Source organism: Mesorhizobium jarvisii (assembly GCF_003601985.1).
Lineage (GTDB): Bacteria > Pseudomonadota > Alphaproteobacteria > Rhizobiales > Rhizobiaceae > Mesorhizobium > Mesorhizobium jarvisii.
On sequence record NZ_QZXA01000007.1, the window covers coordinates 224,718 to 279,441 of the forward strand.

The window sequence follows — 54,724 nt, forward strand, 5'->3', positions numbered from 1 at the left end:
CCATCACGCGAAGTTCGCAACCAAACCGATGGCGCGTCGTTGAAAGGGTGGAGGCGACAGCGATGAAGAAGCTAGGATTAGCCCTCATTCTGGTGGTTTTGGCTGTCTCGGCCTGCGACAACAAATTGCCACCGACCAAGGCCCCTGGTGCCGAACAAAGCTCTCACGCCAGCGATCCTGTCATGGACACGGAGACTGTCAGCAACTGAGATAGTTCCGGTGCAATGAGGACCGCAAACCTCAATGCATTGCAGCGATGCATTCTTCAAGCAGCTCAAGGCGGAACTTGGCATTGCGCAGTTCGTGGCCGGCGTCCTGCTGCAACTGACGGCCTCGGGCCGGCGATGCCACTGTGAGGTTTCTTTCCAGTTCGGCGATGCGCGCACGCACCTGCCGCGCCTCGTCCTGACGCAACGCCTTTATCCAGCTCCGCCCGCGCATCCGTCTTCCCGCAACAGCCCAAATACCGGCGCCTTCCATGCCATAAAGACGCTAACGCCCTGCAAGTGCGAATATTCTAAATTTAATGGATGCTAATTTAGAAGGAGATCGGCGCGCGGGAAGAAGGCCGGCGCCGCTTGGGAGGAGAAGGCGCCGGCCAAGCGGATAAATCAGGTCCGCCGCACCATACAAGGTAGCTGAGTCTTGCCCCTGCGTCATGCGGGATCGCGGATTTCGGCCTTTTCCAGGCGTTTTCCACCGGCAAAGGCGTGCCGACGAGGGTCCGCAGCCGATCAAAATCCGAGCCGTTGCCTGGCGATGGCGGCATGGAAACTGGCTCCGAACACCAGCCCTTCATCATTGAAGTCATAGCTGGAATTGTGCAGCGGCGCCGAAGCCTCGCCATTGCCGAGGAAGACGAAGCAGCCCGGCACGTGATCGAGGAAACGGGCAAAATCCTCCGACGCCGTCACGGGCTCGCGGGCAATCGCGATATTGCCGGGCTCGAAGACATTTTTGGCGGCGGCGAAGGCCGCCTCGACCAGTTCGGTATCGTTGTGCAAGGGCACGAATTCCCTGGTGTAATTGACCTCGGCGGCAACGTTGTAGGCGGCCGCGGTGCCCTCGGCGATGATGCGCATCTGGCGTTCGATCTCCGCGCTGACTTCGGGGCGAAAACTGCGCGCATCGCCGAGGATGCGGGCAAGACTAGGCAGCGCATTGCGGGTGCCGTCGGTGATCAGTTCGGTCACAGAAACCACGGCTATGTCGGTCGGGCTCAGGCGGCGCGAAACGATGGTCTGTAGATTGGTGACCAGCGCGCAGGCGGCGACCAGCGTTTCGTTGCCCGAATGCGGCCGTGCCGCGTGGCCGCCGAGCCCCTTGAGCACGATCTCGAAATTATCCTCGGCCGACATGACCGGGCCGGCACGGGTCTCGAAGTGCCCAACGGGAAGGCCGGGCATGTTGTGCAGGCCAAAGATCTCGTCGAAGGGGAAGCGCTGCATCAGGCCGTCGTCGAGCATGGCCAGCGCGCCCCTGCCCCACTCCTCGGCCGGCTGGAAGATGAAGCGCACGGTGCCGTCGAAACCACCCTCGCCCGCCAGCAGCTTTGCCGCGCCAAGCAGCATGGCGGTGTGGCCATCATGGCCGCAGGCGTGCATGATACCGGGATTGCCGGAGCGGTAGGGCGCGCTTGATTGCTCCGCGATGCGCAGCGCATCCATGTCGGCCCGCAACGCAATGGCGCGGTTGCCGCTGCCGCGCTTCAGCGTGCCGACGACGCCGGTGCCGCCGACGCCCTCGGCGACATCGTACAGGCCGAATTCCCGCAGCTTGGCCGCGACGAAGGCCGCGGTGCGTTTCTCCTCGAAGCCGAATTCGGGGTGCGCGTGCAGGTCGCGCCGCCAAGCGGTCATCTCGCGCTTCAGCGTTTCTGGATCGAGTTTAGCCATGTCTTCAGCCCTCGAGTTCGGCAAGTTCAGCGACCACATCAAGCAGGATGTTGGCGCCGGCAAGAAGCTCGGCATCCTCGGTGTGTTCATGCGGGCTGTGGCTGATGCCTCCGGCGCTCGGCACGAAGATCATCGCCGCCGGCGCGATGCGCGCGATCATCTGCGCGTCATGGCCGGCGCCAGAGGTCATGCGCCGCGAGGCAAGCCCGCGCTTCCTGGCAGCAGCCTCGATCAACTCGACGACCTGCCCATCGAAAACAACCGGCTCGAAGCGGGCCAGCCGTTCGACCGACACGGTGATGCCCTCGGCGGCGAGCTGCTCGAGAAAGGCGGCCAGCGACGCCTCCTGTGCTTGCAGGCTCTGCTCGTCGGGATCGCGCAGGTCGACCGTCAAGACGGCGCGCGATGGGATGACATTGATGGCGTTCGGCTCGAAGCGCATCGTGCCGACGGTGGCAACGGTCGGCGCGTTGGAGGCCGCGGCAAGGTCATGCAGGAAGGTGACCACGCGTGCCGCGGCATATCCGGCGTCGCAGCGCATCGACATCGGCGTGGTGCCGGCATGGTTGGCGACGCCATCGAGGGTGATGCGCTGCCAGGAGATGCCCTGCAGGTTTCCACCGCGCCGATCGGAATGCCTTCGCGCTCCAGGACCGGCCCCTGTTCGATGTGCAGTTCGACATAGAGGTGCGGCTTGAGAAAGCCAGGTTCGCGCTCGCCGGCGTAGCCGATGCGGACGAGTTCCTGCCCGAGCGTGCTGCCGTCGGTGCCGACAGCGGCGAGTGCCGCCTCGACATCGACGCCGCCGGCATGGACCAGCGACCCCATCATGTCGGGGGAGAAGCGCACGCCCTCCTCATTGGTGAAGGCCGCGACGGCGAGAGGGCGCAACGGCGAGAGACCCGATGCCTTCAGCGTCTCGATCACCTCCAGCCCGGCAAGCACGCCGTAGCAGCCATCATAGATGCCGGCGTCGATGACGGTATCGATGTGGGAGCCGATGAGCAGCGGCGCCTCGCCTACATTGTCGGCACTTTGCCAGATGCCGAAAATGTTGCCGATGCGGTCGATGGCGACATCGAGCCCGGCCTGGCGCAGCCAGCCGACAAAGAGGTCACGGCCCTGCCTGTCGGTGTCGGAGGCGGCCAGCCGGGTCAGCCTGCCCTCGCCGTCGCGGCCAACAGCGCCAAGTTCGCGGATGCGGCCAAGCAGGCGCTGCGCGTCGACCGCGATCATGGCGTTGCCTCGGCAACGAGCTTGCCGGCCAACACATCAGCAGGGCTCATGCCAACCAGTTCGGCATAGCGATGCGGGTCGGTGGCGCCTTCGGTGTTGATCACCAGCACGCGGGATTTGCCGTCGAGGCCAAGATCGGCCCTGTTTTCGGCCATCGCCCGGATCAGTCCGGCAAGACCGACCCCGCCGCTCTCGCCGGCAACGATGACCGGATCGCTGCCGGCAGGCAGGGCCAGCCGCCGCATCGCGCCGACCGCGTCGTCCTCGTCCACGGCCATGAAGGCATCGGCGGCGCGCGCCAGCACGCGCCAGGCGACCTGAGAGGCCTCATAGCATTCAAGCATGGCCATGACCGTCGGCTGGTCGTGCGCCACCTTGACCACATGCCCTGCCCGGGCAGCCGCGACAACGCAGGCCGCGCGCGCTGGCTCGACAACGATGAAGGTCGGCCTGGCGTCGCCGAGCACGATGGCGAGATGGCCGGCCACCGCCGCGGCAATGCCGCCAACGCCGGCCTGGACGAAGACATGGGTTGGCGGTTCGCAGAGCTGGCGCAGCGCTTCGCGCACGATCGCCGTATAGCCTTGCATCACCAGGCCGGGAATCCGCTCATAACCCGGCCACGACGTATCCGACACCACGCTCCAGCCCTTCTCGGCAGCGACCTGTGCCGCTTGCCTGACAGAATCGTCATAATTGCCATCGACGCGAACCATCTCAGCGCCGTAGCGGGCTATGGCAGCAATGCGTCCGTCGCTGACGCCGGCATGGACAAAGATCACGGCCCTGGCGCCGGCAAGCTCGGCGCCTTGCGCGACCGAGCGGCCGTGATTGCCGTCGGTGGCGCAGGCAAATGTCATCTTCGCGGCGACCGAGCGAACATCGGCACGATCGAGATCCTCGATATCGACGGGGCGGCCAAGGCGCTTGCCTGCCTCTTCCAACACCAGGCGGAAGACAGCATAGGCGCCGCCCAGCGCCTTGAAGCTGCCCAGGCCGAGACGAAAGCCCTCATCCTTGACATGCAGCGCAGCGAGGCCAAGTTCGCCCGCCAGCGCCGGCAGCGCGTGCAGCGGCGTCATCGCGTGATTGTCGCGATGGGCAAGAAAGCGCTCGACCGTGTCCGCGCCCGCGATCCCGAGGGTTTCGGCATCGGTCGCATCAAGCGGCTCACCGTGCAAGGCATTGCGATTGGGCAGGAACACTGGCGCCTCCTTGGCAGTCAGCGACAACATATTGCAGGACAGGCGCAAAGAGCGCTGTAATTGAGCCTGCGAAATGCAAGTTTGTTTCACCGGGGTACCGCATTGCCTCCATCATCGCCTCCGCTCGACAGTTTCGATCTCGCCATCCTTGCCATCCTGCAGCGCGACAACACGACGCCGCAGCGGCTGATCGGCGAAGCGGTGAACCTGTCGGCACCGGCGGTGCAGCGCCGCATCAAGCGCATGGAGCAGGCCGGCGTCATTGCAAGCAATGTCGCAATCATCGAACCCGCGGCGGTCGGCCAGCCCATCACCATCTTCGTCGAGGTGGAGCTGGAGAGCGAGCGAACCGAGCTGATCGACGCGGCCAAGCGGCAATTCTCGCAAACGCCCGAAGTGCAGCAGTGCTATTACGTCACCGGCGAGGCCGACTTCATCCTCGTCATCACGGTGGCCGACATGGGCGCCTATGAGGCGCTGACTCGAAAGCTGTTCTTCGGCAACAACAATGTCCGGAAATTCCGCACCTTCGTGGCCATGGACCGCGTCAAGGTCGGGCTGACGGTGCCGTTGCCGGATTGAGCCTTGCCGGCAGGCAGGCTCCACCGCCATGCTTTTGACATTCTCAGGACGCGAATTGAGCTGGGAGGCGTGCTTGGACCACACCACGACAGTAGCGATCATCGGGGCCGGGCCGGCGGGCCTGGCGGTTGCCGCATGCCTGCGGCAGGCCGGCGTCGACTTCATCATCACCGAAAAAGAGCAGCAGGCCGCCCCTGCCTGGCGGCGCCATTACGAGCGCGTCCATCTGCATACGACCAAGCGCTATTCGTCGCTGCCCTTCGTGCCCTTTCCCAAACACTATCCGCGTTATGTGCCGCGCGCTCTCTTCGTCGACTATCTCGATGCCTACGCGCAACGCTTCGACCTCAGGCCCCAGTTCGGAGAAACGGTGAAAGCGGTCACCCGGGACGGTCGCGGCTGGCGTGTGGACGCGCCATCCGGACCGTTGCGCGCCAAACATGTGGTGATCGCGTCAGGCTACAATGCCGAGCCCTTGCGGCCCGGGTTTGCCGGTATCGACACTTTCACGGGCAAGACATTGCACAGCGCGGACTATCGCAATGCCAAACCGTTCGCCGGTCAGTCGGTGCTGGTCATCGGCATGGGCAACACCGGCGCGGAGATTGCGCTCGATCTGGCGGAAAACGGTGCACAGCCGACCATTTCCGTACGCGGCGGCGTTCATATCGTGCCGCGCGAACTGTTCGGCGTGCCCATCCAGATGGTCGGCATGGCTGCGCGCCTGGGGCCGCAACGCTTCAACGATGTTCTTTTCCCGGTCATTCTCGACGTGGTGCTGGGCAGGCTGGAAAAATACGGGCTCAAACGGCCGGGACAAGGACTGCTGGAACAGATTGCGATTGCATCGCGCATTCCGGTGATCGATGTAGGCACCATCGGCAAGATCCGCGAAGGCGCGATCAAGGTCGCGCCCGATATCGCCGAGATTTCGCAACGCGGCGCCCGTTTTGCCGACGGCAAACACTGCAAATTCGACGCGATCATCTTCGCCACCGGCTACCGGCCGGGCTATGCCAGATTTCTCGAGCCCGGCATCCAGCCGGACCGCAGTGGCGTTACCCCCAAAGCCTCGGATCTCGGTCTCTACCTCATTGGTTTCCACAATGCAGTCACCGGATTGCTGCGCGAGATCGGGATCGAGGCGCAGGCGATCGCCGACGATATAAGGCACCGGCTGAACAGGAAAAAGGCTTCCGAAATCCTGCCGGTGTGATCTGCGGCCTGCCCTATCCCAGTGCAGTCTTCAGCATCATGCCGGCGATCTCCTTCGTCAGCTTGGAGGCGACAAGCGCCGTCATGTTGGAGAGATCCTGGCTTGGATTGTATTCGACAATATCGGCGGCCACGATCGGCTGGTCGATGCCTTGAATGAGGTTGATGACCTGCCGGGTCGACAGCCCGCCGGGCTCGCGGTGCGAGACGCCGGGTGCAAAGGCGGGGTCGAGCCCGTCGAGATCCATCGAGACATAGACTGGTGTTGTGAGGTCGAGCCGCAGGCCCTCGCCGACATGGCGCGCCTCGACCACCTCGATGCCGAAGCGCCCGATCTGGCCGCGAAGGTCGTCGTTGAGCGTGCGCAGGCCGATCTGAATCAGCCGGTCGGCCAACCGCTCCTCCATGATGCGGGCGAAGGACGAGGTGTGGGAGCGCAAATTGCCCTGATAGGCAGGATAGATATCGGGGTGTGCATCGATTTGGACGATCGTCAGGCTAGGGTGGCGCCGCCGCACGGCACGCAGAACCGGCCAGGCAATGGCGTGATCGCCACCCAGGCTGATCAGCGGATGGCCGGCATTCAGCGCGCGTCCGACCTCGCTTTCGATGCGTTCCCAGGGGTCGCCGGCGCCGGCAAAGTCGATGTCGCCATGGTCGAGGAAGCGATCCGTCAGATCGAAGCCGGTTTCGCTCCACGAACTGTGGGCGTCGCTATGCAGCTCCCGTCTGATCAGCGCTGGGGCGTCGGCCGAGCCGCGCAGATGGGACGAGTTCTCGTCATGCGGTATTCCCAGAAGCAAAATCGCGCCTGTCATCGACGTCCTCCCCGATGCAGAGAGAGCCTCTATACCGGTACGAGTTGGCCGTTGCGACGAGAGCTGGTTGGGCCAGGTCCGTGCCAGGGATTGAGATCGGCTAGGCCTTGCGCAGCCAGACCTTGTTGTCGTGGAAGGCGGCGCCGCCATAGGGCGCCGGCGCATCGGCTCCGGTCAGCACGTTGATGCCCTCGCCGCGCTCATGCGCGCTGTTCGGCCAGATGCCTTCGGCGATCACCACTCCGCGCTTGATGCCGTCGAAGAATTTCGCGTGCAGCACCAACTCGCCGCGCGGGTTGCCGACCTCGACACGGTCGCCGTCGGCAAGCCCAAGATCCGCCGCGTCGTCGGGATGGAGGAGCAATGCCGGCCTGCCTTCCTTTTCCTTCGACACCGGCGTTTCGGCAAAGGTCGAGTTGAGGAAGTTGCGCGCCGGCGAGGTCGTCAGCCGGAACGGATGCGCCTCGTCGGCCACTTCGATCAGGTCGACATGGTCGGGAAACTCTGGCAGGCGCTCCACCGGTCCGAACAGGCCCATGCTCTTCGGCGGCCGGTTGGGAGCCGACTGGCCGGTCCAGTCGGCGCGGAAGCGAAATTTACCATCCGCATGGCCAAACCCGTTGATAAAATGTGCGGCCTCGAAATCCGGCTGCAGATCGACCCATTTCTGCTCTTTCAAGCTGTCGAAACTGCCCAGCCCACGCTTGCCGAGAATGATGTCGATGTGCTGCTGTTCTGTCAGGCCGAAGCCCGGGCGGTCGGCGACGCCGAGGCGCTCGGCCAGTTGCTCGATGACGAAATGGTTGGTGCGCGGCCCTTCCGGTGGCTCGATCAGCTTTGGCCCGAGCGTGATGTGCTGGTTGCCGCCGCCCTTGTAGACGTCGTCATGCTCCAGAAACATCGTCGCCGGCAGCACCACATCGGCCAGCCTGGCGGTGTCGGTCATGAACTGCTCGTGCACGCAAGTGAACAGGTCGTCGCGCAGAAAGCCCTGCTTCACCAGCCGCTGCTCAGGCGCGACATTCACCGGGTTGGTGTTCTGGATCAGCATCGCCGTCACTGGCGGTCCGCCGTAGAGCGCGTCGCCGGCGCCAGTCAGCACCGGACCGATGCGCGAATGGTCGAGATAGCGGATGGACGGATCGCGCATCCTGGTACCTTCCAGCACCTCCTGGTTGAGCTTGAAGATGCCGGAATTCGAATGGAAGGCGCCGCCGCCCTCATACTGCCAGCTTCCTGTGACCGCGGCGATGCAGGAGGCGGCATGCATGTTGACGGCGCCGTTACGCTGGCGGGCAAAGCCGTAGCCGAGACGGAAATAGGTTTTCCTGGTCGTGCCAACGAGGCGGGCAAAGGCTTCGATCTCGGCGACCGACAAGCCCGTGATCTGGGCCGCCCATTCAGGGGTTCGCGTCCTAAGATGCTCTTCCAAACCCTTCGGATCGTCGGTGTATTTTTCGAGATAGGCACGGTCGGCCAGGCCTTCCCTGAACAGCACATGCATGACCGCGCAGGCCAGCGCGCCGTCGGTGCCGGGTTTCAGCACCAGGCCCATGTCGGCCTGCTTCATCGTCGCGTTTTCATAGACGTCGATGACGACGATTTTAGCGCCGCGTTCCTTGCGCGCCTTGATGGCATGGGTAATCACATTGACCTGCGTGACCACGGCATTGGTGCCCCAGATCACCACGCAGTCGGATTTCGCCATTTCGCGCGGGTCGGGCCCACGCAAGGCGCCCGCCCCCATCATCCAGCCAGTCCAGGCGAGATTGGTGCAGATCGACCCGAAGAAGCCCGAATACTTCTTGGCATGACGCAGCCTGTCGATGCCGTCGCGCTGCACCAGCCCCATCGTGCCGGCATAGAAGTAAGGCCAGACCGTCTCCGAGCCGTATTTGTCTTCGGCCGCGATGAACCTTTCGGCGACGAGGTCGAGCGCGGCCTCCCAGCTCGCTTCCTGCCAGACGCCGTCGCCTTTTGCGCCGGCGCGGATCAGCGGCTTCAGCAAGCGGTCGGGGTGGTGGACGCGGTCGGCATAGCGCGCGACCTTGGCGCAGACGACGCCGGATGTGTAGGTGTTGGCCTTGGCGCCATGGACACGGCCGATGCGGTTGCCGTCGAGCAACTCGACCTCGAGCGCGCAGGTGGACGGGCAATCATGCGGACAGGCCGAATGGCCGATGCGAAGCTTGGCGTGCTGGTTCATGGGGGATGTTTAGCTGGTTCCGAACGTGGCGTGTAGGGCCAGATTTGCCCATAGACTGCCTTTCGGGGATGCCTTTCTACCCGATATGTGGCGACTTCCACCCGATGTGTGGCGACGCATTGCAAGCACCGCATCCCGCACAGCGTATGTGGCGCCGGACATGCGCTGCCTGCTTCGATCCATAGTTCCATCGACATCGATGGCCTCCGGTATCGATTACAACCCAACGGCAATCTCCTGGATAAAATCCAGGAATGCCCTGACCTTGGCCGGCGGCAGATGGCGTGATGGGTGGTAGGCGTAGAGTGGGTAAAGTTCTTCCGACCACTCCGGCAGGATCGGCACGAGGTCTCCCCGTGCCAGGAACGGCGCCAGGCCGATGGCGAGGCTTTGGAAAATGCCTTGGCCCGCGACGCAGGCCGTGACCGCGACGGAAGGATCATCCAGCACCAGACGGCTTGGGATCTTGACCTCGACGATCTCTCCGCCTCGGTGAAACTCCCATGGAAAAGGAAGGCCGGTCTGGGGATCGCGGAAGAGAAGCGCCTCGTGGTGGACGAGGTCGTGCGGCGATCGCGGCTCGCCGTGCCGTTCGAGATAGGCCGGCGCCGCAACCGTCAGAATCTGGGCTTCCAGGAGTTTGCGCACGATAAGGGACGATGCATCGGGCGGCCCGAAGCGTATCGCCACGTCTACGCCGCTCATCATCTCCTCGCGATAGTTGCTGGTCAATAAATCCAGCACGAGCAGTGGATAGCGAGCGAGGAACCGCTGCAGCCCGCCTGCGAGCACCGTGCGTGCGAACCACGGGTCCACCGATACGCGCAGCCGGCCGCGCACCACCGCCGCCGCGCCCGCGGCCTCGGCCGCAGCCTCATCCAAGCCTGCGAGCAGCGGCATCACCTGCGCATGGAAGCGCCGGCCTTCCTCGGTCAGGCTGACCTCGCGTGGATTGCGATCGAAGAGCCGCACGCCGACCCTGGCCTCCAGACGCGCGACGGCCCGACTTACCCCCGATGGCGTTAGGCCGAGCATCTCCGCGGCACGGGCGAAGTTCCCGGCCTCCGTGACCGCTGCCAGGACCCCAATGCCGGTGAGAAGCCGCGTGTCGAAAACCATTCGATCTCCCTTCGCCTACACCCCGATGACGAGGATCGGTGATTTCTAGTCATCATAACACTGATCTTAATGCGCGTGAATCACTGGATGGCGAGACGTACAAGCATGGCGTCACCGCAGTGCCGGCCGAGAGAGGCTGAGCAGGTCGGATTTCCTTCGATCCGGAAAGGAGTTAGCCATGAATCACCTCACACGCAGAACGATGCTTCAGCGCGGCGGAATGCTGGGGGCCATCCTGGCTCTCGATGCGGTCAGCCCCGCTCTGGCCAAGACAACGCCAGCCGGTTCGTCGATGCGGTTCAAGGCGATCGACGCCGCCCTGCGCGAAGGCGTTTCGAAGAACGACGTAGCCGGCGTCATCGCCGTCGCGGCGACGCCGAAAGGCATGGTCTATGAGGGTGCCTTCGGCAAGGCGAACACTGCAACGGGGGCGCCGATGACGCTCGACACGGTGTTCTGGCTGCTGTCGATGACCAAGGCTTTCACGGCTACGGCCTGCATGCAGCTGATCGAGCAGGGCCGCCTCAATCTGGACGACGACGCGGCGAAATACCTGCCTGAGCTGGCCTCGCCGCAGGTGCTTGACGGCTTTGCCGAGGATGGAACGCCGCGACTGCGGCCGGCCAAGCGCGCGATCAAGGTGCGCCATCTGCTGACGCATACTTCCGGCTACACCTACTCGATCTGGAGCGAGGCTCTGACCCGCTACGAGAAGGTGACGGGCATGCCCGACATCGCGACCTGCAAGAACGCAGCTTTCACCGCCCCGCTCGAATTCGAACCCGGCGAACGGTGGGAATACGGCATCAGCATGGACTGGATCGGCAAGCTCGTCGAAGCGGTGTCCGATCAGTCGCTCGAAATCTACTTCCGCGAGAACATCTTCGCGCCGCTCGGCATGAGGGATTCAGGCTTCCTGATCGGCACCAAGCAGAAGCGGCGCGTCGCCACCTTCCACAACCGCGGGGCCGATGGCGGGCTGGAGCCGGCGCCCTTCGAGATGCCGCAACGGCCGGAGTTCTTCATGGGCGGCGGCGGTGCCTTCTCGACACCGCGGGACTATATGGCCTTCCTGCAGGCACTGCTGAATGGCGGCGCGCTGCATGGCGCGCGAATCCTGCGTCCGGAGACGGTCGCCATGATGATGCAGAACCAGATCGGCGAGCTGAGCGTCCAGGAGATGCGCTCGGCGCAGCCGTCCTATTCCCGCAGCTTCGACCAGTTCCCGCAACAGCCGCATAAATGGGGCCTGTCCTTCGACATCAACACGCAGCCAGGACCGAATGGGCGCTCCGCCGGCAGCATCTCCTGGGCAGGTCTGCTCAACTGCTACTTCTGGCTCGACCCGGTGAAGCACGTCACCGGCGCGCTTTTCACCCAGGTCCTGCCCTTCTACGACGAGCGGGTCGTCGCGCTCTACGGCGCGTTCGAGCGCGGTCTCTATGCCGGGCTCGCCTGAACCCCTGGCGATCGACACCAACCTTTTGGAGAACCACCATGTATGCAATCACCGGAGTAACCGGCAAGGTCGGCGGCGCGCTTGCGCGCAGCCTTCTCGCCGAGGGATTGCCTGTCCGCGCCGTCCTGCGTGACGCGGCCAAGGCAGCGGAGTGGAGACGTCGCGGCTGTGATGTCGCCTTGGCCGAGATGGACGATGCGGCAAGCCTGGCCTCGGCCTTCAGGGAGGCTGCGGGCGTCTTCATCCTGCCGCCCTCCGAGTTCGATCCGGAACCCGGCTTTCCCGAGGCTATGCGCGTCATCTCGGCCGTGACCGCTGCCTTGGCCGAGGCGCGTCCCGGCAAGGTGGTCTGCCTGTCGACCATCGGCGCGGACGCGCCGCACGAGAACCTGCTGACCCAGCGCACGCTGATGGAACAGGCGCTGAACGGGATCGGGCTTCCGGTCACCTTCCTGAGGCCCGGCTGGTTCTTGGAGAATGCGCTCTGGGACATTCCCTCGGCGCGCGACGAAGGCGTGCTGCGCAGCTTCCTGCAGCCGGCCGACAGGCCGTTGCCGATGGTCGCGACGCAAGATGTCGGGCGCCTGGCCGCCGTGCTGCTTCAGGAGAATTGGATCGGGACGCGGGTTATCGAACTGGAGGGGCCTGTCCGCGTCTCGCCCAACGATCTCGCCCGCGCCTTCGCCACGGTGCTGGAGCGCCCGGTCAAGGTCGAGACGGTGCCGCGCGAGAGCTGGGAGCAGATCTTCCGTTCCCAGGGTACGCAAAATCCGGTGCCGCGGATCCGGATGCTTGACGGCTTCAACGAGGGCTGGATCGAGTTCAGAGACCAAGGCCGGTCGGCGATCAAAGGGACAACGACGCTCGATAGCGTTATCACCAACCTCGTCGCGGCGAGCCGGTCAGCCACCTGACACGGTCACGATTTGGCGCATGGACTTGCGAACCAGTCGCTGGCGCGAAGCGGTGGCGGTCGCCCGTGCCCTGCCATCGCCACAGTTTCGAAAGGAAATCATCATGGAATCGATCATCACGCAGGGCGTTGCGATCCCGCGCCTCGGTTTCGGTACGTTCCGCATGCCAGGGGACGACGCCCAGCCGGTCGTCGAGAGCGCCATTGCGCTCGGCTACCGACATATCGACACCGCGGCGATGTACGAGAACGAAGCCGCCGTCGGCGCCGCCATAGCAGCGTCCGGCGTGAACCGGAACGAGCTCTTCGTCACGACGAAGGTATGGCACGACCAACTTGCGCCGGATGCGTTGCGCCGGGCCTTTGACATCAGCCTGGGCAAGCTGAGGCTCGACCATGTCGATCTTTACATGATCCACTGGCCGTCCAAAGACTTCGACATCAAGGCGACGCTGGAAGCGTTGATGTCGCTGCGGGAGCAAGGCCTCACGCGTGCGATCGGCGTGTGCAACTTCAACCTGCCGATGATCCGCCGCGCCGTGGAGGAGATCGGTGCGCCGATCGCGAGCGTCCAGCTCGAATACCACCCATTCCTGTCGCAGGACCGGATGCTGTCCTACCTGCGGGGCAACGGCATCCCCTTGACGGCCTACGCGCCGCTCGCCCAGGGCCGGGCCGCCAGTGACGCAACGCTCGCCGGCCTCGGGCGCAAGCATGGCTGCAGCGCAGCGCAGATGGCCATCGCCTGGCTTCTGGACCAGGAGGGCGTCATCGTGATCCCGAAAGCCGCGCGCCCCGAAAGCCAGAAGTCCAATCTCGATGCGCTCGGCATTCGGCTCGACGATGAGGATCGCGCGACGATTGCTGCTCTGCCGAAGGACCAGCGCTTCGTCCGGCCACCCTTCGCACCCGATTGGAATGCCGCTGCATGAAATCGCGGCATGGGGCTGGCGCTGTGATCGGTCCCAATCGCGGTTTGCGACGAGGTCGGCCGCCCTACTCCGCCGTGCCTTCCTCATACTCGGCCGACATGGTCAGCCATTTTTCCTCGTGGCCGGCCAGCGTCTGGGCGAGCTGCGAGCGCTCCTTGGCCAGGCGCGTCGCCGTCGAGGGATCCTTTTCGTAGATCGCCGGATTGGCCAGTTCGTCCTCGATGCCGTCGATGCGTTTGCGGATGCGGTCCATCAGCGCTTCTGTGGCGCGGATTTCCTTGGCCAGCGGTTCGAAGGCGGCGCGGCGCGCCGCCGCATCGCGGCGGCGGTCGGCTTTTGACGCCTTGTCGGCCTCGCGCCTGCCGCGGCGGTCGCCGGACACGCCGGTGACCAGCGTCTTGTAGTCCTCCAGGTCGCCCTCATACGGATTGACCGCCCCGTCCTTGACCAGCCAGAGCCGGTCGGCGGTCGCCTCAAGCAAATGGCGGTCGTGCGAGATCAGGATGACAGCCCCGGGAAATTCGTTGAGCGCATGGATCAGCGATTCACGGCTGTCGATGTCGAGATGGTTGGTCGGCTCGTCGAGGATGAACAGGTTCGGCCCCTCGAAGGCCGACAAGCCCATCAAAAGCCGCGCCTTCTCGCCGCCGGACAAGTCCTTGGCTGGCGTATTCATCTTCTCGGTCGTCAGACCGAACTGGGCAACACGACCGCGCACCTTGGACTCCGGCGCCTCCGGCATCAGCCGGCGGACATGCTCATAGGCGTTTTCCTCCGGACGCAGATCGTCGAGCTGATGCTGGGCGAAGATCGCCACCTTCAGCCCGGGCGCCACCGTCATCGTGCCGCTCTCCTGCTTGAGCCGGCCCGACAGCAGCTTGGCGAAGGTCGACTTGCCGTTGCCGTTGGCGCCAAGCAGCGCGATGCGGTCGTCGGCGTCTATGCGCAACGTCATTTTCTTCAGGATCGGCTGGCCTTCGGTGTAGCCGACATTGACGTTGTTCAGCGCCACGATCGGCGAGGCCACGGTCTTCACCGGTTCGGGAAAAGAGAACGGCCGCACCGAATCGTTCACGATCGCCGCGATCGGCTTCATCTTTTCCAGGGCCTTGATGCGTGACTGCGCCTGTCTGGCCTTGGACGCCTTGGCGCGGAACCGCTCGACGAAGGATTCCATGTGCTTGCGGGCGGCCTCCTGTTTGACGCGACCCTTTTCCTGCAATTCCTTCTGCTCGGTGTATTGGCGCTCGAACTGATCGTAGCCGCCGCGCCAGAAGGTCAGCTTCTTCTGGTCGAGATGAACGATCGAGTTGACGGCACGGTTGAGCAGGTCGCGATCGTGCGAAATCAGAAGCACGGTGTGCGGGTATTTCGACACGTAGTTTTCCAGCCACAGCGTGCCTTCGAGATCGAGATAGTTGGTCGGCTCGTCGAGCAGGAGCAGATCAGGCTCTGAAAACAGCACGGCGGCCAATGCCACGCGCATGCGCCAGCCGCCGGAGAAGGACGAGGCCGGCCGGCGCTGCGCCGCGTCGTCGAAGCCGAGGCCGGCGAGGATGGTTGCCGCGCGGGACTCGGCCGAATGCGCGTCGATGTCGGCCAGCCGCATGTGGATGTCGGCGATGCGGTGCGGATCGGTGGCGGTCTTTTCCTCTTCGAGCAGCGCCGTGCGTTCGAGGTCGGCCTTGAGCACGATCTCGATCAGCGGCTCCTCGGTTCCCGGCGCTTCCTGCGCCACCTGGCCGATGCGCGTATTCTTCGGCAGGCTGATCGAGCCGGTCTCGGAGGGAAAATCGCCGGTGATGGCCTTGAACAGCGTCGTCTTGCCGGTACCGTTGCGGCCGACAAGGCCGGCCTTGGTGCCGGCCGGCAAGGTCAGCGAGGCATGGTCGAGAAGCAGGCGCCCGGCCATGCGGAGCGAAAGGTCGTTGATGATCAGCATGGCCGCGCTTTTGCACTGGACATCAACGCTTCGCAAGACCTTCCGGGCCAGTTGGCCGCACAAGGCCTGAAACACAGGCGGGAGCGCGAGGCGAATTGGTGGCCTTGTCCGTGAAATTCGTGCCTGTCCTCGACGACCGCCGAAGGCCTGATCGCGAAACGCGCCTGCGCTCATCACCGGAAAATCCTCGAAGGCTAAAGGCAAAGTCTATCGGCACACTGTCCGCGCCGTGGTGGTCAATATTGAACAGACGGGCGCCCGACGCGCGTCCTACGCTTCACGAGCTGACGAAACCGGACTGCCCCCCAACCACGTTTGGTTACGACAGCAGGAACCCCGGCCGGGGATTTTTCAGCATGGCAAAGGAAACGGCTCGGCATCAATCGGAAAACCGGGTCCGATGAAACTCCCATCAGGGCCCGAATGAACCAAGGCGGCATGGAGATTCGAGGATGGCCACGCTTCCGTTGGCGCTCAAGATCGCAGACGCCGTTTCCGATGCCCAGCGGCGTCGGCGCAGGCTGGACATAGCAGCCGTTGCCAGTCTGTTGCTCGACGCCCATCCCGAGGCTGGGCATAGTTTGATGGAAATTGCCGACACATTGCGGGATGAAGTTGCATCCCAAGGAACCTTGGCACAGGGAACTGCAGCGACGTCTTGTTAGCATCGACATCGCAGGCCGACTTCCCAACCATTCCGAACACTGCGGCGGGCGTGCCTTACGTGACGAAGCCCCGGCCAGGGACTCTTCAAGACGCCAGGAGATCGGGGGAGGAAGACCCGAATAACGCCGACCGCATTTGGATAGTCTTCGCAGCGGGCCGCGTCTGGTCAATATTGACCGGTTCCGCGAGATATCGGATTCTGTTTCATCGAGGCTGAAGCCTCGTCAGCATCGTGATAAAATCCAATCTGGTCAGTGGATGGGGTCATTGATGGAAGGAAGATCAGATCAGCCGTTCGACCCGAAGGTTTTTCTGGCGAAAGCAGATCTCGGGCGCACCATCACACGGTATGGACCCAACCAGAAGATATTCTCGCAAGGCGATGTCGCGGCTTCGGTCTTCTACATCAATGAGGGCCAGGTCAAAATCAGTGTCCTGTCCGAACAGGGAAAGGAAGCTGTCGTCGCCATAATGGGGACCGACGATTTCTTCGGCGAAGGTTGCTTGGCCGGCCAGACCCGGCGCATGGCAACGGCGGTTGCGATGACCGATTGCGAGATCATGCAGTTGGACAAGAATGCGATCATGCGCGTCATTCATGATGAGCCGGCCTTTTCGGAAATGTTCATCGCGCATCTTCTGACACGAACCATCCGTGTCGAAGAGGATCTGGTCGATCAGCTTTTCAATTCGAGCGAAAAGCGCCTGGCACGGGCACTTCTGCTGCTTGCAAATTTCGGCAAGGAAGGAAAGCCAGAACCCATTCTCGGCAAGGTCAACCAGGAGACGCTTGCCGAAATGATCGGCACAACGCGACCGAGAGTCAGCTACTTCATGAACAAGTTCCGCGACCTCGGATTCATCGAGTACAATGGGAAACTCGTGGTGCACAGTTCGCTGCTGAACGTGGTTCTGCACGATCAACCACAAATCAGACGGTGAACCCGGAAGGGCAAAGCCGCCTTCCGGGTTCTATTGGCTGTCGCGTCTAGGCCAACTGGCCGGGGCGCTTCCCGCTTAGCCAGCCGCCTTGCGCTTGGCTCCCTTTGCCACGGCGGCCGGTGCGGCTGCCGGTTTGCGGCCAAGTCCCGTCGACTTTGCTAGCGCCGACCGGGTCGCCGAGTAATTGGGAGCGACCATCGGATAGTCCGGCGGCAAGCTCCATTTGGCCCGATAGTCGTCCGGGCTCAGACCATAGTCTGTCCTGAGATGTCGCTTGAGCGACTTGAACTTCTTTCCGTCTTCCAGGCAGATGATGTAGTCGGGAAACACCGACTTTTTCGGGTTTACGGCCGGAACCAGGCTCGGGCTTTCTACGACGACCGCGCCAGCCAACTTTCGAACCGAGGCGCTGACGCTGGCAATCAGGTCAGGCAGGCCGGAAGCTGGTAGCGGATTGTTGCCTACATAGGCCGAGACAATATCGGCCGTTAGCTCTATAACGGTCTTATCCTCGATATTTGACAATTCTTTCATCCTATTTGCGAGAAAGTCATCCACCCCAGCGAAGACTTCGTCGACGTATCTCTTTAACCGCGTCCCCCCAACGGGCCGCCAAGTACCAAAACGAATCAAGACTTGGCGTCAACTATCTTTATGGGAAATGCACGCTGCGCAATTTAGAAAATCTAATACTTGGAAGCAGCAGACTTGGTCGTCCGGGTATCGGCCAATATCTCAAGAATACGCCGCCAACGGGCACAGCGCCCGAAATCCTTCTGCTCAATTGCCTTTTCGGCCTTCATCGCCGCGTAGAGCGGTGCTTCGGCACCAAATTCCTTGATCAGCCAATGCGCTTCCTGCCTGGCGAGACGTTCATTGTCGTCAAACATAGTCTTGCGCCTCCGAGCGCTCCAGTCCGACCGCGATACAACTGCCGATGACGAGGACGGCCCCGGCAATGGCGGTTGTCGTCAACCGTTCGCCGGACAGGGTCAGCAGCAACGTCGAGGCAATCGGCGTGAGATAGGCGACGACCGCGACCTTGCCGCTGCCTTCGAGCTTCAAGGCCCGCGACCAAAAGTAATAACCCAGCCCCATCGGACCGGCGCCGAGATAGAGTCCCAGGGCGAGATCGACGCCGGAGGGCCAGGCGACGCCTTCGCCAGCGGACCAAAAAAGCGTCAAGGCGACACCGACCAGCGACGAAGGCAGCAGCAGGCGATCGGGCGAAGTGGCGAGCCGTCCCACCATCACCGAATAGAAAGCCATGCACAGCGCAGATCCAAATGCGGCGAAATAGCCGACGATATCGCCCTGGAACCAGCTGCTCTCACGCCCTCCCGAAATCACTAACGCAACACCCACGAAGCCAAGGGCCGCGGCAAGACCCAGCAAGACCGGGCGCCGGGGATTGTCGAAGGCGATCACTGCCGCGGCGACCATCAAGGGCCAGGTGTAGGCCACGAGATTGGCTTCGATCACCGGCATCGAGGCGAAGGCGATGTATTGCAGCACCATGGTGCCGACCAGACCGATGAATCCGACCGCGAGAGGTGCGAGTGCCGCCCTTGGCGCCATTGGCGGCGCTTCCTCGCGGCTCATGAACCGGATCAAGGCGAAGACCAATGCAGCTCCCGCAAATTGCAGGAACTGCACTTGCGATACCGGATGGGTTGCCAGCAGGGATTTGCCGACCAAAGCATTGGTCGACCACAAAGCCACCGCGCCGGCAGCAAAGACCAGCGCCGATATCGAGCCTGATCCATGCCAAAACAATCGGCCTGGGGCTCTATCCCTGTGTTGGACCATGATCTCGTCCGAAGACCGGCTCCCACTTTTCGGGATTATGGTTGATTACCATGATTCCCTGGCTCCGCCCGAAACCTGTGCTTCGGCGGCCGGGGTGGGCGTCGGATGTTCCGCCTCGAACCGGCGATAGGCCGGCAACTGGTTGGTCCAGACGTCTTCAGCCAGTTCGTTGACCCATTCACGGTCGTGATCATTGTCGGCGGCGAGATAGAACATGCGGTTGTCGTCGACATAGGGCTTGGCCACAGAACGCTGGTTGAGCACAAGGGTGACGCGCTCGCCATACTGGATCGGGGCGGTGCGATGCAGGACGCCAAGGAACTGCCCGAGCGTCGCGTAGTTCATCTTGTGATCGATGCGCATGATGCGGTTGCGCGGGATCTCGCGGCCGGATTCGAGGATGGCGCGGCCGGTCTCGGAATCGTCGCAATAGATTTCGAGATGGCCGCCGACGAGCGGATCGCTGATCGACAGCGGAATGAGTTCGGTAACCGGAACGCCGTCGCAATGCCATTCGACGGCGCCATCCCTGGGATTCATGAAGGTGACGGTCGAACCGACGATCGACAGCGGATAGGGCTCAAGTTTCGTGCCCATCATGTCGGATAGCCGCTCGAGGCGCAGCTTGTCGTGCAGCAACTCCTTGATTTCGGGAATGAAACGGTCGGCGCCGGTGATGAAGGTCAGGTCGAGGTGCTTGTGCACGGCGTGGCTGTCCTTGAGCTTCAAGGCGGCCTCCTCGATTGCCGCGAGCAGCGCCGGGTCATAGCCATGCAGATACTGTGCAACGCCGAAACTCGACACTTTCCAGGCGGTTTCGTGGCCGATAATGGCCTCGCGGCTCATCGCATAGCGCAGATCGGGTATGGTATGTGCGTTCATTGTACTTCTCCAAGTGGGGGGCAAACACTTGGTTAACAGTCGATTAAATTAGCACCCCCTGTAAAATTAGGAATGCTGGTGCTAGTGTAAGCCCAGCTTAAGGTCGAAGCCGGTGCGTTTGCTCAGTCAGGTCAACCTCAATTCGCTGAAAATCGTGGAGAGTGCTGCGCGCCACGGGAATTTCACGCGAGCCGGAGAGGAGCAGTTCATCACTGCGTCAGCGGTCAGCCAGCGCGTCAAGAGCCTTGAGGATCAGCTGCGCTTCAAGATTTTCCAGCGCGGTGGCAATGCGGTGTCGCTGACGCCGGAAGGCGAGACCTATGTCTCGCGCGTTCGCGAGGCGCTGGAGCGGATCGTCGCCGCCAGCATGGAAGCGACCGGGCAATCGCAGGAACATGTGCTGAAGATATCCGTGCTGCCGACCTTCGCAGCACGCTGGCTGTTTCCGCGCCTGCCGGAGTTCCAGCGGCGACATCCCGATATCGTGATGCGGGTTTCGACCTCCTACGCGACGCATGAGTTCTCGACCTCGGATTTCGATCTCGAAATCCGCTATGGCGACGGCCATTTCAACGGGCTGCCATCCGATCTGCTGTTTCGGGAGGACCTGACACCGGTGTGCAGCCGCAAACTGTTCCATGAGGTTCTCGGCGACAAGCCGGTGTCCAAGGTGGAGCCGGACGATCTCAGGCACTTCACACTTCTGCATTCCGACACCTGCACCCAGAACTGGCAGTCCTGGCTTGGCTTTGCCGGTGCCAGCTTCGTGCTCAGCGAGACCAAAAGCATCTATTTCGACTCGTGCATGATGTCCTATGAGGCCGCCAATGCCGGAATGGGCTTTGCCGTGGCCAACCGTGCCTATATGGCCAGCGACATCCGCGCCGAAAGGCTGGTCGCTCCCTTTGCCGTCCACCATCCGAATACCGCCGGCTGGTATTTCGTCTCACCCCAGAAGTGCTTTGCCGCACGTAAGGTGCTGCTGTTCAAACAATGGGTCATGGCGGAAGCGGCTTCGACGCAACGCCAATTGGACAGTGAAATCCGCGACTTGGCTACCGAAGCTGTCTGAAATTCGTATCAGCGCCCAATTGTCCCCCGATGACCGCCGGTCAGAAAATTGAGGACCATCGGTTAATGGACGTCCAATCCATGCAACCTGTCCTGGCCGGCAAGATTGTGGAACTCAAGCCGCTTCAGCCGGGGCATTCGCAGGGCCTTCTGTGTGCGGCCGCGGACGGTGAGCTGTGGAACCTCGCGGCCACCGTGGTTCCCGGGCCAGCCACGATCGATGACTATGTAGCCTGCGCCCTGGCTGGACGACGGGCCGGGACCGTCATGCCTTATACAATCGTGCTGCGCGGCACGGGAGCGATCTGCGGGAGTACGCGGTTCTGGAAGATCGATCGCATGAACAGAAAATTGGAGATTGGGCACACGTGGCTCAGCGCTTCGGTTCAGCGATCAGGGGTCAATACCGAGGCAAAGTACCTTCTCCTGGCCCATGCCTTCGAGGTCATGGCGTGTGTGCGAGTGCAGTTCACCACCGATGAACTCAATGACGCATCGAGAGCGGCCATTCTGCGGATAGGGGCAAAGCAGGAAGGGATCGTTCGCAACGAGCGGATCATGCCAGACGGCAGGAAACGCAATTCCGTGCGGTTCAGCATCATCGATTCCGAATGGCCTGACGTGAAGGCCATGCTTCTGCAGAAGATGCGGCGGTAGTCGGCGCAGGCCGTTCGCCCGGATCAGGCGAAAGCCCTGCCCTCTTCGGTACGCTGGAAATGCGCCAGATCGAGCGGCACGGAAGGACGGCCGAGGACAGTCAGGATCATATGCGCCTGGCCGCGATGATGGGTCTGGTGGTTGAAGACATGCGCCAGCGCGGGCGCAAGACGCTGCGAGACGGTGCGCATGTCCGACAGGGTCATATAGGTGAAGCGGCCCGACAGCGCCTTGTCGCTCAAGCCGGAGAGCCAGTCGATGATCCGCCGGTCCTCGGCCTCGCGCGCCGTCCTCAGCTTGGGCAAGGCCCGATGCAGTATGGCATCCAGCGCCGTCGGCGCGTCGCCCTCGCCGGTGAAGCGCTTCATCCAGATGCGATCGGCGGCGAGCAGATGGTTGAGGGTGCCCATCAGCGAGCCGAAGAAGGCGCCGACGTCGCGATTGAATTCCTCTTCATCAAGGTCCGCGGCGGCATCATAGATGCGGCCATTGGCCCATTGATTATACGCCGCAAACATCATGAAGTGCTGTTTCATCTTTTCTCCCGCCGCCCCGTTTCGGGGTGTCGCGAGCGATACCTAGACCGCAAAGAGACCCGCGCCAATGACCATTCTGCTTTATGAGCTCGTCGGGCGTGACGAGAGCCGTCCGTTCAGTCCGCATTGCTGGAAGGCGACAATGGCGCTGGCCCACAAGGGGCTCGATATCTCGACCGCGCCGACGCGTTTTCTCGAGGTGCCCGCCATCGAGGGCGGCGCCTCGAAAACCGTTCCGGTGATCCGCGACGGCGACAAGGTCGTCATCGATTCCTTCGACATCGCGCTCTATCTCGAGGAAGCCTATCCGGACCGGCCGACGCTGTTTGGCGGCGACGGTGGCAAGGCGATGGCGCGCTTCATCGAGCGCTGGTCGCAATTGACCATCCATCCCTACGTCACCACTGCGGCGCTCGTCGACCTCCATGCCATGCAGGACGAAGAAAACGCCGTGTATTTCCGGCAGAGCCGGGAGCAGCGCTTCGGCAGGCAGCTGGAAGATGTCGTCGCGGCGCGCGATGCCGGCCTGGCGGCGTTTCGGACTTCGCTCGAACCGCTGCGCTCGATGCTGGGCTACCAGCCTTTCATCGGCGGCACCTCACCGCTGTTTGCGGATTACATCGTCTTCGGCGCGCTGCAATGGGCGCGCATCGCCACGCCCTACCAGCTGCTTGAAGACAGCGATGCCGTGGCGCAATGGTTCGCGCGTTGCCTCGACCTGCATGGCGGGCTGGGACGAAAGGTTGCGGCAGCGGCCTGACGGCCGCAAGCGCTTGCCCTGCCCGCAAGGCAGATTGGACGCGCCGTCTATCCGTGGCGAGAATCAGCGGCAGGACAGCGGGCCTACTTGGCCGCCTTCTTTGGCTTGCTGGTCTTCGGCTTGCTGGCTTTCGCGACAGCTTTCTCTTCCTTTGGAGCGGCTTTGGCCTTGCTGGCGCCAGATGCCTTCTTGGCCGGCGTCTTGGCTGCCGACGGCTTGCCCGCATCTTCCCGATCGATATCGGCTGCCGCCTGGTGCCAATGGCGTTCGTGGTGACCCGCCGGTTGCCCCTCTTCCTGCCAGATCTGATGTGCGCGGTTGCGAATGCGCTCCTGACGATCGTCTGCCATGGTCATGTTGTCTCCATTCGGGCCGACTTCAGCGCGGCGCCGACGCGTGACTATAGCAAGCAAAGCGTTGCTGTGCAGCCGTCTGATGTCGCCTGACGGCTTGCCGGCCTGACATAGATGTGCGTAGCGTTGCGGCCCTTCAATCCCCGCTTTGGGCACTCGTCATTCTGAAAGCCAGGCAATCGGCTTTCCGTCCGCTTCGCGGACCGCTCCTCACCCCTTGGCAATGGGCCGGGCGGCTTGTATAGAGCCCGCCACTCTCAATTCCATTTCTCAGACAAGGAAACCCCATGGCGCTCGAACGCACCTTTTCCATGATCAAGCCGGACGCGACCCGGCGCAACCTCACCGGCGCCATCACCCAGATGCTCGAAGACGCCGGCCTGCGCGTCATCGCATCGCGCCGCGTCTGGATGAGCCGCCGCGAGGCGGAAGGTTTCTACGCCGTCCACAAGGACCGTCCCTTCTTCGGCGAACTGGTCGAGTTCATGTCGTCGGCTCCGACGATCGTCCAGGTGCTGGAAGGCGAGAATGCCATTGCCAGGAACCGCGAAGTGATGGGCGCCACCAACCCGGCCAACGCCGCCGAAGGCACCATCCGCAAGGTCCACGCGCTGTCGATCGGCGAGAATTCGGTGCACGGCTCCGACGCGCCGGAAACCGCCGCGCAGGAGATCAAGTACTGGTTCTCGGACACCGAGATCGTCGGCTGAGCCGATACTGCAAAATCTCATGCAAAAGGCCGGCGCTTCGCCGGCCTTTTCATTTGGCGATCAGCTCGCGGCGCTGAAGCGCAGGATTTCGCGGCCGTCCTTGTCCGATATGGCGAGCTTGCCGGCATCGACCTTGTAGGATGCCGCCTTGGCCAAGGCATCGAACAACGCCTTTTCCTCGGCCATCACCTCCGGCGCGCAGGCCTTGTAGGTCGAGCCGATGCCGCTGATGGCGATCGCCTGGCCATCGACCTTGGCGGTGGCGAAGTAGGTGTTGCAGGGGCCGCTGCCGCCCGCCTTGCCAGCCTCGCTGACCCTGAGCGTCGCCTGCGGCGCGGTGATGGCGCCAATCCCATCGACGTAGTCGAGCACCCAGAGCTGGCCAAAGACGGAAGCCGCCGGCTCGGCGCCTGACGCCACCATTTTGAGCATGATGGTCTGCGGCGCGTCAGTCAGCGGGTCCAGCTGATGGCGCACATCGGAAATGAACATCAACTTGCCGTCAACGGTGATCCGCGCCTGCAGCGCATAGGTCATCTGCGACCGGATCACCGAAGGATCGAACTTGATCTCGAAGCTGATCGGCACCTGGCCGGCCGGCTTGACCGTCTGCTCGCCGATGATCTTGCCCGGTGCATCGGCCAGTGAAACATCGGCAAGCTGGACGGAAAGCACGGCGCTGGGCGGCAGGGCGATGCGTTCGCGATAGATCACCTCGCCCCTCACCGCCTTTTCGGCGGCCACGGACAGTTCCGGTACCGCCAGGATGCCGACGACCAGAGGCACGAAACCGAAGACGAAGAACTCCGCGAGCCTGTCCAGCATGACCACCTCCCTTGCCCGGACTGCCAATCCCCGGGGCTGATCAACCTCACGCAATTGGCCAAAGGATTGCGGTCAATACATGGCTGCGACTGGATTTATTCGGACGGTGACTTCCAGCGCTTTGCCGCCTGGGCGTCGGTTTCCTTGGCCTCGACCCAGCCACCTTCGGAACCATCGGCGCGATGCTCCTTCTTCCAGAAGGGCGCGCGCGATTTGAGGTAATCCATGAGAAAGTTCGCCGCTTCGAACGCGGCCTGGCGATGGCCGGAGGCGGCCACCACCAGCACGATATTCTCGCCCGGACGAACCTTGCCATGGCGGTGGATGACGGTGAGGCCCTGCAGCGGCCAGCGCTCAACCGCCTCGGTGGCGATGCGGCCGATCTCGGCCTCCGCCATGCCGGGATAATGTTCGAGCTCCAGTGCCGAGAGCGCGCCCTGCTCATCGCGGCAGAGGCCGGAGAAAGAAACCACCGCGCCAATGTCGCTGCGGCCTTGCGTCAGTCCGGCGATCTCGGCGGCGACGTCGAAATCCTCGCGCTGGATGCGCACGGTCGGCGCCAGGACGGCCGACATGGGTGTCAACCTCCGGTCATCGGCGGGAACAGCGCGATCTCGCGCGCGCCCGATATCTTTTCGCGGTGGTCGACATGTTCCTGGTTGATGGCAACGCGGATCACGTCGGGATATTGCAGCGCGTGTTCGTAGCCCTCGCCGCGCGATTGCAGCCAGCGCAAAAGGTCGGCGACGGTCTCGATGCCGGCGGGCAATTCGACATCCTCTTGAGGCATGCCGATCCGTTCGCGCACCCAGGCAAAATAGATAAGGCGGGTCGTCATCTCACTCGCCCATGATGTGCTTGAGGCCGGCGCGGAAATAGTCGTAGCCGGTGTAGAGCGTGACGAGTGCGGCGATCCACAGCAGCACAAGGCCGGTCTGCGTCGTCAGCGGGAAGATCTTGTCACCGGCCGGTCCTGCCAGCAGGAATGCGATGGCGACCATCTGGATGGTGGTCTTCCACTTGGCAAGCTGCGTCACCGGCACCGAGACCTTGAGTGCCGCCAGATATTCGCGCAGGCCGGAAACCAGGATTTCGCGGCACAGGATGATGATGGCCGCCCACAGCGACCAGCCGGCGATGCCGGCATGGCGATCGGTGTCGGCCGCCAGCAGCAAAAGGCAGGTCGCGACCAGCAGCTTGTCGGCGATCGGGTCGAGCATCTTGCCGATATTGGAGGTCTGCTGCCAGGCGCGCGCAAAATAGCCGTCGAAATAATCGGTGACGGATGCCAGCAGAAAAATGACCAGCGCCGACCAGCGGGCGAAGTCGCTCGATTTCAGATGGCCTTCGAGAAAAAAGCACAGCACCACCAGCGGCACCGCGATGATGCGGGCGTAGGTCAGCATGTTGGGCAGGTTGAACGCGCGCTGGGCCATATCTGGTGGACTCTTTCTGCCTGCGTACTCAAATCAGAAGCGAATGTAGGGGGTCAACAGGCCAGATTCGACTGGCCAGCTGAAAGTGCCGAATTTTTCAACTTTCGTGAAAATGATTGTAGACCAGTTTGGCGACCTGTTCGGAAATACCGTCGACTTTCCTCAGATCCTCGATCGCGGCACGGCTGACGGCCTTGGCGGTGCCGAATGCCAGCAGCAGCGCGCGCTTGCGGCCGGGGCCGATGCCGGCGATCTCGTCGAGCGGGCTTTTGACCATCTCCTTCTTGCGCCGCGCCCGGTGAGAGCCGATGGCGAAGCGATGGACCTCGTCGCGCAGCCGCTGGACGAAATAGAGCACGGGGTCGCGCACCGGCAGCGAAAAAGAATCCCTGCCCTTGACGAAAAAGCGCTCGCGGCCGGCATCGCGGTCCTGCCCCTTGGCAATGCCGATCGCCACGACGCGGTCCTCGATGCCGAGATCGGCGAGAATCTTGCGCACGGCCGTCATCTGGCCCTGGCCGCCATCGATCAGGATGACGTCGGGCCAGGCCGGGAAGCTGCCGGAGATGTCGTCTTCGACATCATCGCCCGCTTCCACCGAAGCCGCGTCGTCGGGCGCGACATCGCCATGCTCCTTGAGCAGTCGCGAAAAGCGCCGCTCCATCACCTCGCGCATCATACCGAAATCGTCGCCCGGAGTGATCTCGGTCGAGCGGATGTTGAATTTCCGGTACTGGTTTTTCACGAACCCTTCCGGTCCCGCGACAACCATGGCGCCGACGGCATTGGTGCCCATGATGTGCGAGTTGTCGTATACCTCGATGCGCGCCGGCGGCTTGGCCAGGCCGAAGGTCTCGGCGAAACCGGCAAGCAACCGTCCTTGCGTCGAGGTTTCGGCCAGCCTGCGGCCCAACGCCTCCCGCGCATTCTGCAGGGCGTTGTCGGTCAGGTCCTTCTTCTCTCCGCGCTGCGGCACAGAGATCGCAACCTTGCGGCCGGCGCGGGTCGAGAGCGCCTCGGCCAGCAATTCCTGGTCCTCGACGCCGTGCGACAGAAGGATTGCGCGCGGCGTCGGCTTGTCGTCGTAGAACTGCGCCAGGAACGAGCCCAACACCTCGGCCGCTTCCAGGGCAGGATCGGCCTTCGGGAAATAGGCGCGGTTGCCCCAGTTCTGGCCGGTGCGGAAGAAGAACACCTGGATGCAGACCTGCCCGCCTTCCTGATGGATGGCGAAGACATCGGCCTCGTCGACGGTCGCCGGGTTGATGCCCTGATGGCTCTGCACATGCGACAGGGCGGCCAGCCGGTCGCGATAGATGGCGGCCCGTTCGAAATCGAGGTCTTCAGATGCCTGCTGCATGGCGGCCGAAATCTCGGTCTTCACCTTCTGGCTGCGGCCGGACAGAAAATCCTTCGCCTCGGCGACCAGTTCGGCATAGCCGTCATGCGAGATTTCGCCGGTGCAGGGGCCGGCGCAGCGCTTGATCTGATACAGCAGGCACGGCCGCGTGCGGTTCTCGTAGAACGAGTTGGTGCAACTGCGCAGCAGGAAGGCGCGCTGCAGCGAATTGATGGTGCGGCCGACGGCGCCGGCCGAAGCAAAGGGGCCGAAATAGTCGCCTTTCCGCGACCGCGCGCCACGATGCTTGTAGATGCCGGGCGAGACATGGTCGCCGGTCAAAAGGATATAGGGAAACGACTTGTCGTCGCGCATCAGCACGTTGAATCGCGGCCGCAAGCGCTTGATAAGATTGGCTTCGAGCAGCAGCGCCTCGATCTCGGTGCGGGTGACGACGAATTCCATCGTCGACGTCTCGCGCACCATGCGGCCGATGCGGTTGGTGTGGAACCGGCCTTGCGCGTAGTTGGTGACGCGCTTCTTCAGGCTGCGCGCCTTGCCGACATAGAGCACGTCGCCTGCGGCGTTCATCATGCGGTAGACGCCGGGTGCGTTGGGCAGCCGTTTGACCATGGTCTGGATCACCTCGGCGCCGACCATGCCTTCGGCATCGCCGGCATGCGGCGTCCAGTCAATGGCGGTGAAGGCGACATCCGGGCCTGTCGGTTCGACGATCTCCTCGAGCGCCTCGTCCTCGAGGTCGATTTCGGGAGGCAGGTCATCGGCGCCGCCACGCGCCTTGTTTTTGTGATCCAAAGGACTCATTCCGTCATGCCTGTCACATCGGGCGTCTGCCATGCAAGATGCTGGCCGCCATCGAGCGCGATCATCTGACCGGTGACCGAGCGCGCATCCCAGAGATAGCGGATGGTGGCGCCGAATTCCGGCAATTCCGGGCCGCGCTTCAGGATCAGGCCAGCGAGCTGTGCGCCAAAATCGGTATCGTCCTGGCGCACATTCTTCAGTGTCGGGCCAGGCCCGATCGCGTTGACGCGAATGCGCGGGCCGAGCGCCTGCGCCAGCATCTGGGTCTGGGTCCACAAAGCCGACTTCGACAACGCGTAGGAGAAGTAGCGTGGCGTCGGCCTCCAGACGCGCTGATCGATGATATTGACGATCATCCCCTCGCGCCCTTCAGGCAAGGCGCGGGCGAAATTCTGCGCCAACAGCGCCGGCGTTTTTACGTGGATCGCAAAGTGGCGGTCCCAGGCCTGCCAATCGAAATCCTCAATGGAATCGTCGACGAAAAGCGAAGCATTGTTGACCAGCAGAGAGATTGGACCCAGCGCGGCCTCCGCCTTGCCGACGAGGCCGCTGACGGCGCTCATGTCGGTCAGATCCGCCCCAACCACGGTGGCGCGGCCGCCGGACTGATTGATCCCCGCGGCCAAGGCATCCGCCTCGTCGTGCGAGCGATTGGCGTGGATGGCGACGGCAAAGCCATGGCCGGCGAGGTCTTCGACAATTGCCTTGCCGATCCGTTTCGCCCCGCCCGTCACCAGGGCCGCGGGAGTGGCTTTGCTCATCTGCTGTCAATCCTCGATTTCGGGCCGAAAACACGACGCCGACGAAATATGGCCCCGCATGCGTTAAACGGCATTCGCACTTGGGGCAGCATTGTGGCGAAACGCCCGGTTCGGCATGCCGACTCGTCTTGGAGTCGGAACCGCCGGAACGCAATATAGGATGCTGGACTCCTTGCACCAAGCGGTGTGCAGCGCAGCATGAAATGGCTGCTGACATTTCGCTGTTGCGAAGATGCAACGTCAAGGTTCCGCCTCATTCGCGCCGGGTAATGACCCAAGTTCAGGTTCGCTTCAGCCGCATTTTGACACGACATTTGGAACCGACGAACGCCAGATCCGTTTCACCCCCCGGACGGGTTGATGGCGATCGTGAGAAACAAGCCTGTGTCCTGTGGCTTAAGGAGTAAAGAACAATGCAAGCCAATCTCAAATTCGCACGGCCGCTGGCCGTCGCGCTCGGGCTCTTCGCCCTCGGTGGTACTGCCTATGCCGCAGACGTCGTCCAGGAAGAGCCCCCGGCACCCGCTCCGGTTGCCGAACTGCCTGTCGCATCCTGGGCTGGCCCGTATGCTGGTCTTAACGTTGGCTACGGCTTCAGCGGCCGTACCAAGGAGAAGGATTTCGACGTTTCGACCGGCACAAAGGGTTTCGTCGGTAGCGTCTTCGGCGGCTATCAGTGGCAGCAGGAGAACTTCGTGTACGGCGGTGAAGCCGAACTCGGCTACAACGGCGTCAAGGGTGACGACAACGGCATCAACTCGAAGGGCGGTTTCGAAGGCTCGCTGCGTGCCCGTCTCGGCTACGCCGTGACCCCGGAAATCCTGCTCTATGGCACCGGCGGTCTCGCCGGCAGGAGCCTGAAGGTGGAAGACTCGGTCATTCCGGCCAGCGACACCGCCACGATGATCGGCTGGACCGCCGGCGTCGGCACCGACATCAAGCTGACCGACAACGTCTTCGGCCGTGTCGAGTACCGCTACACGGACTTCGGCTCGAAGAGCTTCGATGGTATCGGCAAGGTAAAGGCGACCGACAACCGCGTCACTTTCGGCCTCGGTATGAAGTTCTAAGTCGTTCAAGCCACGACACGAAAAAGCCGGGCCTCGCGCCCGGCTTTTTTATTGCCGGTGCTCAGGCCGGAACCGCCGACTTCAGCTCCGGAAATTTTTCGTCGAAACGCGCTGCCCAGCGGGTCAACCGGCCACGGCCTTTTTCCCATTTGCCGGCGAAACGCAGCGCGAGATAGCCGAGGCAGGCACGCAACGCCATCTGACCGGCAGTGATCTTCTTCGGCAGTTTCGGCGGATTGGCATTGAGCAGATCGAGCGCGGCGGTGATCTTCGTCCACTGCCGGTCGAGCCAGGGCTGATAGACCATCTCTTCGGGCCGGGTGCGGCGCTCATAGACCATCGACAGCGCGCAATCGCAGATGCCGTCGGCCAGCGCCTCCAGCACCTCCGCCTCCAGCCGCTTGTCGGGATTGCGCGGAAACAAAGCGTTCTTCGAAATCCGGTTGAGGTGCTGGATGATGGCGCGGCTGTCGTGAACAGAACGGCCATCGTCGAGCACCAGCGCCGGGATCTTGCCGAGCGGATTGGCGCCGATCAGTTCGGCTGGTTTGTCCTCGGTCTTGACCGGCACCAGATCGATCGCGACCCCGGCATAGGCCGCGGCCATCCTTACCTTGGAGCTGTAAGGAGAGGTGGACGCATAGAGCAGCTTCGGCATGATCGGTTTCCTGTTTGCAGGCGCCCAGTGTTGACTGGACAGGCACTTGCGATCAACCGCCAGAGCGCGAAAAAACAGCAGCCAGAAACCGATGGCGGTTTCCGCTCCAGACATCACGGACAAGCCCACGGACTGGTACGCCGAAACACGCGCAAACGATGACGGCAGGTTGACGGGATTCAAACCTGCATTCATCCCACGAACCCGAAGCATCGCACCCGGGCCTTCGCCGACCGCGGCAAGGAGACGATCCAAAGAGCGAGCGAGGCAGCCAACCGGCGCCTCGCTTTGCTTGCCCCTCGATCCCATCCCGATGTTCAGCCCTCAAGGCTGAACCCCGCTGCCGGACAGCTTCGATCCAGAGCGTCAGAGCGTCCTTGCGAACCCCGAAGGGATACGCGACGCCCCAACGACTGGTCTACTTCTTGGCCGGAGCCTTCGCCTTCGCAGGCGCTGCCTTGGCCTTCGGCGCGGCGGCTTTCTTCACCGCGGGCTTTGTCGCGGCCGCCGCTGCTTTCGCGGCCGGTTTTGCCGCCGCCTTCGCGGCGGGCTTTGCCGCTGCCTTGGCGGGCGCTGCTTTCTTGGCTACGGGCTTGGCCGCGGGCTTCGCCGCTGCCTTGGCCGCCGGCTTCTTCGCCGGTGCTGCCTTCGCTGCCGGCTTTGCCGCTGCCTTGGCGGGCGCTGCCTTCTTCACTGCTGGCTTTGCCACAGCCTTGGCCGCCGCCGGCTTCTTGGCCGGTGCTGCCTTCGCCGCAGGCTTTGCCGCCGCCTTCGCAGGCGCTGCTTTCTTCACTGCTGTTGCGGCCTTCGCCGCGACTGCTTTTGCGGGTGCTTTCTTTGCCGGTGCCTTGGATGCCGGCGCTTTAGATGACTGCTTAGCCATGTCATGCCCCTTCACGTTATGCCGTTGGCCGTGAATGACCCCGGCGCGCAATGCATATCTGACTCGCGGCTCGCTAGCCAGCGAAGCAATGGTATGATTTTCTCAGCTTAAATTTTGGTTGAGATCGACACACGATCGCACTCGTCATCGCAAAAATCCGCTGCTGATCTTCCGATACCGCCAGCAATTTCACTCCGGCATTCTCGATGCGAACCCACCATGAAGCCGCGAAGATTAGCGAGCAGCTTCACGCATGATCTTTGGCCGCGAATATCACGACCTGCCACCTCATCGAAGCAATCATCTTCTACGAGCGAGCGATCCATGCGGATCACGAGCGCGATGCGACGACCGATCTGAAGATCACCTTGTCAAGCGTAGTTCCATCGCCATCGGCTGATTGACAGATAACTCTGCAAGGCAGAGTATTCTGCGTAAAGTCAGGAGCTGGCGATTTGATTTCGATCACACAAAGGCAACAGACAGGACCGCAGCCCGTAATCGCCGAGCCACGTTGCGACGGTCCTGGGCTTTGCCGCAGTAGAGCCTATCGGTGAGCGCCGACGACATCATCCATCAAAGCATACGGCTCAGGATCATGGCCATCCTGAACACGTTGGAAAGGCGCGAGGCGCTGGAGTTCACCCAGTTGAAGGCCATGATCGAAACGACCGACGGAAATCTCGGAGCGCACATCGATACGCTGGCCAGAGCGGGCTATGTCGATGTCGAGAAGCTTTTCGTCGGGCGACGGCCGCAGACCCGGGTCAAGGCAACGACGATTGGGCGGCGAGCCTTTCGCGGCCACATTGCTTTTCTTCGCAAGATCATCGATCAGGCCGAAGCGACGCAACGCAGGAAATAAGCGCTGCGACCGAGCGATCTCCAACTCTATGCGTTGACGCAATTGCCAAGGGGAAAGCGCTATGCGCTTTTCCCGGGAAAACCGTTTCACACTTTTCCAGGAATTGCTTTAGCGCGTGGCGACCACGGCAACGCCGGCGCCGATCATGACGCCGCCTGCCGCGCGGTTGACCCGGCGCACGATCCTGGGCGTGCGCAACAGACTGCGGGCACGGCCGGCGAGGAGGACATGCCCGCCGATCACCACAATCTCGACAGCCAGGATCACCGCGATCAGGATGCCGAGATGCGCTGATGTGAGCGAGGCACCGACGACGTTGGGCAACAGCGCCACGTAGAACAGCGGCATTTTCGGATTGCCGAGATTGAGCGCGACACCCGTGGCGAAGATCGTCAGCAGCCCGCGCCGCCCTGAGACGGGCTGCAGCTCCGGCACGACGGGCACGGCCGTCCACAGCTTGATGCCCATCCAGATCAGATAGGCCGCTCCGCCGTAGCGAAGCACCGTCATGACGATTGCCATCTTGGCGGCAATGATCGACAGGCCGAAGGCTGCGAGCATCAGGAAGATAAGGATGCCGACCACCGTGCCGGCGCCATAGGCGATGCCCGACGCGGCGCCGCTGGAGATCGTGCGGGCGACGATGGTCATGTTGTCGGGGCCAGGGCTGGCGGCGAACACGAAGAAGGCTCCCGCAAAGGCAATGATGGTGGCAAGGTCCATGACGGTTCCCGAAAGTGACGTGTTGCTCTCGGGTGTTCAGGTTAGCCGATTTGCCTGCCGGCGACAGCCCGAAAGTTCAAGGCCTTCGTGACGCCAGCAGCGCGGCCGCGGCGGATGCCGCGCCGAACAGGCAGGTGCCGCTCCAGCCCCACACCGCATAGGCAAGTCCTGCGAGACCCGAGCCGCAGGCACCGCCGAGAATCATCGTCGCGCGTGCCGGCAGGCGATTTGATTGTCGTCACGATTGATAAGCGAGGCAGATGGCGCCGAGCGCGACTACGGCGCAGGCGCCGACACGGCGGGGCGTCAGCGTCTCGCCAAGAAACAGCCGGCCGATGAAGGCCGCGAAGACGACGCTGGTCTCGCGAATCGCGGTGATCGGGCCGGCCGGCCCGAGCGCCAAGGCCGCCACCACGACGCCATAGGCGAGAAGCGCGAACAGGCCGCCGCCCAGTGCCTTCCAGGTTTCCGGCGCCCGCGGGTCGACAGCAAGCCGGCCGCGGCAAGCAACGAAGGTCGCCGGCAGCAACGCACCATAGGCCAGCAGCACCCAGGCCGTGTAGGCGCCGACATTGCCCGCCGCACGGACGCCGATCGCATCGACCGTCGCATAGGCGGCGATGATTGCTCCCGTTGCCAGCGCGTAGAGGATCGATGTCGTGGCGGCCCTTCCGCGTCCAAGCGACAGACCCATGATGCCGCCACCGACCAGGGCAACGCCGACGGTCTCCAGAACGGTGAGTTGCTGGCCGGCGAGCAGGAAGCCGCCAAGGGTGACGAGCAGAGGCACGCTGCCGCGAACAATCGGATAGACCTGTCCCAATTCGCCGTATCTGTAGGCAGCCACCAGGAACACGCTGTAGCCGACCTGCAGGCAGGCCGAGAGGGCGACATAGAGCCAGGCCGATGTGGCTGGAAAACCGTTGATGATGGCAAGAGGAACGGCCAGCGCCGTGCTGGAGAAGCTCATGACGGTGACGGTCCACAACCTGTCGGCGCCGGTTCGCAGGAAGGCGTTCCAGCTTGCGTGCAGGATCGCCGCGAAGAGCGCGAGCCCGATGACCAGCGGGCTCATTGCGGCCTGCGCGAGGCGGCGACGACGTCCAGGGCCGTCTTGCGGGCTTCACGCAATGCGGTATCCGCCTGCCCCATCTGCGCCATCAGGGTGGCGCCTTCGATCAGCATCAACAGCGTCGCCGCCACGTTCTCGGCCCGGCCGCGCGGCATCACCTCCGACAGGATCGACCGCATGCGCTGCCTCAAGCCATTCTTCTGCCTGGCGACAGCCTCGAACACCGGGTGACCGGGATCGCCGAACTCGGCCAGCGCATGCGCGAACAGACAGCCGTGGAAATCCGGGCTGCGGAACCAGCGCCCATGCCAGTCGAATATCTCTGCGATCTTCTGCTCCGGCGTGATGCTCTTCTGGGCAAGCTGGTTGAGCTGATCGTCAAAACGCCTGGCGCGATAGTCGAGCACGGCGACGATCAGCTCGTCCTTGCTGGGGAAATGCCGGTACATCGTCATCTTGGCCACGTCGGCCTCGGCGATGATCCGGTCGATGCCGGTGGCATGGAAGCCGGCGCGCTTGAACAGCGCATAGGCGGTTTCGACAACATGCTGGCGTTTGTCGGAGACAGGCGACGGTGTCATGATGCGCACCATGTGATGAGACAGGTCTGTCTCATACTCATGTGACGAATCTCACTTTCTGTCAACACGGCACAAAAAACGCCTGCGGCTGATCGAGCCGCAGGCGCCAAAGCAGTCGGGAATGGAAGGCTGCGTCTAGCGCAGGACGCGGCAGCGGCCGTTATAGACCATCCAGCGGTCGAAGCCCGAGACGCAGAACTCGACATTGTCGCCGATCGAGGCGAAGCCCTGGCCTTCCTCGATCAGGTACCAGATGGTGCGGTCGCGTCCGTCGGAGAGACTGACGGTGGCGCCGCAATAGCGGCGGCCGATCGGCCAGGTGTCGTTGGCCGGCAGATAGCGATGCTGGTGGATGCGCCGGAAATCGGTGATCTGCACATCAGGCAGATGCGGCACGTGATGCACCTGATGGGAGAAGCGGCTGGTGATCTTGCTCAGCACCCAGGGCTGGCCGCAGACGCCGCCATCGTCATCGGAATAGACGGCAAGGTCGGCCGCCTGCGCCGCCTGGGTGATACCGAGAGGCGCGGCAAGCGGGGTGCAGAGCGAAATCAGGGCGGCAAGTGCGGATTTGGCGAAGCGAGTCATGGCAGCCTCTCAAGGTCGATTGCGCGCACTGTGCGGATTCGCTCGGCGGCGGTCAAGCGGTTGCCGAAACAATGGTTTCCAGAACAAGACTAGACGGTTGCCGCAAGCAGCAATCCGCCAATAACGGCGAAATTGACCAGAAAGGCGGATCGCGACGTTTGCCGTTCCAGGCCCTCACAGGCCCAGAACCGCAGCAGGAGCATGTTCGCCGCCAGCGTAAACACGACCAGTGCGCCGGCGGCGAAAGGCACCGCAATGCCCATGGCAAACAAGGAGCCGGCGACGATCTCCAACGCCGAACCCGCGGCGAGCAGGAAGGCCGGGGCCGGAAAGTGCCGGCCGGCCAGATACTCGGTCATTGCCTTGAACTTCACGAAATGTTCGACGCCGGCCCATACAAACACGCCGCCGATCAGAAGCGCGCCCAGCGCCTGAACCGTTTGAGCGAACATGCCAACCTCCTGCCAGATGCCTGCCAGGGTTCAGTCCTCGGGAAGAAAGGCAGGGTTGAAGACGACTTCCCAGAGATGGTCATCCGGATCCTGAAAATAGCCGGCATAGCCACCCCAGAACGTGTCCTGGGCGGGCTTGACGGCGCGCGCGCCGGCGCTGATGGCCTGCGCCATCACGGCATCGACCTCGGCCTTGCTCGTGACATTGTGACCGATGGTGAATTCGGTCGGGCTGCGGCCGGTTTGAGCGACGCCGGCGTCATGGGCGATGTTGGGGCGTTCGAAGATCGCGAACTTCAAGCCGTTCCGCAGATCGAAGAAGGCGACAGCGCCGTGCTCGAACTCCTTGCCGATGATGCCTTCGGTCGGAAACCCCAGTCCGTTTCGGTAGAATTCGAGCGACGCCTCCAGATTATCGACACCAAGCGTGATGACACTGATGCGAGCTTTCATTTTGGTTTCTCCTTTCTATATTCTGGGCTTGAATGGTATCGGTGACCTCGGCGCCGATGTGGCCGCGATGACACCGAAAAGCTTCGTGCAGGTTTGCCATGGCGAGAGCGGCCCGCATTGAAGATTTCGGCCAAAATGGCCCCGGACCCGAATGGCGAGCGAACGAGAAGACCAAGGGCCGAGCAGACTGACGAAAGCTTAAGGGATGGAAGCTGTACTGGCGCAGACCACCGGCTTTTTCCAGGAACGCCCCGCAGACAGGCGGCTGGCTGCCACTTTCGCGTCCGTCTGGGTTCACCGCATGCGGGACCGGGACGCTCCACCTGTCTTGATAACGCCGGACGCCACGATCGACCTGCAGTGGACCGACGGCCGGTTCCGGATCGCGGGACCGGACCGGGAGCCGCAGATCGAGACACTGCCGTCAGGAGCGACGATTGTCGGATTGAGATTCCGGCCAGGGGCGGCCGCCGGCTGGCTAGGCGTGCCGGCCAACCGGATTTTGGGAGAGCGCCTCGACCTCGGTGACCTCTGGGGTGTGCGGGCGCGCCATCTGGGAGGCAACGTCCGCGCCACGCCCGATCTCGCGAGCATGGTGGGACAATTGGAGAAGGCAATCGGCGCGTACACGCAAAACCAGCATGCGCCCGATACGGTCATGGGCTTTGCCTTTGACGTCATCGACCGGGGTCTGCCAGCCGACAAGCCGCTGGTGCCGTTCCTGCTGCGCACCTTGCATATGAGCGAGCGGACGCTGCGTCGCCGTTTCGAAGAGAGTTTCGGCTACGGCCCAAAGACGCTCGACCGCATCCTGCGCTTTCATCGCTACCGGCGCTTGAGGCAAACGTCAGGCGACGCTTCAACCGCGGTGCTGGCGGTCGAAGCCGGCTATTCGGATCAGGCTCATCTGATACGCGAGAGCAGGCGATTGTCCGGCGTCACGCCATCTGCGCTCGCAGACGCCTCTTCGAGACCATAGCAGCGCCGCCCGCCGAGGTCGAAAGCCGAGGCTGCCTACTCTCCCGCCAGCCATTCCAGCGACCAGTGCGCCGCCTTTTCCACGGCAAGCAGTTTGTGCAGGGCCGGCAGCACGGTTCGCAATTCGCCTTCCAGCGTGAAGGGCGGGTTGACCACCACCATGCCGCTGCCATCGAGGCTGGGTTCCAAAGAGGCCGGCCTGATCTCGAATTCTATGTCGAGGATTTTCGGGATGCCGGATTGCTTCAGTGCCTTCCTGAAGGCGATCACCGCCTTGCGGTCCTTGATCGGATACCACAGCGCATAGATGCCGCCGGGCCAGCGCTTATGTGCCCTTATGAGGCCGTCGACGAGGCGGCCGAACTCGCCCTCCTCCTCGAAGGGCGGATCGATGAGCACCAGGCCGCGCTTCTCCTTCGGCGGCAGATGCGCTCCGAGCGCCAGCCAGCCATCGAGTTCCATCACCCGCACCTGGAAGTCGCCGGCGAATTCCGCCTTCAGCTTGGCGGCGTCTTTCGGGTGCAGTTCGATCGCCGACAACCGGTCCTGCTTGCGCAGGAGATGGCGCGCGAGCAGCGGCGAGCCCGGATATTTCTTCACGCCGTCCCCGGGATTGAGCGACCGCACCGCGTCCAGATAGGGCGCCAGCAGCGCGCCCGCCCTGGTATCGAACGAGGCATCGATCAGCCTGCCGATGCCGCCCAGCCACTCGCCGGTCTTCTGTGCCTCGACCGAGGACAGATCGTAGCGGCCAATGCCGGCATGGGTGTCGACGACGCGAAATGCCTTGTCCTTCTGCTTGAGATATTCAAGCAGAAGCGTCAGCACGACGTGCTTGACGACATCGGCGAAATTTCCGGCGTGGTACGCGTGGCGGTAATTCATGATCTGCTGCCGTTACGCATGTCGTTGCCCCAAAACCGCTGCACATTTTTGGGCGACATGCGTCAACCCCTGCCCCAGCGCGGTGGCGGCGGCTGCGAGTTCGGATTGTCCGGCCGGCCGCCACCCGAACGCCGGGACAGCAGGAAACCGATCAAGCCGACCGCCATCAGGGCGAAGCCGATCGGCCGCGCACGCCCGTCGGTTTCGCCGACACCGGAGCGCAAGATGAGATCGACCGCTCGCATCGGGATGTCCTCGGCGTCGCCCGGACCGACAGTGAAGACATAGGGACCGGAATTGACGCTTGCGATGACGCCTGCGTCGTCGCGAAAGATCTTGTCGGGCAGCTGCGGGCTGGCCTGGCGCGGATTGTCGACATGGTTGAACTGCAACGTCGAGGCAAGCACCGTGCGGCCATTGGTGGCGGCGGTCAGCGTCAACACAGTGCGCTCCTGCGAGACGATGCGTTCGGCCCTCGCGGTGAGGTCGACCAGGACGCGGACCGGGGCGTCGCGGCTTGAGAGCGACACGGTCAACGGCTTGAAGCGGCCTTGCTCATAGACCCGCCAGGTGCCGATCTCGCGGCCGGAAAAATTGGTCATCGCCCAGGGATAGATGAAGCCGATGCCGGTGCCGGCAAGCAGGATCAGGACAAACAGAAAGCGCATTCAGACACTCACCTCGTATTCACACCTTGCCGGACAACTGGCCGGCGCCGACACCGTCGCGCAGGCGTTCCATCTCGTCCAGCAGCATGTCGAGGCCAAGCTCGAATGTCTTGTCGAATTCGGCGGTACCGAAAAAGCGCCCGGCGGCCATGACGTTGGGAAAATCCCGGGCCAGTTGCTCGTCGCTGACCGTGTTTACCGCTGACGGACCTTTGGCATAGCCCGCATTCTCATCCAGCACGGCACCCATCAGATAGTAGCCGACGGCGCGAAACAGCCGCGCGCTGAGTTCAGTGTCGAAACCGCCATCCCTGAACAGGCTCAGAATGCCGTTCAGCCAGGCAAGGCAGATCGGCGAGTTCATCCGGTAAGTGACAAAGAAGGTGGCATAAGCGGGATGGTCGCGGCCGATACGGCGAAAATCCTCGATGGCGATGCGCATTCTTTGCCGCCACGGAAGGCCGGCGTCGGGCATTTCAAGAGCACCGACCAGCCGGTCGACCAGCGCTTCGTGCAAATGCGCCACCGAAGGAAAATGGTGGTAGATGCTCATCGCCTCGCAGCCGAGCGCCGCCGCCAGCTTGCGCATCGAAAAGCCGGCGAGTCCCTCCTTCTCGATCACCTCGAAGGCCGCGTCCTCGATCATTTCGCGCGACAGGCGCCCGCGCATTCGCTTTTTTTTGATTGATGTGTCCATTGCGCCGCTTGACAACTTACACTGTAAGGTTCATTTTCCACATCACCTTACATCGTAAGGCTAACAAAGACCAGAGGAGAATGTCATGTCTAATTATCGCATTCTTTCATCCGTGCTTTCGTCGATACACCACGGTTGCCTGCTCGCCGCCACCGGCTGTGCGCTGGCCCTGGTCGCGGCACCTGCCTATGCCGACGACTATGATGCAACGCTAAAGGATATCCAGTCGACCATGGGCGGCGTACCGAGTTTTGTGAAGCAGTTTCCGAAGGCCGGTCTGCCCGGCGCCTGGGCCGAGGTCAAGGCCATCGAGCTCAGCGACAAGACGGCACTGCCGCCAAAGGTCAAGTCGCTGATCTCGCTTGCAGTGGCGGCGCAGATTCCGTGCAACTATTGCATCTGGTCGGATACGCAGGACGCCAAGCGCGCCGGCGCCACCGACGAGGAGATTCAGGAAGCCGTGGCGATGGCCGCGCTGACCCGCCATTGGAGCACCATCTTCAACGGCATGCAGGTCGATTTCGACACATTCAAGAAGGAGATGGGCGGGCAGTAGGCTATTCGGCCTGGAAGCGGTCGACCGCTTCCAGGTCGATCCATGCCCAACCGACAAAAGGACAATGCGACCGTTTTGTCGCGCCCCGCCAGGGGATGGCCCGCGGATGCGGACCATCCCCTGGCTCAGGCATTTTACGACCGGTTTTGCCGAGGTGCCGCTGCTTGCATACGCGATCGCGCAATGGACGGCGCTCTCTACCTATGCGCTCAATGCCATTGTGGAAATCATCGATGTTTCGGCATCGAATGGACGCTGGCGCCTTTCCCGACCAAAATGACCGTTGATCCCGGCCATGCGAATGAGAGGCCTTATGCACAAAGCCTTTGAGCAGTTCTATGGAACAAAATCGCGGTCCAAATCCGCCGTGATGCAGCGGTTTTCCATTCAGTTTTTGGCTCTCGGCTTTCTCTTGGCTATAAATGGCTGCGATGCCTCCGATTTTCGTAGAGAAATACTGGCAAAGTATTCACATCCCGACGTTTATGTTTGTAGCCCAAGCGGCTTTGGCCAGCAGTCTCATTGTGAACTGAAAATTTGACATCTGCGGGGATCGCCCAGGTCTGTTCTTCATGTAAGTATATTTCCTCGGACGCAGACCGATACGCGCGATGGAGTGGCGGCGTCGGCATTCTCAGCCCCGGCATTGTATCAGCCGCCAATCCAAACCATTGACTTGCAACGAGTATCTCCCCGAGCGCTTACGGTCCGACGTTGCGAAGCCGAGCCCAGCTGAGGGTTAACCATCCGCAAAACGTTATAGTTAAGAAAATACTAATTTAGTTGACTATGGTCTCCGCAGGTATATTTTTGATGCGTTGGGATGTGCAATTTGGGCGAGCAATCGACGATGATGGCACTGTACGTGTGATCGCGATTTTGGGGCGTGGAGACGGGTGAGCGGCAGCACTTAACGCGTGCGGCGCCGACTTGGCGAGCCCAGAGGACAATTAGCGCACATCAATGAACAGCGAATCCGCTGATGCGGAGGGTTTGTCACGTTCTGAAGGCGTCGCCGGGCTGTCGTCCCGGCGCGGCGATAGCGTGCGGGTTGCGTAGGGGAAAAGCATGAGCAAGGTCTTCAAGGTTCTGAAGCTGGGATCCGGGATCGGTCAAAGGGAGCCGCACCAAAAACGACGTCGCGCCCTGGTTGCCGGGGGCGCAGGCTTCCTGGGGTCGCATCTGTGTGAACGCCTGTTGCGGGACGGATATGACGTCGTCGCGCTGGATAATTTCCACACCGGCAAGAGATACAATCTCAACACCTTTCTGCGCGATCCCAGATTCACCTGCATCGAGCACGACATCGTCGATCCGCTGCCGGCCGGCCTTGAGGTCGACGAGATCTACAATCTCGCCTGCCCGGCCTCTCCGCCGCACTACCAGGCTGATCCGATCCATACGTTCAAGACAAGCGTGCTCGGTTCTCTGAACCTTCTGGAACTCGCGCGCCGGAGTAATGCCAAGATATTCCAGGCCTCGACTTCGGAGGTATATGGCGACCCGTTCGTGCACCCACAGCCCGAGAGCTATTTCGGCAACGTCAACACGCATGGACCACGGTCCTGCTATGATGAAGGCAAGCGTTCGGCCGAAACCCTGTTCTTCGACTATTCGAGGACATATGGGCTCGACATCCGCGTTGCCCGCATTTTCAACACTTACGGCCGCCGCATGCAGCCCGATGACGGGCGCGTGGTCTCGAACTTCATCGTCCAGGCGTTGCGCGGCGAAGACCTGACCGTCTATGGCAGCGGCCTGCAAACCCGCTCCTTCTGCTACGCCGACGATCTCATCGAGGGTTTCATCCGGCTGATGAATGCGCCGCATGCGCCCGCCCATCCGGTCAATCTCGGCAACCCCGGTGAATTCACCATCATGGAACTCGCGACGCTGGTCGTCGGCTACACCAACTCCAGATCGAAGATCGTGCACCGACCGCTGCCGATCGACGATCCAAGGCAGCGCAAACCGGATATTTCCTTCGCCAGGGACAATCTCGGTTGGGAGCCGAGGATCAACCTGGCCCAGGGGCTCGCCCATACCGTCGACTATTTCGACACCCTGCTCTACGGCAGCCGGATGATCACCGGGGCCGCGGCTTCATGAGCCGACCGGCGATCCTGGTGACAGGTGGGGCGGGCTTCATCGGCAGTCACACCTGCAAGCTGCTGGCCGCCGCCGGCTATCTGCCCGTGGCTTTCGACAATCTTTGCCGCGGCAACCGGAAATCCGTCGCCTGGGGTCCGCTTGTCGTCGGCGATATCCGGGATCGGGATGCGTTGCGGGCGGCGATCGGGACGTACAGGCCGACATCGGTCATCCACTTCGCGGCGCTGGCCTATGTCGGGGAATCCGTTCAAGAGCCGGCCGACTATTATTCGACCAACGTGACCGGAACCATCGCCGTGCTCGACGCGGCACGCGCGCACGCCATCGACAACATCATCTTCTCCAGCAGTTGCGCTACCTACGGTGTGCCGGAGGCGCTGCCCGTTCGCGAGACCTCCTTGCAAAATCCAATCAGCCCTTACGGGCGCACCAAGCTGATGGGAGAGCAGATCATCGGCGACTATGCGTCCACCTATGGGATGAAATTCGCGATCCTGCGCTATTTCAACGCCTGCGGCGCCGATCCCGACGGCGAGCTCGGCGAGTGGCATTCACCCGAAACGCATCTGGTTCCCAGGGTGCTGATGGCGGCGTCCGGCATCATCGACGAGATCGAGGTCTTCGGCACGGACTATGACACACCGGACGGAACCTGCGTGCGCGACTATATCCACGTCAGCGACCTGGCCAGTGCCCATCTGAAAGCGCTCCAGCACCTCGAGGGCGGCGGACAAAGCCTGGCGGTCAACCTTGGCACAGGGCGCGGCGTATCCATCAGGGAGATTATACAGGCGGTCGGCCGGATAACCTCAAGACCGGTTCCGGCCGTCTTCAAAAACCGGCGCCCGGGAGATCCGGCAGAGCTCTATGCCGATCCGGGCAAGGCGCGCGCGCATCTTGGCTTTATGCCGCAGCTTTCCGACATCGACACGATCGTCAGGACGGCGGCCCCGTTCTTCGGATTGCGGACAAAACCGGCGGACCTGCCGCCAAGCAAGGCGGCAGCATCCCTCGCTGCTGGCTAGATCAGAGATAGCGCGGGTGGCAACTGGCGCGCTGACCAAATCCGCTGGGGCTGCAGATATAGGGCGAATTGCCCGGAAACGACCCACCAATGACAGGGTTGTAAGCGATCTTCGCGGGTCCCGGCGTGCCGATTTTGATCGGCTGTGGTGATACGAAAGCGTAGTCAATTTCGGTCGACCCTGTCGTGCTCGTCATCAGAAGCTCAGGCTCGACTCTAAGCGAATGAACCGCGGTCATGGCGTAGAGCGGCAGGACCGCGGGTTTGCTGCGGACCGGATGAACCACAGGCTTGAAAGCGACCGCATCGGTTTTTGTCGCATCCAGGGCCTGGCAACCCGAGATCATCGCCACGGCCGCAACAATGCGTAGACTATATATGCCTGGACGAAATGCGCCCATTGTGGAATTGCTCATCACGTATCCCCTCTTATCAAGCCAAGGGCGAGGTGCGGCACTCTATGCTCTCGTTGCCTTCACGACGCTGAGTAGCCACCTGCCACTTAGGAATCACGCCGAATATTAGACAATGCTTATTAAACAAACCGTGCGATTGGGCGCAACCTCTCGCCGTTTTATAGGATTGAATGCAATTCATCGAAGAGTGCGCCAGCAACTCCGGTCGGACCCCACCCTCACCCTTCACGATAAGTGATTCGTAAGTTCCCGGACAGGCTCCCACCAGGCAGCCTGCCGTCGAACCAGAGACCGGTTTGACGGTCTGCCCAACCTGCCACAATGGGACGGAGCAGGATCGCGAAAATCGCCGTCCGCGACAAAACTTTCATTGCGGCCACGCCGCAAGGCATCACCGGCTCAGCATGGCTGAAACATGACCTAATTCTTGGAATCGATCAGCTTGCGGGTCTCTTCGAACTGCGCGCTCTTGGTGTCGCCCACTTCGAATTTCCGGTATTCATCGGAAAGGTCCTCGGGGGTTCGTTTGAAACTGTACCAGTCCCCGTCCGGATCCTTGCGCTGCTCAATGGCCCCGCCCCTGACGCGGTGGCTATAGCAGATCCGCTGCTGCTTGCCCTTGTAGCTCTTGGATCGCCAGGCGGCGTCCATGCACATCTTGCCGTCCTTCGTCACCAGCCACCTGCCCTCGGCGACAGAGGCTGAATCCTGCCCCGAAGTCCAGGCCCGGAAGGGGCGGCCGGTCTGTCCAAAATAGGCCGCTCCATCTTTCCACAGCCATGTGCGGTCGGTGTAGAGACGCTGCAGCTCGAAAGCCGTCGGCACGGTGGCGGCGGCTTCCGCGGGCTTGGCGTTCTTTTCGTTGGCCGCCTGAGCCGCTCCGGAAAGCGCCAACTGACCACAAACGACCAGCAGGGGCACAAGCCAGGCGTGTCTGGCAGACTGGCCGCCTTCCCGCTCACGACTTATGCAAGGCCAAGGCAATCCGGTCGAAACTGTCAGCGCAATCAGCAGTCGCATTTCGGTTTTTCGTACCCCGATCCAGCATAACGCCGACACGACCATGACCCAGAACGCCCCGCCCGGAGCGTTCCCTCCATCGACACAACGCTGGATTTCCCAGGTCGCGCGGTCAGCAGTTGGCTTGCGAGTATTAACAGTCGGGCAAAGACCGATGTCAATCTTTTGCGCCGTGGCGAGGTGGCCAAGGTCGAGGGATCGGCAAGCTCCGGTAAACCAGACCCGCCCGAGACTTCGACGTCAGGCCACGAGGGCCGATCGAAGACGCTTGTCGATTGGTATCGGCGCGAATGGAAATCCGGGCGCAGGAGGTGCTTGCGCGACCCGTGCCGCCTGACCTCTCACGCCCGGATTCCGGCCCCCCAACTCAACTCTTGTTAGCGCGCGCGGCAAGTCGCGCGCTGGCCAAATCCGCTTGGACCGCAGATCCAGGGCGAATGGCCCAGGAGCGGGCCGGCGCTGCCGAGCCTGTAGGAAACCTTCACCGGCGCCGGCGTGACGATCCTGGCCGGCTGCGGTCGGACGAAGGCGGCGTAGGCCGTTTCAGTCGTGCGCGTCACACTGGTCATCTGCATGAGGCGCTTGTGGTGGAACACGCGAACCTGCTTCTTGCCGACGGTGTGAATTTTCTTGGCGGATGCATGCACCATGGGCGTGCCGGCGAGTGAGCCGGTCGTGGTCGCGTCCATGCTCTGGCAACCGGAAACGATCGAGATCAGTGCAATGGCGGCTATAGACCAGGCATTTTTTCTGCCCTTGGCAGCCAAATCCCTCATCAACTTGTTCATCACCTATCCCCTGCCGAGAAATGCAAGTCGATTGGACGCGGAGATATTTTTCTTTGGTGTCTTCCACGCCGCGTGAACAGCCAACCACCATTCACATCATGTTCGAATATTAGAGGATACTTATTAAAATTCGCGCAAACAGCATGGTCAGTGCCGCCTTTCAGCGCTCGATCGGATATTATTAAAATTTGATCTTATTTGCTCGTGCCTGAAGCCGCATCATGTCACCGGCCGGCAATCGAAGCCATCCATCAAGGTGAATGTAGTGCAGGAGAACTCTTTGCGCGCGGATGAAGCTGGGCGTCAGCGCCGCGTTTCCCAACCCGGATCGAAGTAGAAATTGCGGGTGCCGATGTTGCCCTGGCCGGCGCCGGAAACCACATAGGCGATGCGGACGATGCGGAAGCCGCCCGCTCCCTGCTGCAGCCCGTAGACGCCTTCCATGCCCCGATCGTAAAAACCCGCGGTCGGCACGGCAAGCGCCAGCATCGCCAGCGATGCCTGAAAGGCGAGTTTCGCGGCATTCGCGCGCAGCGGGATCCTGTTCTCGATGACATGCCTCACGACGATGACCAACACCAGAAGCCCGTAGAGGAAGGCGTTGAGGGCAGCGAACCAGTAGAAGCCGGTGGCGTCGAAGGGGTGGTCGACGAGCAGGACAGGCAGCGCCGCACCGACCGCCAGCACCACATAGGGAACGAAGGCGCGCAACGGAATCAGGCTCTTTGGGCCACTGCCCTTTGGCGTGACGCGGAAATCCACGAACGACTTGGTCAGATAGTCGCGCAGCGACGACACCGTGCCGGCCAGCACCCACGGCCAGCGCGCGAAGAAAAGGAACAGCGTGCCTTCCCAACTGATCGTCTTGGCCGTCATCGGTCGCGAGAGGCCGAATGCCTTCAGCATCATGACCAGGCCAACCAGGGCGCCGGCGTTGGGCAGGTAGTAGAAGAGGAAGTCGGCATACATGACATTGGCAAAGTTGCGCCCGGTGACCAGCGCATACATTGGCATTGCATACATCAGCAGCGCAAAGACCGCGAACAGCGGATACCAGAGCTGGCAGAACAGAAACTGGAACCGCAGTCTCGGCGACAGCTTGGGAAAGTATGTGGGCGAATATTCGAGCAGGATCGTCATTAGGCTGCGCGACCACTGGAATTCCTGAGTGACAAGATCGGCAAAGGTTTGCGGGCCGTCGCCATGGGCAATAGCGTCCATCGCATGCACGCCGCGCCATCCGGCCGCGTTGATCAGCATCGAGGTCGAATGGTCCTCCGCCAGTTCCGGGCCGAGACCGCCCGCCTGCTTCAGTGCCTTGGTCCGCACCGCATAGTGTGAGCCGATGCAGAGCGGCGCCCCGCCGCCGGTATGGCCGGATTGCAAGGGGCCGTGGAACATCCCTTCCGGAAACAGCCGGCCGCGCGCCGACCAGCTTTCGGCGGCATTGTTGTCGCAGATGCTCGGCGCCGAGACATAGCCGACCGCGGGATCGGCGAAGGGATAAAGGATTTCCCTGAGATAGGTCGGCGTCGGCACATGGTCGGCGTCCATCTGCGCGACGAAATCGTAACGCTCATAACCATAGTGGTCATAGAAGAAGGCCAGGTTGCCTTCCTTGCAGCGGGTGCGGCGCGGCCATGTCTTGCGGTGGTAGTCTTCCCTGCCGCGCCGCGTCGATATCAGCACGCCGCGGGCATCGCACCAGCGGACCGTCTCCTCGGAAGGATCCTCGTCGGCCAGCCAGGTGTCATGCGGATAATCCTGCGCGAGCATTGCTTCCAGCGTGCGCGCGACCACGGCGAAGGGTTCGGATGGAGCCTTGGTCACCACCATGGCGACTCGCGAACTCTTTGGGACGCTGTAAAGCTTTGAAGGTTTCCGTGACGCGTGCACGTTGAGCAGGAAGTACATCGGCATCAAGGTCAGCCAGGCCAGCACGAGTGTGGCGAAGGTGAACGATCCGATGTGTTCGATATGTTCCGGCTTCAGCCACCAGGCCCAGAAAAAACCGAGGGTGGCGAACCAGAAAGCCAGGCCTGTCCGCAGGATCCATTGCTGGATTGGAGAGAGTACGGGCGCGAGAAAAGGAGCCTTCTCAGCCGAGACGGCCGGAATTGACCCGGGCCGCTTTGCCCGTCTGCCCGTACGGCTGACGATGCCTACGTCTAAACTCATGTCCCTACACGCCGCCACTTAGGGCTGCAGCCAACGACCGCTGCAAGGCCCTTAAATCCCCGCAGGCAGAATCGGCGGTCGCTCCGTTAGTGTCAACTAAATTAAATGCTGCTTAACCATTCTTCTTGAACGTTGGTTAACCTAACCCCTTGAACGGGAGCCCAAACTTTCGGCACGAGGCCAATGGCCGGCTCCGGAATAGACGTTCGGTGAAATTTTTCAGCGTTGGAAAATAGCTGATGGGGCCAAAGGCGCCCGGTGGGATTCCGGCAAGGTCGGCCCGTTAACCATGCCCAGCGAATCATGGTTAAGCAACCGTTAATTGTACTTGACTCTCTATGGCGACCGGCTCTTAAATTAGCCCGGGATGATATATCGGAATATGACGCGAATTTGTGAGTATCGCGGCGAACCTTTTCTCTTGAGCTCCTCGTGCCGGCGTCTTGAGAGATGATCTTCTTGGCGGGAATCCGTGCGCAGCACTCCCGCCAATCGTCGCTCCGAAATCCCGCAGATTCCGCCGATAAAGCCGATCGGATTTGGATGGTTGCGTCGATCACGTGTCGACGCGTGGGCGAGGCTTCGACTTCCGCAGGATGTCGAAGCCATGGGAGATTATCATGAAACATATCGCAGCAAGTGCGCTTGCAATCGCGTTGGCCTTGGGCGGCAGCGCCGCGTTGCCGACTTCGGCGGACGCCGGCTCGGCAGCCGCGACGGATCCCGTTCAGACGAGCAGCGCCGCTTCGGCGTTCGGATCCTATGACCCTTACGGCGACTTCAGCGCCGACAAGACCGCCAGCATCGAGGAGTTGTTCCTACCTTGGGAAGACGTCGATCTAACGACCCTTCCCTTGGCCGATGCCTATGCCCTTCAGCGAAACCGGTCGCTCTTGATCACCATCGAGCCTTGGACCTGGTCGAAGGATTGGCGCATCACCCCGAACGAACTGCGCGACGGCATATTGAGCGGCAGATATGACGCCAACATGCAGGCGATCTGCAACCTGGTGGGGGCCATGAAGAGCCCCGTCACCATTCGTTGGGCGCAGGAAATGGAAGACAAGAACGGCCGCTTCACCTGGGCCAACTGGGCTCCCAAGGATTGGATCGCCGCCTACAAGCGCGAGGTCGATCTCTGCCGCAAGGCTGCTCCGGCCGCCAAATACATGTGGTCACCCAAAGGTGAAGAGGGTCTGGAGAAGTACTACCCCGGCGACGACTATGTCGACGTCATCGGCCTGTCGGTATTCGGCCTGCAGAAAAAGGACAATGAGGAGGCCGGTCGTGACCGTACGTTCGCCGAGACGCTGAAGCCAGGATATGACCGCGTCGCGGGTTTCAACAAGCCGGTCGTGGTGGCGGAACTCGGTTATGTCGGCAAGCAGGAGTATGTCTCGCAGTGGGAGGCCGATTCCCGCAAATCCTATTCGGAGTTTCCGGCCCTGACCTCGGTGGTCTACTTCAACCAGAAGGAGGTGTGGCCATGGTTGGGTGGCTATGGGCTACCCGACTGGAGGGTTACTCAGCATGTCCTGCCCTAGGCGTACTCTGTCAGGGTCGAGTGCAACCGTAAAAACTGAGTGTACGTAAATTGTAGGGGTGGGGTCGTGAAACGAATATTGGGGAATTCCATTGGAACGGCACTTGCCTGTTCCATAGCCGTCCTGGCTTTCCAGCTTCCGGCAACAGCCAAGACGGCGTCGCAAGCCGCCGACCTGGCCATGAAGGCCGAGGTGGTGCCCGACGAGGGCATCTACCAGATGTACCAGAACCGTTCATGGCTCTGGGGTCGAAATGGTGCGGGCTATTTTGCCGTGCAGCGCCGTCAATTCAGCGCCTGGACTTCGGACAAGGGCAAGCTCGGTTACGGTGACGGGATCTGGTTCATCCCCGGAGGCGGCAAGCTTTGCTTCCGGGCAAAATGGCATGGCGCGGGAGGCGACTCCAACGCCCTCACCTGCTTCGAGCATCGTCAGGCCGGGAGGGTGATCTACCAGCGCAAATTACCGGATGGCGACTGGTACGTCTTCCGGAGTTCGCATCGCAACCTGGCGGACGAGTCCATGAAATTGAAACACGGCGACTACGTCAGCTGGAAACAGAAACGGATCAAGGCCCGCGACTAGAGCCTTATCATCCGCGGCACATCGCAGACCAAAGCGCATCGCGTTGATGCGCTTTGGGTCTTTCTTGCATGCATAGCGCTAGGCCTTGCGCTCCCAGCGGCGGTCCGATGTCTGCTGCCAGTAGGTCACGGCATGGCCCGCGTCCTTCATCGTCTTCCAATGCCCCCTCGCCGCCTCGACCTGGGCGGCGTCATGGCCATCGAACAGGAACACGGCACGCTCGTAGCCGGCAAGGTCGGACGGTACCGCGCCGTCGACCAGGAACCTTATCTTGGCTTCGTTGGGATTGCCGTCGCCGGTGGTCAACAGGATAGGCTGCTCGCCGGGATAAGCCTCGCGATCGGTCGCGTGCGCCAGGAAAGAATCATCGCGGAACGTCCATAGATGCTGGTCGAGCGCGTCGCGCCGTTCCTCGGTGCCGGTCTGCACCACGGCGCGCCAGCCACGATCGACGCTGCGCTCGAGCAGGCCTGGCAGCGCCTCCTCCAGGGTCGATTCGGTCAGATGGTAGAACAGCACGTCGGCCATGGATCGTGGTCAGCTCTCGTAGTGATCGCGCACCAGCCGGTCGAGCAGCCGGACGCCGAAGCCTGAGCCCCAGGACTGGTTGATCTCATTCGACGGCGAGCCCATGGCGGTGCCGGCAATGTCGAGATGCGCCCAGGGCGTGTCCTTGACGAAACGCTGCAGGAATTGCGCCGCTATGATGGCGCCGCCATAGCGGCCGCCAATGTTCTTCATATCGGCGTTCTTGGAATCGATCAGCTTGTCGTATTCGGCGCCGAGCGGCATGCGCCACAGCCGCTCCTGCGTCGCCTGCCCTGCCGCCGCAAGCCTGTCCGCCAATTCGTCATTGTTGGAGAACAGGCCGGCATAGTGGAGGCCGAGCGCGACCATGATGGCGCCGGTCAGCGTCGCCAGATTGACCATGAATTTCGGCTGGAAGCGGTCGTTGCAGTACCACAGCGCATCGGCCAGCACGAGACGCCCCTCGGCGTCGGTGTTGAGCACCTCGATGGTCTGGCCCGACATCGAGGTGACGATGTCGCCGGGACGCTGGGCATGGCCATCGACGGCGTTTTCGACCAGGCCGATAATGCCGACGACATTGGCCTTTGCCTTGCGCGCGGCCAGCGCATGCATGAGGCCGGTCACGGCGGCAGCGCCACCCATATCCCCCTTCATGTCCTCCATGCCCGAAGCCGGCTTCATCGAATTGCCGCCGGTGTCGAAAGTGACGCCCTTGCCGACGAAAGCGATCGGGCCGTCCTTGGGCTTGCCGCCGTTCCACTGCATGACGGCCATGCGCGCGCCGCGGGGCGAGCCTTGCGCGACGCCGAGCAGCGAGCCCATGCCGAGCTTCTTCATCTCCTTCTCGGTCAGGATCTCGACCTTGACGCCGAGCGTCTCGAGTTCCTTGGCGCGAGCCGCGAACTCGACCGGTCCCAGTATATTTGCCGGTTCGTTGACAAGGTCGCGCGCCAGAAGCACGCCGTCGATCACCGCCTCGGCATCGGCGAAGGCTTTCTTGGCGCCTGCCGGGTCGGCGGTGTGGATGGTTATCTTGGCCGGCTTCTTCGGATCAGCCTTTGTGTCATCCTTGTCCTTGCCGGTCTTGTATTTGTCGAAGGAATAGCTGCGCAGGAGGATGCCTGCCGCAAGGTTGGCGGCGTCCTTGCCATCAATCGAAGCGCCGGCAAGGTCGAGCACCACGGCGACGTCGGTTGCCTTGCGCAGCGACGCCGCAATGGTGCCACCAAGTTTCAGCCAGGCATATTCATCGAGCCCCGCCGCCTTGCCCGCGCCGATCGCGACCAACCTGTCGAGCGACGCTCCTTCCGGCGCCAGTATCTCGACGACGCCGGCGAACTTGCCGGTGAATTCGGCCACCGGGAAGGCCCGTTCCAGCGTCTTGCCAGGATCGTAAGCCCTGGCCGCATCGCTCAGGGCGCCGTCATCCGCCGACAGCACGAAGACCGTGCCCTTCCGGTTCGCCGCCGTCTGCGGCGCGGCGAATTTTGCAAAGGCGATCGATGGTCTCGGGTTCATCATGTCCTGCTTTCGGGGATGGCGTGCGAAGCGTTTGAAGCGATCCGCGACATTTGGTCGTTTTCCGGCATTTGGCAAGACTTTGCCAAAATGGCTACCCATATGACAGTTGGAATCGATGGCGATTCGTCGCGGCACGGCCCCGCTTCATGCCGCAACCTGTTGTTAACCATCGATGTTCGTCCTTTCTTATCCATTCCCTCCGACACTCCGATCCATTGCGGCACGCGACGTGGGACGGGAACCGGATCGCCTGCCTGATCGAGCCTATCGGAGCCAGTTGTGCGGGCGTCGCCGGGCAGCTACCCTTAGCGTGGTGGCATGATGCCGTTCGAGAAAATCGAGTAAAGCCTTCATGAAGGTCGTTGAACGCTACATCATGCGCCGCGCTTTCGTGGTCTTTCTGGCAGCGCTGGTCTGGACGCTGGCCATCGTGTGGACCACGCAGGTGCTGGCCAAGATCGACCTGGTTACCGACAGCGGCCAGTCGTCGCTGACCTTCTTCGAGGTCGCCGCGCTTATTCTTCCCTCGATCATTCCGATCGTCGTGCCTTTCGCGCTGGTGGTGGCGGTCGCACAGACACTCAGTGTCATGAATTCGGATTCCGAACTTGCCGTCGTCAACGCCGCCGGCGCATCGCGCTGGACGATCGTGCGGCCAATCATGCTTCTGGCCCTTGCGGCGAGCGTATTTTCCTTTGCGGTCGACAACGGCATCGACCCCTATGCGCGGCAGAAGAACCGCGCTTTGGTGGCGCAATCGCGCGCCGATCTATTGTCGCTGATCATCCAGGAGGGCACATTCCGCAAGATCGAGGATGGGCTGTTCCTGCAAATTGGCGAGCGGCTTCCGGACAATCGGCTGGGCGGCATCTTCGTCGCCGATTCGCGCGAAGAAGGTGTCAATCTCGTCTATTATGCCAAGACAGGCAGCGTCGTCGAACGCGGCGGCGAAAAGGTGCTGATGATGAATGACGGCGTCATCCACCGCAAAACGCTGACCGGCGACCTCAGCGTCATCCGGTTCACCTCCTATGCTTTCGACATGTCGGCCTTCATGGCGGCGGCCTCCGAGGTGACGCTGCTGCCGAAGGACCAGACCACCCAGTACCTGCTCAATCCCAACGTCAACGACAAGCTTTATCAGCAGGCCCCTCAGCAATACCGGGCCGAGATCGACCAACGATTTTCGGAATGGCTGTATTCCATGGTGTTCGCGCTGATCGCGCTGGCGGTCGCAGGGGACGCGCGCTCGCATCGCGAGGCTCGCGTCAATCCTTTGATCACGGCCATCACCATATCCCTCTTCGTGCGCTGGCTGGGTTTCTTTGCCGCAAGCAAGGCCGATGAAGTGCCGCAATATGCCTACATGGTCTATGGCGTGCCCATAGTGGCCTCCGCGGTGGCGATCTGGTTCATCGTCTCCAACCGGACCATGGAACTGCCGGTGGCCTGGGCGGACTGGATGACAAATCTGGCCAGCCGAGTCGGCGACAGCTGGAACGCCCTCAAACTGCGCTGGTCCAAGCGCGGCACCTCAGGTCAGGGGATCGGCTGATGGGCTGGACGCTGGGTCGTTATTTCTTTTTCCGTTACGTGACGATCACGATCTGGTTCTTCCTTGGCCTGCTGGCGCTGGTGTTCCTGATCGATTTCACCGAGCTGTCCGGCCGCACCACCGGTCTGCCCGGCTTCACCTACGGAACGGCGGTGGCCATTTCAGGCCTTCGCATGCCGATGATCATGCTGCAGACCGTGCCGTTTGTCGGCCTGTTCTCGGCGATGGCAACACTGGTTTCGCTCAACCGCCGCTACGAACTGGTCATCGCGCGGTCCGCCGGCGTTTCCGCCTGGCAATTCCTTTTGCCATGCTGCATCGGCGCGTTGCTGTTCGGCTTTGTGTCGGTCGGGCTCATCAACCCGCTTGCCGCGCATGCTTTCTCCTTGTCCGAACAGATCGAAACCCAGTTGCGCTCCGGCAAATCAAATACGGTTTCGGCCGACGCAGCCCCCTGGATTCGTCAGAAAACCAGCACCGGCGACACCATCATCGGCGCGCGGGCCATCCTCGACCAGGGCCTGGAGATGGCCGACGCTGTCTTTTTCGTCCTCGACCAGCAAGGCAACATCGTCGAGCGCAAGGACGCCGCGCGCGCTTACCTGCGGGACGGCTATTGGGAATTGCAGGATGTGAAGACCTTCAGGAACGGCACCATCCAGCCCGCGGCAAGCGATCGTGTGCCGACCAATCTGAAGCCTGAATTCGTGCAGGAGCGGCTGGCGCGCCCGGAGACCATCCCGTTCTACGACCTGCCCGGAAAAATCGAGGTTGCCCGTTCCTTCGGCCTCAAGGCAAATGCGTTTGCCATGCAGTTTGATTCGCTGGTGGCGTTGCCGTTCCTCCTCGTCGCCATGACGCTGATTGCGGCAACAGTTTCAATGCGATTTGCGAGGATGGGACAATCGGCAACGATGATTCTGGGTGGCGTCGTTGCCGGGTTTCTGCTTTATGTCGTTTCGGTGCTGGTGAAGGCATTCGGCGTGGCGGGGTTCGTGCCGACTGCCATAGCCGCCTCGGTGCCAGTCGTGGTAGCTATGTTCTTCGGGGTGACTTTCCTGCTATACAAGGAAGACGGCTAGTGAGGGAGGCGTTTTTGCCCAGCAGCAGGCAGGCCCATTTGGCGCGCCTTTATGCGGCGAGCGCCTTGGCGTGCCTGCTTGCCTGCGCCGTGCCGTTGCCTGCGTTCGCGCAGGAAGTCGGCAAGATGGCGACCAATGTTCCGTC

General features: G+C 62.2%; 61 protein-coding genes and 1 pseudogene (1 of these 62 running past the window's edge). 26 read left to right on the forward strand and 36 right to left on the reverse strand.

The annotated features are described in order from the left end of the window. Positions 1-62: 62 nt before the first annotated feature. Positions 63-209, forward strand: coding sequence for a hypothetical protein (locus tag D3242_RS33565; protein WP_167470438.1), 147 nt, complete (start codon positions 63-65; stop codon positions 207-209). Positions 210-240: 31 nt separating this feature from the next. On the opposite strand, the gene D3242_RS19320 is transcribed toward D3242_RS33565, so the two are convergent. The 4 genes and pseudogenes from D3242_RS19320 to D3242_RS19335 form a co-directional block, all read right to left on the reverse strand. Next, positions 241-414: a hypothetical protein gene (locus D3242_RS19320; protein ID WP_236952089.1), complete on the reverse strand. Its 174-nt coding sequence runs from the start codon at positions 412-414 to the stop codon at positions 241-243. 320 nt (positions 415-734) lie between these two features. Continuing rightward, entirely contained in the window at positions 735-1,895 is a 1,161-nt protein-coding gene (locus D3242_RS19325; protein ID WP_064984911.1) for a M20 aminoacylase family protein, read from the reverse strand. A gap of 4 nt (positions 1,896-1,899) precedes the next feature. Further along, a pseudogene (locus D3242_RS19330) lies at positions 1,900-3,131 on the reverse strand (allantoate amidohydrolase). Continuing rightward, on the reverse strand, positions 3,128-4,336 hold the full coding sequence (locus tag D3242_RS19335; protein ID WP_064985085.1) for a diaminopropionate ammonia-lyase: 1,209 nt from the start codon (positions 4,334-4,336) through the stop codon (positions 3,128-3,130). Before D3242_RS19335 ends, D3242_RS19330 begins: the two are co-directional and overlap by 4 nt. Positions 4,337-4,438: 102 nt before the next feature. Between D3242_RS19335 and D3242_RS19340 the strand changes: the two genes are divergently transcribed. Both D3242_RS19340 and D3242_RS19345 read left to right on the forward strand, forming a co-directional pair. Then, positions 4,439-4,918: an Lrp/AsnC family transcriptional regulator gene (locus tag D3242_RS19340; protein ID WP_064984912.1), complete on the forward strand. Its 480-nt coding sequence runs from the start codon at positions 4,439-4,441 to the stop codon at positions 4,916-4,918. A gap of 28 nt (positions 4,919-4,946) precedes the next feature. Continuing rightward, on the forward strand, positions 4,947-6,134 hold the full coding sequence (locus tag D3242_RS19345; RefSeq protein WP_064984914.1) for a flavin-containing monooxygenase: 1,188 nt from the start codon (positions 4,947-4,949) through the stop codon (positions 6,132-6,134). A 13-nt stretch (positions 6,135-6,147) separates the two neighbouring features. Here the strand turns inward: D3242_RS19345 and D3242_RS19350 are convergent, their stop codons facing one another. The 3 genes from D3242_RS19350 to D3242_RS19360 all read right to left on the reverse strand — a co-directional run bounded on the left by D3242_RS19350 (position 6,148) and on the right by D3242_RS19360 (position 10,276). Continuing rightward, complete coding sequence (locus tag D3242_RS19350; RefSeq protein ID WP_064984916.1) at positions 6,148-6,951, reverse strand: arginase family protein; 804 nt, start codon at positions 6,949-6,951, stop codon at positions 6,148-6,150. 100 nt (positions 6,952-7,051) lie between these two features. Next, the gene (locus D3242_RS19355) at positions 7,052-9,157 is read right to left on the reverse strand and encodes a molybdopterin-containing oxidoreductase family protein (RefSeq protein WP_064984917.1); all 2,106 of its coding nucleotides are present in this window, start codon (positions 9,155-9,157) and stop codon (positions 7,052-7,054) included. Between the two features lie 216 nt (positions 9,158-9,373). Further along, positions 9,374-10,276 (reverse strand): LysR family transcriptional regulator, encoded by a 903-nt coding sequence (locus D3242_RS19360; protein ID WP_038645795.1) that lies wholly within the window; start codon positions 10,274-10,276, stop codon positions 9,374-9,376. Positions 10,277-10,454: 178 nt separating this feature from the next. Between D3242_RS19360 and D3242_RS19365 the strand changes: the two genes are divergently transcribed. From D3242_RS19365 to D3242_RS19375, 3 genes are all read left to right on the forward strand, one after another. After that, positions 10,455-11,735, forward strand: coding sequence for a serine hydrolase domain-containing protein (locus D3242_RS19365; RefSeq protein WP_064984919.1), 1,281 nt, complete (start codon positions 10,455-10,457; stop codon positions 11,733-11,735). A gap of 38 nt (positions 11,736-11,773) precedes the next feature. Next, a complete protein-coding gene (locus D3242_RS19370; protein ID WP_064984920.1) occupies positions 11,774-12,649 on the forward strand; it encodes an NmrA family NAD(P)-binding protein in 876 nt (291 codons plus the stop codon). A 103-nt stretch (positions 12,650-12,752) separates the two neighbouring features. Beyond that, positions 12,753-13,580 (forward strand): aldo/keto reductase, encoded by an 828-nt coding sequence (locus D3242_RS19375; RefSeq protein WP_038652423.1) that lies wholly within the window; start codon positions 12,753-12,755, stop codon positions 13,578-13,580. A gap of 64 nt (positions 13,581-13,644) precedes the next feature. Here D3242_RS19375 and D3242_RS19380 read toward each other — a convergent pair whose 3' ends face one another. Then, on the reverse strand, positions 13,645-15,522 hold the full coding sequence (locus D3242_RS19380; RefSeq protein WP_020628819.1) for an ABC-F family ATP-binding cassette domain-containing protein: 1,878 nt from the start codon (positions 15,520-15,522) through the stop codon (positions 13,645-13,647). Between the two features lie 452 nt (positions 15,523-15,974). On the opposite strand from D3242_RS19380, the gene D3242_RS33315 reads away from it, so the two are divergent. Together D3242_RS33315 and D3242_RS19385 are read left to right on the forward strand one after the other, a co-directional pair. Then, entirely contained in the window at positions 15,975-16,187 is a 213-nt protein-coding gene (locus D3242_RS33315; RefSeq protein WP_064984922.1) for a hypothetical protein, read from the forward strand. Positions 16,188-16,458: 271 nt separating this feature from the next. Further along, the gene (locus D3242_RS19385) at positions 16,459-17,130 is read left to right on the forward strand and encodes a Crp/Fnr family transcriptional regulator (RefSeq protein WP_064984923.1); all 672 of its coding nucleotides are present in this window, start codon (positions 16,459-16,461) and stop codon (positions 17,128-17,130) included. Positions 17,131-17,205: 75 nt separating this feature from the next. Here the strand turns inward: D3242_RS19385 and D3242_RS19390 are convergent, their stop codons facing one another. The 4 genes from D3242_RS19390 to D3242_RS33570 form a co-directional block, all read right to left on the reverse strand. Then, complete coding sequence (locus tag D3242_RS19390; protein ID WP_019857325.1) at positions 17,206-17,664, reverse strand: Ros/MucR family transcriptional regulator; 459 nt, start codon at positions 17,662-17,664, stop codon at positions 17,206-17,208. 152 nt (positions 17,665-17,816) lie between these two features. Next, a complete protein-coding gene (locus tag D3242_RS19395; RefSeq protein WP_019857323.1) occupies positions 17,817-18,020 on the reverse strand; it encodes a hypothetical protein in 204 nt (67 codons plus the stop codon). Further along, a complete protein-coding gene (locus D3242_RS19400; RefSeq protein ID WP_064984925.1) occupies positions 18,013-18,939 on the reverse strand; it encodes a DMT family transporter in 927 nt (308 codons plus the stop codon). Before D3242_RS19400 ends, D3242_RS19395 begins: the two co-directional genes overlap by 8 nt. A gap of 45 nt (positions 18,940-18,984) precedes the next feature. Next, positions 18,985-19,821, reverse strand: coding sequence for a hypothetical protein (locus tag D3242_RS33570; protein WP_019857320.1), 837 nt, complete (start codon positions 19,819-19,821; stop codon positions 18,985-18,987). 112 nt (positions 19,822-19,933) lie between these two features. On the opposite strand from D3242_RS33570, the gene D3242_RS19415 reads away from it, so the two are divergent. Continuing rightward, positions 19,934-20,893, forward strand: coding sequence for a LysR substrate-binding domain-containing protein (locus tag D3242_RS19415; RefSeq protein WP_019857319.1), 960 nt, complete (start codon positions 19,934-19,936; stop codon positions 20,891-20,893). 80 nt (positions 20,894-20,973) lie between these two features. Beyond that, the gene (locus tag D3242_RS19420; protein ID WP_027046687.1) at positions 20,974-21,549 is read left to right on the forward strand and encodes a GNAT family N-acetyltransferase; all 576 of its coding nucleotides are present in this window, start codon (positions 20,974-20,976) and stop codon (positions 21,547-21,549) included. 23 nt (positions 21,550-21,572) lie between these two features. Here the strand turns inward: D3242_RS19420 and D3242_RS19425 are convergent, their stop codons facing one another. After that, positions 21,573-22,085, reverse strand: a complete 513-nt coding sequence (locus tag D3242_RS19425) for a DinB family protein (protein WP_019857317.1) — start codon at positions 22,083-22,085, stop codon at positions 21,573-21,575. A 67-nt stretch (positions 22,086-22,152) separates the two neighbouring features. Between D3242_RS19425 and D3242_RS19430 the strand changes: the two genes are divergently transcribed. Next, positions 22,153-22,845 carry a glutathione S-transferase family protein gene (locus D3242_RS19430; RefSeq protein ID WP_064984929.1) on the forward strand — a complete coding sequence of 231 codons (693 nt, stop codon included), beginning with the start codon at positions 22,153-22,155 and terminating at the stop codon, positions 22,843-22,845. A gap of 83 nt (positions 22,846-22,928) precedes the next feature. On the opposite strand, the gene D3242_RS33985 is transcribed toward D3242_RS19430, so the two are convergent. Next, on the reverse strand, positions 22,929-23,354 hold the full coding sequence (locus D3242_RS33985; RefSeq protein ID WP_223217754.1) for a DUF2934 domain-containing protein: 426 nt from the start codon (positions 23,352-23,354) through the stop codon (positions 22,929-22,931). Positions 23,355-23,485: 131 nt separating this feature from the next. Between D3242_RS33985 and ndk the strand changes: the two genes are divergently transcribed. Next, on the forward strand, positions 23,486-23,908 hold the full coding sequence (gene ndk / locus D3242_RS19440; RefSeq protein ID WP_019857314.1) for a nucleoside-diphosphate kinase: 423 nt from the start codon (positions 23,486-23,488) through the stop codon (positions 23,906-23,908). A gap of 60 nt (positions 23,909-23,968) precedes the next feature. On the opposite strand, the gene D3242_RS19445 is transcribed toward ndk, so the two are convergent. From D3242_RS19445 to D3242_RS19470, 6 genes are all read right to left on the reverse strand, one after another. Next, complete coding sequence (locus D3242_RS19445) at positions 23,969-24,733, reverse strand: YbaY family lipoprotein (RefSeq protein ID WP_064984930.1); 765 nt, start codon at positions 24,731-24,733, stop codon at positions 23,969-23,971. 95 nt (positions 24,734-24,828) lie between these two features. Continuing rightward, entirely contained in the window at positions 24,829-25,308 is a 480-nt protein-coding gene (locus tag D3242_RS19450) for a molybdenum cofactor biosynthesis protein MoaE (RefSeq protein WP_064984932.1), read from the reverse strand. A 5-nt stretch (positions 25,309-25,313) separates the two neighbouring features. Next, entirely contained in the window at positions 25,314-25,571 is a 258-nt protein-coding gene (gene moaD, locus D3242_RS19455; protein ID WP_019857311.1) for a molybdopterin converting factor subunit 1, read from the reverse strand. A 1-nt stretch (position 25,572) separates the two neighbouring features. Continuing rightward, entirely contained in the window at positions 25,573-26,169 is a 597-nt protein-coding gene (pgsA, locus tag D3242_RS19460; RefSeq protein WP_064984934.1) for a CDP-diacylglycerol--glycerol-3-phosphate 3-phosphatidyltransferase, read from the reverse strand. Positions 26,170-26,266: 97 nt separating this feature from the next. Next, on the reverse strand, positions 26,267-28,333 hold the full coding sequence (gene uvrC, locus D3242_RS19465; RefSeq protein ID WP_064984936.1) for an excinuclease ABC subunit UvrC: 2,067 nt from the start codon (positions 28,331-28,333) through the stop codon (positions 26,267-26,269). After that, positions 28,330-29,094 carry an SDR family oxidoreductase gene (locus D3242_RS19470; RefSeq protein ID WP_064984937.1) on the reverse strand — a complete coding sequence of 255 codons (765 nt, stop codon included), beginning with the start codon at positions 29,092-29,094 and terminating at the stop codon, positions 28,330-28,332. Before D3242_RS19470 ends, uvrC begins: the two co-directional genes overlap by 4 nt. Positions 29,095-29,507: 413 nt before the next feature. On the opposite strand from D3242_RS19470, the gene D3242_RS19475 reads away from it, so the two are divergent. Then, a complete protein-coding gene (locus tag D3242_RS19475; RefSeq protein ID WP_038645772.1) occupies positions 29,508-30,164 on the forward strand; it encodes an outer membrane protein in 657 nt (218 codons plus the stop codon). 61 nt (positions 30,165-30,225) lie between these two features. Here the strand turns inward: D3242_RS19475 and D3242_RS19480 are convergent, their stop codons facing one another. Next, a complete protein-coding gene (locus D3242_RS19480; RefSeq protein ID WP_027046685.1) occupies positions 30,226-30,822 on the reverse strand; it encodes a glutathione S-transferase family protein in 597 nt (198 codons plus the stop codon). 458 nt (positions 30,823-31,280) lie between these two features. Here D3242_RS19480 and D3242_RS33800 point away from each other — a divergent pair, with 458 nt between their 5' ends. Both D3242_RS33800 and D3242_RS19490 read left to right on the forward strand, forming a co-directional pair. Then, positions 31,281-31,739: a hypothetical protein gene (locus D3242_RS33800; protein WP_208645780.1), complete on the forward strand. Its 459-nt coding sequence runs from the start codon at positions 31,281-31,283 to the stop codon at positions 31,737-31,739. 519 nt (positions 31,740-32,258) lie between these two features. Beyond that, entirely contained in the window at positions 32,259-32,570 is a 312-nt protein-coding gene (locus D3242_RS19490; protein ID WP_081296144.1) for a transcriptional regulator, read from the forward strand. Between the two features lie 108 nt (positions 32,571-32,678). Here the strand turns inward: D3242_RS19490 and D3242_RS19495 are convergent, their stop codons facing one another. The 6 genes from D3242_RS19495 to D3242_RS19520 all read right to left on the reverse strand — a co-directional run bounded on the left by D3242_RS19495 (position 32,679) and on the right by D3242_RS19520 (position 36,439). Beyond that, entirely contained in the window at positions 32,679-33,293 is a 615-nt protein-coding gene (locus D3242_RS19495) for a LysE family translocator (RefSeq protein ID WP_019857303.1), read from the reverse strand. Between the two features lie 238 nt (positions 33,294-33,531). After that, the gene (locus D3242_RS19500) at positions 33,532-34,368 is read right to left on the reverse strand and encodes a DMT family transporter (RefSeq protein ID WP_064984939.1); all 837 of its coding nucleotides are present in this window, start codon (positions 34,366-34,368) and stop codon (positions 33,532-33,534) included. Then, positions 34,365-34,946 carry a TetR/AcrR family transcriptional regulator gene (locus tag D3242_RS19505; protein ID WP_038652405.1) on the reverse strand — a complete coding sequence of 194 codons (582 nt, stop codon included), beginning with the start codon at positions 34,944-34,946 and terminating at the stop codon, positions 34,365-34,367. The genes D3242_RS19500 and D3242_RS19505 overlap by 4 nt, the downstream gene beginning before the upstream one ends. 135 nt (positions 34,947-35,081) lie before the next feature. Further along, complete coding sequence (locus D3242_RS19510; protein WP_019857300.1) at positions 35,082-35,534, reverse strand: hypothetical protein; 453 nt, start codon at positions 35,532-35,534, stop codon at positions 35,082-35,084. Positions 35,535-35,623: 89 nt separating this feature from the next. Next, entirely contained in the window at positions 35,624-35,986 is a 363-nt protein-coding gene (locus D3242_RS19515; protein ID WP_064984941.1) for a DoxX family protein, read from the reverse strand. Between the two features lie 30 nt (positions 35,987-36,016). Beyond that, a complete protein-coding gene (locus D3242_RS19520; RefSeq protein WP_019857298.1) occupies positions 36,017-36,439 on the reverse strand; it encodes a VOC family protein in 423 nt (140 codons plus the stop codon). A 205-nt stretch (positions 36,440-36,644) separates the two neighbouring features. Between D3242_RS19520 and D3242_RS19525 the strand changes: the two genes are divergently transcribed. Next, positions 36,645-37,418, forward strand: coding sequence for an AraC family transcriptional regulator (locus D3242_RS19525; RefSeq protein ID WP_064984942.1), 774 nt, complete (start codon positions 36,645-36,647; stop codon positions 37,416-37,418). A gap of 35 nt (positions 37,419-37,453) precedes the next feature. Here D3242_RS19525 and D3242_RS19530 read toward each other — a convergent pair whose 3' ends face one another. The 3 genes from D3242_RS19530 to D3242_RS19540 form a co-directional block, all read right to left on the reverse strand. Then, the gene (locus tag D3242_RS19530) at positions 37,454-38,302 is read right to left on the reverse strand and encodes a 23S rRNA (adenine(2030)-N(6))-methyltransferase RlmJ (protein ID WP_064984944.1); all 849 of its coding nucleotides are present in this window, start codon (positions 38,300-38,302) and stop codon (positions 37,454-37,456) included. Positions 38,303-38,364: 62 nt separating this feature from the next. Next, the gene (locus D3242_RS19535; RefSeq protein ID WP_064984946.1) at positions 38,365-38,970 is read right to left on the reverse strand and encodes a hypothetical protein; all 606 of its coding nucleotides are present in this window, start codon (positions 38,968-38,970) and stop codon (positions 38,365-38,367) included. 19 nt (positions 38,971-38,989) lie between these two features. After that, the gene (locus D3242_RS19540) at positions 38,990-39,640 is read right to left on the reverse strand and encodes a TetR/AcrR family transcriptional regulator (protein WP_223217755.1); all 651 of its coding nucleotides are present in this window, start codon (positions 39,638-39,640) and stop codon (positions 38,990-38,992) included. Between the two features lie 112 nt (positions 39,641-39,752). Between D3242_RS19540 and D3242_RS19545 the strand changes: the two genes are divergently transcribed. The 5 genes from D3242_RS19545 to galE all read left to right on the forward strand — a co-directional run bounded on the left by D3242_RS19545 (position 39,753) and on the right by galE (position 43,360). Continuing rightward, complete coding sequence (locus D3242_RS19545; RefSeq protein WP_064984947.1) at positions 39,753-40,223, forward strand: carboxymuconolactone decarboxylase family protein; 471 nt, start codon at positions 39,753-39,755, stop codon at positions 40,221-40,223. Between the two features lie 106 nt (positions 40,224-40,329). After that, positions 40,330-40,503, forward strand: coding sequence for a hypothetical protein (locus tag D3242_RS33575; RefSeq protein ID WP_019857289.1), 174 nt, complete (start codon positions 40,330-40,332; stop codon positions 40,501-40,503). Positions 40,504-40,536: 33 nt separating this feature from the next. Next, entirely contained in the window at positions 40,537-40,764 is a 228-nt protein-coding gene (locus tag D3242_RS33320; protein WP_147377469.1) for a hypothetical protein, read from the forward strand. A gap of 527 nt (positions 40,765-41,291) precedes the next feature. Further along, positions 41,292-42,332 carry a UDP-glucuronic acid decarboxylase family protein gene (locus tag D3242_RS19550; RefSeq protein WP_038645758.1) on the forward strand — a complete coding sequence of 347 codons (1,041 nt, stop codon included), beginning with the start codon at positions 41,292-41,294 and terminating at the stop codon, positions 42,330-42,332. Continuing rightward, positions 42,329-43,360, forward strand: a complete 1,032-nt coding sequence (gene galE, locus D3242_RS19555; RefSeq protein WP_064984949.1) for a UDP-glucose 4-epimerase GalE — start codon at positions 42,329-42,331, stop codon at positions 43,358-43,360. The genes D3242_RS19550 and galE overlap by 4 nt, the downstream gene beginning before the upstream one ends. 1 nt (position 43,361) lies before the next feature. Here galE and D3242_RS19560 read toward each other — a convergent pair whose 3' ends face one another. From D3242_RS19560 to D3242_RS19575, 4 genes are all read right to left on the reverse strand, one after another. After that, positions 43,362-43,775 carry a hypothetical protein gene (locus D3242_RS19560; protein WP_064984951.1) on the reverse strand — a complete coding sequence of 138 codons (414 nt, stop codon included), beginning with the start codon at positions 43,773-43,775 and terminating at the stop codon, positions 43,362-43,364. Positions 43,776-44,195: 420 nt separating this feature from the next. Then, positions 44,196-44,795 carry a DUF995 domain-containing protein gene (locus tag D3242_RS19565; RefSeq protein WP_081296145.1) on the reverse strand — a complete coding sequence of 200 codons (600 nt, stop codon included), beginning with the start codon at positions 44,793-44,795 and terminating at the stop codon, positions 44,196-44,198. A gap of 377 nt (positions 44,796-45,172) precedes the next feature. Next, entirely contained in the window at positions 45,173-45,583 is a 411-nt protein-coding gene (locus D3242_RS19570) for a hypothetical protein (RefSeq protein WP_223217757.1), read from the reverse strand. 303 nt (positions 45,584-45,886) lie between these two features. Beyond that, the gene (locus tag D3242_RS19575; RefSeq protein ID WP_064984953.1) at positions 45,887-47,761 is read right to left on the reverse strand and encodes a glycosyltransferase family 2 protein; all 1,875 of its coding nucleotides are present in this window, start codon (positions 47,759-47,761) and stop codon (positions 45,887-45,889) included. Positions 47,762-48,381: 620 nt separating this feature from the next. On the opposite strand from D3242_RS19575, the gene D3242_RS19580 reads away from it, so the two are divergent. Both D3242_RS19580 and D3242_RS19585 read left to right on the forward strand, forming a co-directional pair. After that, complete coding sequence (locus D3242_RS19580; protein ID WP_064985093.1) at positions 48,382-49,305, forward strand: glycoside hydrolase family 26 protein; 924 nt, start codon at positions 48,382-48,384, stop codon at positions 49,303-49,305. Positions 49,306-49,371: 66 nt separating this feature from the next. Then, a complete protein-coding gene (locus tag D3242_RS19585; RefSeq protein ID WP_064984954.1) occupies positions 49,372-49,890 on the forward strand; it encodes a DUF995 domain-containing protein in 519 nt (172 codons plus the stop codon). Positions 49,891-49,968: 78 nt separating this feature from the next. Here D3242_RS19585 and D3242_RS19590 read toward each other — a convergent pair whose 3' ends face one another. Beyond that, positions 49,969-50,418: a DNA polymerase III subunit chi gene (locus D3242_RS19590; protein WP_019857282.1), complete on the reverse strand. Its 450-nt coding sequence runs from the start codon at positions 50,416-50,418 to the stop codon at positions 49,969-49,971. 9 nt (positions 50,419-50,427) lie between these two features. Continuing rightward, positions 50,428-51,939, reverse strand: a complete 1,512-nt coding sequence (locus D3242_RS19595; protein ID WP_064985095.1) for a leucyl aminopeptidase — start codon at positions 51,937-51,939, stop codon at positions 50,428-50,430. Between the two features lie 355 nt (positions 51,940-52,294). Here D3242_RS19595 and lptF point away from each other — a divergent pair, with 355 nt between their 5' ends. The 3 genes in view from lptF to D3242_RS19610 are tightly spaced (each overlapping or abutting the next) and all read left to right on the forward strand, a layout consistent with a single transcriptional unit that may run on beyond the window. Then, positions 52,295-53,497: an LPS export ABC transporter permease LptF gene (gene lptF / locus D3242_RS19600; protein ID WP_064984956.1), complete on the forward strand. Its 1,203-nt coding sequence runs from the start codon at positions 52,295-52,297 to the stop codon at positions 53,495-53,497. Beyond that, positions 53,494-54,579, forward strand: coding sequence for an LPS export ABC transporter permease LptG (gene lptG, locus D3242_RS19605; RefSeq protein ID WP_027046677.1), 1,086 nt, complete (start codon positions 53,494-53,496; stop codon positions 54,577-54,579). Before lptF ends, lptG begins: the two co-directional genes overlap by 4 nt. Next, positions 54,579-54,724 carry the 5' portion of an LPS-assembly protein LptD gene (locus D3242_RS19610; protein ID WP_064984958.1) on the forward strand. The gene runs 2,281 nt beyond the window's last position, so the window shows 146 of its 2,427 coding nt (coding positions 1-146); the start codon lies at positions 54,579-54,581; the stop codon falls past the right edge of the window. The genes lptG and D3242_RS19610 overlap by 1 nt, the downstream gene beginning before the upstream one ends.

Excerpts from the sequence above, each read along its gene's own strand:
- D3242_RS19510 (WP_019857300.1), bottom strand. The coding sequence starts at position 35,534 with ATGACTCGCTTCGCCAAATCCGCACTTGCCGCCCTGATTTCGCTCTGC.
- D3242_RS19420 (WP_027046687.1), top strand. The coding sequence starts at position 20,974 with ATGCAACCTGTCCTGGCCGGCAAGATTGTGGAACTCAAGCCGCTTCAG.
- D3242_RS19545 (WP_064984947.1), top strand. The coding sequence starts at position 39,753 with ATGTCTAATTATCGCATTCTTTCATCCGTGCTTTCGTCGATACACCAC.
- D3242_RS19395 (WP_019857323.1), bottom strand. The coding sequence starts at position 18,020 with ATGTTTGACGACAATGAACGTCTCGCCAGGCAGGAAGCGCATTGGCTG.
- uvrC (WP_064984936.1), bottom strand. The coding sequence starts at position 28,333 with ATGAGTCCTTTGGATCACAAAAACAAGGCGCGTGGCGGCGCCGATGAC.
- D3242_RS19595 (WP_064985095.1), bottom strand. The coding sequence starts at position 51,939 with ATGAACCCGAGACCATCGATCGCCTTTGCAAAATTCGCCGCGCCGCAG.
- D3242_RS19400 (WP_064984925.1), bottom strand. The coding sequence starts at position 18,939 with ATGGTCCAACACAGGGATAGAGCCCCAGGCCGATTGTTTTGGCATGGA.
- ndk (WP_019857314.1), top strand. The coding sequence starts at position 23,486 with ATGGCGCTCGAACGCACCTTTTCCATGATCAAGCCGGACGCGACCCGG.
- D3242_RS19475 (WP_038645772.1), top strand. The coding sequence starts at position 29,508 with ATGCAAGCCAATCTCAAATTCGCACGGCCGCTGGCCGTCGCGCTCGGG.
- D3242_RS19520 (WP_019857298.1), bottom strand. The coding sequence starts at position 36,439 with ATGAAAGCTCGCATCAGTGTCATCACGCTTGGTGTCGATAATCTGGAG.
- D3242_RS19355 (WP_064984917.1), bottom strand. The coding sequence starts at position 9,157 with ATGAACCAGCACGCCAAGCTTCGCATCGGCCATTCGGCCTGTCCGCAT.
- D3242_RS19580 (WP_064985093.1), top strand. The coding sequence starts at position 48,382 with ATGAAACATATCGCAGCAAGTGCGCTTGCAATCGCGTTGGCCTTGGGC.
- D3242_RS33575 (WP_019857289.1), top strand. The coding sequence starts at position 40,330 with ATGCGGACCATCCCCTGGCTCAGGCATTTTACGACCGGTTTTGCCGAG.
- D3242_RS19575 (WP_064984953.1), bottom strand. The coding sequence starts at position 47,761 with ATGAGTTTAGACGTAGGCATCGTCAGCCGTACGGGCAGACGGGCAAAG.
- D3242_RS19550 (WP_038645758.1), top strand. The coding sequence starts at position 41,292 with ATGAGCAAGGTCTTCAAGGTTCTGAAGCTGGGATCCGGGATCGGTCAA.
- D3242_RS19430 (WP_064984929.1), top strand. The coding sequence starts at position 22,153 with ATGACCATTCTGCTTTATGAGCTCGTCGGGCGTGACGAGAGCCGTCCG.
- lptF (WP_064984956.1), top strand. The coding sequence starts at position 52,295 with ATGAAGGTCGTTGAACGCTACATCATGCGCCGCGCTTTCGTGGTCTTT.
- D3242_RS19495 (WP_019857303.1), bottom strand. The coding sequence starts at position 33,293 with ATGGACCTTGCCACCATCATTGCCTTTGCGGGAGCCTTCTTCGTGTTC.
- moaD (WP_019857311.1), bottom strand. The coding sequence starts at position 25,571 with ATGACGACCCGCCTTATCTATTTTGCCTGGGTGCGCGAACGGATCGGC.
- D3242_RS19360 (WP_038645795.1), bottom strand. The coding sequence starts at position 10,276 with ATGGTTTTCGACACGCGGCTTCTCACCGGCATTGGGGTCCTGGCAGCG.
- D3242_RS19505 (WP_038652405.1), bottom strand. The coding sequence starts at position 34,946 with ATGACACCGTCGCCTGTCTCCGACAAACGCCAGCATGTTGTCGAAACC.
- D3242_RS19515 (WP_064984941.1), bottom strand. The coding sequence starts at position 35,986 with ATGTTCGCTCAAACGGTTCAGGCGCTGGGCGCGCTTCTGATCGGCGGC.
- D3242_RS19425 (WP_019857317.1), bottom strand. The coding sequence starts at position 22,085 with ATGAAACAGCACTTCATGATGTTTGCGGCGTATAATCAATGGGCCAAT.
- D3242_RS19325 (WP_064984911.1), bottom strand. The coding sequence starts at position 1,895 with ATGGCTAAACTCGATCCAGAAACGCTGAAGCGCGAGATGACCGCTTGG.
- D3242_RS19500 (WP_064984939.1), bottom strand. The coding sequence starts at position 34,368 with ATGAGCCCGCTGGTCATCGGGCTCGCGCTCTTCGCGGCGATCCTGCAC.
- D3242_RS19570 (WP_223217757.1), bottom strand. The coding sequence starts at position 45,583 with ATGAACAAGTTGATGAGGGATTTGGCTGCCAAGGGCAGAAAAAATGCC.
- D3242_RS19390 (WP_019857325.1), bottom strand. The coding sequence starts at position 17,664 with ATGAAAGAATTGTCAAATATCGAGGATAAGACCGTTATAGAGCTAACG.
- D3242_RS19350 (WP_064984916.1), bottom strand. The coding sequence starts at position 6,951 with ATGACAGGCGCGATTTTGCTTCTGGGAATACCGCATGACGAGAACTCG.
- pgsA (WP_064984934.1), bottom strand. The coding sequence starts at position 26,169 with ATGGCCCAGCGCGCGTTCAACCTGCCCAACATGCTGACCTACGCCCGC.
- galE (WP_064984949.1), top strand. The coding sequence starts at position 42,329 with ATGAGCCGACCGGCGATCCTGGTGACAGGTGGGGCGGGCTTCATCGGC.
- D3242_RS33570 (WP_019857320.1), bottom strand. The coding sequence starts at position 19,821 with ATGAACGCACATACCATACCCGATCTGCGCTATGCGATGAGCCGCGAG.
- D3242_RS19450 (WP_064984932.1), bottom strand. The coding sequence starts at position 25,308 with ATGTCGGCCGTCCTGGCGCCGACCGTGCGCATCCAGCGCGAGGATTTC.
- D3242_RS19370 (WP_064984920.1), top strand. The coding sequence starts at position 11,774 with ATGTATGCAATCACCGGAGTAACCGGCAAGGTCGGCGGCGCGCTTGCG.
- D3242_RS19380 (WP_020628819.1), bottom strand. The coding sequence starts at position 15,522 with ATGCTGATCATCAACGACCTTTCGCTCCGCATGGCCGGGCGCCTGCTT.
- D3242_RS19445 (WP_064984930.1), bottom strand. The coding sequence starts at position 24,733 with ATGCTGGACAGGCTCGCGGAGTTCTTCGTCTTCGGTTTCGTGCCTCTG.
- D3242_RS19345 (WP_064984914.1), top strand. The coding sequence starts at position 4,947 with ATGCTTTTGACATTCTCAGGACGCGAATTGAGCTGGGAGGCGTGCTTG.
- D3242_RS33315 (WP_064984922.1), top strand. The coding sequence starts at position 15,975 with ATGGCCACGCTTCCGTTGGCGCTCAAGATCGCAGACGCCGTTTCCGAT.
- D3242_RS19560 (WP_064984951.1), bottom strand. The coding sequence starts at position 43,775 with ATGAGCAATTCCACAATGGGCGCATTTCGTCCAGGCATATATAGTCTA.
- D3242_RS19535 (WP_064984946.1), bottom strand. The coding sequence starts at position 38,970 with ATGCGCTTTCTGTTTGTCCTGATCCTGCTTGCCGGCACCGGCATCGGC.
- D3242_RS33565 (WP_167470438.1), top strand. The coding sequence starts at position 63 with ATGAAGAAGCTAGGATTAGCCCTCATTCTGGTGGTTTTGGCTGTCTCG.
- D3242_RS19530 (WP_064984944.1), bottom strand. The coding sequence starts at position 38,302 with ATGAATTACCGCCACGCGTACCACGCCGGAAATTTCGCCGATGTCGTC.
- D3242_RS19565 (WP_081296145.1), bottom strand. The coding sequence starts at position 44,795 with ATGCGACTGCTGATTGCGCTGACAGTTTCGACCGGATTGCCTTGGCCT.
- D3242_RS19365 (WP_064984919.1), top strand. The coding sequence starts at position 10,455 with ATGAATCACCTCACACGCAGAACGATGCTTCAGCGCGGCGGAATGCTG.
- D3242_RS19385 (WP_064984923.1), top strand. The coding sequence starts at position 16,459 with ATGGAAGGAAGATCAGATCAGCCGTTCGACCCGAAGGTTTTTCTGGCG.
- D3242_RS19480 (WP_027046685.1), bottom strand. The coding sequence starts at position 30,822 with ATGCCGAAGCTGCTCTATGCGTCCACCTCTCCTTACAGCTCCAAGGTA.
- D3242_RS19590 (WP_019857282.1), bottom strand. The coding sequence starts at position 50,418 with ATGGCCGACGTGCTGTTCTACCATCTGACCGAATCGACCCTGGAGGAG.
- D3242_RS19540 (WP_223217755.1), bottom strand. The coding sequence starts at position 39,640 with ATGCGCGGGCGCCTGTCGCGCGAAATGATCGAGGACGCGGCCTTCGAG.
- D3242_RS33320 (WP_147377469.1), top strand. The coding sequence starts at position 40,537 with ATGCACAAAGCCTTTGAGCAGTTCTATGGAACAAAATCGCGGTCCAAA.
- D3242_RS19525 (WP_064984942.1), top strand. The coding sequence starts at position 36,645 with ATGGAAGCTGTACTGGCGCAGACCACCGGCTTTTTCCAGGAACGCCCC.
- D3242_RS19470 (WP_064984937.1), bottom strand. The coding sequence starts at position 29,094 with ATGAGCAAAGCCACTCCCGCGGCCCTGGTGACGGGCGGGGCGAAACGG.
- D3242_RS19375 (WP_038652423.1), top strand. The coding sequence starts at position 12,753 with ATGGAATCGATCATCACGCAGGGCGTTGCGATCCCGCGCCTCGGTTTC.